Source organism: Comamonas sp. A23, from assembly GCF_004522605.1.
GTDB lineage: Bacteria > Pseudomonadota > Gammaproteobacteria > Burkholderiales > Burkholderiaceae_C > Comamonas > Comamonas thiooxydans.
This window is the reverse complement of sequence record NZ_RSDT01000010.1, coordinates 169,608-214,321: the sequence shown is the minus strand read 5'-3', so window position 1 is coordinate 214,321 and position 44,714 is coordinate 169,608. Positions and strand designations below refer to the sequence as shown.

Genomic DNA, 44,714 nt, shown 5'->3' with positions numbered 1-44,714 from the left:
GACGGAATCAAGAAGAATTAATTCTTCCTCATTACTGTTTTTGTGAGCGCTTGATAACTCCGAAGAGTTTGTTCCGAAGAACTGGCTGCTTGCCCTCAAACGCCCACGCTTATCGGCTGTATTTTTTAAGGAACCGAGTGCAAAACCGAAAAACCCGATCTTGAATCTCGTTGCTTGCTGCGATCAGCGAAGCCTTGAATTCTATCACAACTTTGCCGCCTTATTTCTTTCAGATCGGCTAGCAAAAATTTGCATTTCGCTCAGTGAAGCCTTGCATTGTACACAGATTTTGGCAGGCCAGGCAACATCCACACGGACATCCAGACAAAGAACCCGGCAGGCCTTGCCTGCCGGGTTCTTTGTCGCTTCTCAGGCGCTAGCTGCCTGCTCCAGTGCATCAACAAACAGTGCCGCCACATCGCAGCCGGTCTGATCAAAGATCTCCTGGAAGCAGGTGGGACTGGTCACATTGATCTCGGTGACGTTGTGACCAATCACATCCAGTCCGATCAATAGCAGGCCACGCTGCACCAAACGCTCCCCAATGAACTCGGCAATTGCCTTGTCCTGCTCTGCCAACGGCTGGGCCACTCCCTTGCCGCCGGCCGCCAGATTGCCGCGCACCTCATTGCCCTGCGGAATGCGTGCCAGGCAGAACGGCACGGGCTTGCCGCCGATGATGAGCACCCGCTTGTCGCCATGAACGATGTCGGGCAGGAACTTCTGCACCATGACGCTGGTGGAGCCGCCCTGATTCAGGGTTTCGATGATGCTGCCTAAATTGCGGCCGTCTTCGCCGACCCGGAAGATGCCCATGCCGCCCATGCCGTCCAGCGGCTTGAGGATGATGTCCTTGTGCTCTGCATGAAAAGCACGGATGTCCTGGGCGCTGCGCGTGACCAGGGTGGGCGAGATGAACTGTGCAAACTCCATGATGGCGAGCTTTTCGGGATGCTCGCGCAGTGCGCTGGGTTTGTTGAAGACCTTGGCGCCCTCACGCTCGGCCTGACCGAGCATGTGCGTGGCGTAGAAGAACTCGGAATCGAAGGGCGGATCCTTGCGCATGACGATGGCATCAAAATCTGCCAGTGCCGTCAAAGCGCTTCGCGTCTCCTCGAACCAGCGGTCTTGCTCCCCGGTCAGGCTGATATGGCGCACCTGCGCCATGACCTTGCCGCCGCTTTGCCAGGAGACATGGCGGGGCTCGCAGGCCACGATCTGGTGTCCTCGGCGTTGAGCCTCACGCATCATGGCAAAGGTGGAGTCCTTGTAGATGACAAAGGATTCCAGCGGATCGGCAACAAACAGTATTTGCATGGTGAAAAACTCTAGCGGTAGAGGTAGATACCGGCATCATGCCCAGCCGGGCAAAACACCACAATATGACGGCAGATACTCAGGCCCTGCGCGCACGCAGGCTCTGGACAAGCAAGGCCAGGCTGCCAGCGACCACGCCCCAGAAGGCTGAGCCCACCCCTGCGATGACGACGCCGCTGAGCGTGACCAGAAAGGTGATGAGCGCTGCCTCTCGGTGCTTTTCCTCCTTGAAGGCCGTCGCCATGCCGCCGCCTATGGAGCCCAGCAGGGCCAGTCCGGCGATGCAGGCCACCAGCTCCTTGGGAAAGGCCGTCAGCAGGCCCGTAACCACCGCACCAAAGACACCTATCAAAATATATAGCAGTCCGCACACAGCAGCGGCGGTATAGCGCTTGCCCCTATCCTCATGCGCCTCGTCTCCCATGCAGATCGCCGCCGTGATGGCGCTGAGGTTGAGGGCATAGCCGCCAAACGGTGCCAGCAGCAAGGTCGCCACGCCGGTCATGCTGATGACCTTGGACACCGGTATCGGATAGCCCGTGGCGCGTATCACTGCCACGCCCGGCAGATTCTGCGAAGCCATGGTCACGACAAACAGGGGCAACGCCAGGCTGATGAGCGCCTGCAGCGAGAACTCGGGAGCCGTATAGACCGGCATGGCCAGCCCGCCATGCACGGCCGACCACTGCATCTGCCCGCTCAGCGCCGCCCAGGCGGTTCCGGCCAGCAGGGTGATGATGACCGCATAGCGAGGCGCCATACGCCGCGAAAGCAGATAGGCAAGCAGCATGACCAGCACCAGGGACAGATTGGTTTCGGCCGCAGAGAAAGCCTGCATGCCGAACTTGGCCAGCACGCCGGCCAGCAGGGCCGACGCAATTTCCATGGGGATGCGGTTCATGATGCGCTCGAACCAGCCGGTCACCCCCACCAGAATGATGAGTGCCGCGCTGACAATAAAGGCACCGATCGCCTCCCCCATGGAGAAACCACCCGCCAGCCCGGCGGTCGCCAGCACCGCCGCCCCTGGGGTGGACCAGGCCACCATGACCGGCATGCGCAGAATCAGCGACGGGACCAGCGAGCACAGACCCATGCCCAGGCCCAGCGCCCAAATCCAGGAAGTAATCTGCTCAGGCGTGGCATGAAACGCCTGCGCCGCCTGAAACACCAGGGCCACCGAACTGGTAAAGCCCACAAGCACGGCCACAAAGCCTGCGGCCACGGCGGCAGGGCTCAAGTCTTTGAAAAAGCGCATCCGTGCATTCTGGCACCAGCCCCACCCAAAATGATGCACTCCGCGTAAGCGCGAATGACGAAGCCCATCATCACATCAAAATCAATAGCTATCAGCGCTTTTTAATAAAGAGCCAAAGGCCTATTTGACTCAAAGTATTTACAGCTCGATCTTGGAGCCCAGCTCCACCACCGAGTTGCTCGGCAGGTGCAGGAAATCAGCCACCCGGCTCGCGTTCTTGTGCATCTGCGCAAACAGCTTTTCGCGCCAGTGCGCCATGGAGTTGTTCATGCGCGGGATGATCACATCACGCGACAGGAAATAGCTGGTGGACATGGAGTCCAGCTTGCAGCCCTGGGTACGCAGCTGCGCCAGCGCCGCAGGCACATCGGGCTCGTTCTTGAAGCCGTAGTGGATGATGACTTCCCAGCAGTCGCCGCCCAGCGACTCTGCCTCCACCCGCTTGTCCATCCCGACCCAGGGCACTTCGTGGTTGCGCACGGTCACAAAGAGATTGCGCTCATGCAGCACTTTGTTGTGCTTGAGGTTATGGAGCAGCGCATGCGGCACGGTGCCGGGCTCCCCCGAGAGGAAAACCGCCGTGCCGGGCACGCGCGTGGGCGGATGACGCCAGGTGGATTCCAGAAACTGACGCAGATCCAGCGCATCCGCCTGCAACTTCTGATGCAGCAGCTCACGCCCGCGGCGCCAGGTCATCATCAGGGTAAAGACCGTGCCACCGATCAGCAGCGGGAACCAGCCGCCTTCAAACAGCTTGAGCAGATTCGAGGCGAAGAAAGCCAGATCCACCACGAAGAAGAAGCCCGTCGCCAGCAGGCACAAGGCCAGCGAATAGTTCCAGCGATAGCGGATGACAAAGAAGGTCAGCATGGTGGTGATCAGCATGTCTAGCGTCACCGCAATACCGTAGGCCGCCGCCAGATTGCCGCTATTGCGAAACAGCAGAACAGCCAGCGCAATCGCCACAAACAGGCCCCAGTTGACCAGGGGCATATAGATCTGACCGGTCTCCTTCACACTGGTGTGGCGTACCTCAAAACGTGGAAAGTAGCCCAGTTGAATGACCTGACGCGTCACGCTGAAGGCTCCCGTGATCAACGCCTGCGAGGCGATCACCGTGGCCATGGTGGCCATGATGACCAGCGGCAGCAGCGCCCAGCTAGGTGCCATCATGAAAAACGGGTTCTTGACTGCCTCGGGATTGGCCAGCAGCAAAGCGCCCTGACCGAAGTAATTCAAGGTCAGCGCCGGCATGGCAACGCTGAACCAGGCCAGACGGATAGGCTTCTTGCCGAAGTGACCGAGATCGGCGTACAGCGCCTCGGCACCCGTCACACAGAGCACGACCGAGCCCAGAATGATGAAGCTGATGCCCGGGCTGTTCCAGATGAAGCGGACCGCGTAATGCGGGCTGAGTGCCGCCAGGATTTCCGGATGCCCCATGATCTGGTGCACGCCCAGCAGGGCGATACAGACAAACCAGGTCACGGTGACGGGGCCAAAGAACTTGCCTATGCCTGCGGTGCCGCGCTTTTGCACGAAGAACAGCAGAAACAGAATCACCAGTGTCAGCGGAATCACGGCCTTGGTGAAATGCGGCGAGATGACTTCCAGGCCCTCAACCGCCGAGAGCACGGAAATCGCCGGAGTGATAACGCCATCGCCATAGAAGAGCGAGGTGCCGAACATACCCACCAGAAACAACGTGCCGGACAGTCGCGGCCTGTCCTTGACCGTCTGGGAGGCCAGGGCCAGCATGGCCACCAGCCCGCCCTCGCCGTTGTTGTCGGCGCGCAGCACCAGGGTCACGTACTTGAGGGAGACGATGACCGTGAGCGTCCAGAACAGTACCGAGAGCACGCCATAGACGTTGTCCGGCGTGAACGGCACATAGCCTGAGCCGAAAACCTCCTTGACCGAGTACAAAACACTGGTTCCGATGTCTCCGTAGACGACACCGATCGCGCCCAGGGTCAGGGCGCCTAGCGAGGATTTCGAATTTTGCACGATTCAGGAAGCGACTCGTAAGGCAGTCACCAAGTGATCAAATTGTCGGCATTGTGCGCTGTCCTCAGCGCCTGCGAAATCAGTCGTAGATTTCTGCGTCGGGATTAGTGGCTTCCAACTCGTAGCTGGCCGCCAACATGGCCAAACGTGCTATCACGCCATACATATAGAAGCGGTTGGGTGCGCTGGCGCCCGGACGCGCGCTGGCCTGAGGCAGGTGGTTGCTCTGCTGGAAAGCCAGGGGCACGTAGCCCGCACCGGGGGCATTGAGGTTCTCGTCCTCGCCGCGTTCGGGGTGCATGCGGTAGAAACCTCCCACCACGTAACGATCCATCATGTAGACCACGGGCTCGGCCACGGCGTTGTGCATGCGCTCATAGGTCAGCACGCCCTCCTGCACGATGACGTCATGCACGGTCTGGCCGTCCTTGATGACGCCCATCTTGTTGCGGCTCTTGCGCGGCAGCGCAGCCAGCTCCTTGGCGTCGCGCACGGTCATCACACCCATGCCATAAGTGCCGTTGTCGGCCTTGACCACGGCAAACGGCTTTTCCTTGATGCCATATTCCTTGTACTTGCGGCGCACCTTGGAGAGGATCACGTCCACCTGCTCGGCCAGGGCCTCCATGCCCGTGCCTTCGGCAAAGTCGATGTTCTCCACATGACCGAACAAGGGGTTGATCAGCCAGGGGTCGATGCCCAGCAGCTTGCCGAAGCGCTTGCCGACTTCCTCGTAGCTCTGGAAGTGACGGCTCTTGCGGCGCACATTCCAGCCTGCATGCAGCGGCGGCAGCAGGTATTGCTCGTACAGCTCCTCGATGATGCCGGGCACGCCGGTGGAGAGGTCGTTGTTGAGCAAAATGGTGCAAGGGTCGAAATCCTTGAGGCCCAGACGGCGCTTGCTGCGGATCACCGGCTCCAGCTTGATCTCGTCGCCCAGGGGCAGCGTGATGGACAGCGTCTTCTTGATCTCGGGGCTGATGGAGCCGATGCGCACATTGAGACCCGCCATGCTGAAGATGCGCTTGAGCTGCAGCACGCTGGCCAGATAGTGGGTGTTGCGCGTGTGGTTCTCGGGAATGATGAGCAGATTGCGCGCCTCGGGGCATATCTTTTCGATGGCAGCCATCGCAGCCTGGACAGCCAGTGGCAGCATTTCATCGGTCAGGTTGTTCCAGCCGCCTGGAAACAGGTTGGTATCCACCGGTGCCAGCTTGAAACCCGCATTACGAATATCCACCGAACAGTAGAACGGCGGCGTGTGCTCCATCCATTCCAGGCGGAACCAACGCTCAATGGCAGGCATGGAGTCGAGAATGCGCTGCTCAAGTTCGTTAATGGGGCCGGTCAAAGCCGTGACGAGATGTGGAACCATAAATACCCTCAGGAGACGATGGTGGGGGGCAATTGTAGAGATTGAAGCATGAGATAGGTGTTTTCCCCAGTCTTTGTTTCAACGACGCCAGAACGCCGGTGACAGCAAAGCCATGAAACTCAGTATCTCGAGCCGCCCCAACAGCATGCCCAGAGTACACACCCAGATCTGGAAATCCGTCAACACCGTGTAGTTGGATGATGGGCCAACCGCGCCCAGTCCCGGTCCCATGCAGTGCACGCTGGCCAGCACGGCAGAGAATGCGGTCAGAGGGTCGAGGTCGGTCAGCAGCAACACCATGCTCAGCACAATGACGGTGGCACCGTAAACCAGCATGTAGGCCAGCACCGAAAAAATCATCGGGTTATCTACCACCGCATCGCCCAGCCGCACCGGCTGCACGGCGCGCGGGTGCACCAGACGCGTCATTTCGCGCCTGGCCTGCTTGACCAGAATCAGCATGCGCACCATCTTGATGCCACCGCCGGTCGAGCCCGCGCTGGTAGCCACCCCCGACAGCAGCAACAACAGAACGGGAATGAACACCGGCCAGGACAGATAGTCCGTGGTGGAAAAGCCGGTGGTCGTGGCGACCGAGACCGTGTGGAACATGCCGTTGCGCAAGGCATCGAGCGGCCCATAGACCCCCTTGACCCAGAGCAGCAGCGCCACCAGCAGGCCCGAGCCCAGCAGCACGCCAATCGTGGCGCGCATTTCGGGGTCGCGCATGAAACTATCGATGCGCCCCTTGCGCATGGCCACGAAGTACAGCGCAAAGTTGCAACTTGCCAGCAACATGAACAGCAAGGCCGCGGCCTCCAGCAGCGGCGAGTTGAAATAGGCGAAGCTGGCATCGTGCGACGACAGACCGCCCAGGCTCACCGTGGCGAACATATGCATCAGCGCATCCAGCGGCTGCATGCCGCAGGCCCAGAAGGTCAGAAAACAGCCAATGGAGAACAGCGCGTACACACCCCACAGGCCTTTGGCCGTCTCGGTAATACGCGGCGTGAGCTTGGTGTCCTTGACGGGACCTGCAGCTTCCGCTCTGAAAAGCTGAGCGCCGCCGACACCCAGCAGTGGCAACACAGCCACGGCCAGAATCAGAATCCCCATGCCGCCCATCCACTGCATGAAAGTACGCCAGACATTGATGGACACCGGCAACTGATCCAGACCGCTGAGCACCGTGGCCCCGGTCGTCGTCAGGCCCGATACGGCTTCGAAGTAGGCATGGGTGAGACTGATGGAGATGCCCACCCGGTTCAACCCCATCATCAGCGGCACCATGGCGCACAGCGGCAGCACCACCCAGACCAGGGTCACCAGAATCACGCCATGACGCGGTTGCAGATCCTGCTTGTGACGGTGCAGTCCCCCCCACAGCAACAGCCCCACGCCCACCGTCAGTCCGATCGACCAGGGATAGATGCGCCAGATGCCATCCTGCGTGAACCAGGAGATGCCAAAGGGCAGCAGCATGGCGCCGGCAAACATAATCATCAGCATGCCCAGCACACGCAGGACAGGGAGCAGATCTTTCATGAGCGCAGCTTAGAAAAAGGTGGCGCTGACGCGGAACAGGTTTTCCACGTTGCGCACCAGCCGCTTGTTGGGCAGGAAGAACACCACATGGTCGCCGGATTCGATCACGGTATGGCTGCGCGGAATGATGACCTCGGTCTCCAGTGCCGCCCCCGCCACTTCCTCGCAGGTCTTGCCTTCTGGAATGCCGCGCACGATGAGACCGATATGCACCTCCTCGGGCAGGCGCAGCTCTTCCACCTTGCGCCCCACCACACGCGAGCTCTTGCGGTCGCCGCGCGCCACGATCTCCAGTGCCTCGGCAACGCCGCGGCGCAGGCTGTGCACGGCTTGCACATCGCCGCGGCGCACGTAAGCCAGGAACTCGCCCAGCATGGCCTGCGCCGGCGACAGCGCAATATCGATCTGCGTGCCGTGCATCAGATCGGCATAGGCGCGGCGATTGATCAGCGACAGAACACGGCGTGCGCCCATGCGCTTGGCCAGCAGGCTGGACATGATGTTGTCCTCGTCGTCGTCCGTCAGCGCGAGAAACAGATCCACCTCCTCGATGCCCTCCTCCTCCAGCAGGGCCTCGTCGGTGGCATCACCCTCCAGCACCAGCACTTCGGCAGGCAGCACCGACGACAGGCTCAGGCATTGCTGGGCGTTGGACTCGATGATCTTGACGTGAAAGCGCCCGGGCGTCTGCGCCAGCTTCCTGGCCAGCCGCAGGCTGACCTGGCCTCCGCCCGCAATCATGATGCGGAACACCGGCCGGCTCGGGCGGCCTTCGGGCAGATTGATGGCCTTGAGAGCCTCGGACACATGCTCGGTCGCGGCCAGCATGAAGACTTCGTCACCGGGCTCTATGCGCGTGGCCCCGTCGCAGCGCACAAACCGGTCTGGCTCGTCCATGAAGCGGCGGTAGATCGCGACGATGCGCATGGCCAGCTCGGGCATGCGCTCTCGCACCTGCGCAATCTGCAGCCCCACGGCAGGCGCGCCGGCACGTGCGCGCACCGAGGCCAGGGCGGCCCGCCCGCCCGCAAAGGCGCGCACCTGCATGGCCTCCGGGTATTCGATGAGCTTGCGGATGTAATTGGTGACCGATTCCTCGGGACAGATGATGCGATCGACCGCAAAACCCTCCTTGCCCAGCACCGGATCATCCACCGCAAAGCTGGACGAGCGCACCCGCGCAATGCGGGTCGGAATGTCGAACACGGCCTGGGCAATCTTGCAGCAGACCAGGTTGGTCTCGTCCATGGAGGCGCAGGCGATCAGCAGGTCGGTATCCTTGGCGCCCGCCTCGGCCAGCACCTGGGGATCGATGCCGTTGCCGACCACGCCACGAAGGTCGAAGCGCGATTCCAGCTCACGCAATGCTCGCGCATCCGTGTCGATGACGGTGATTCCGTTTTGCTCGGACACCAGACTTTCGGCCACACTCTGGCCTACGCGCCCGGCACCCAGAATAATGATTTTCATGGTGTTATGGAAAGGGATCCAAGCTGCGGCATCAATTCAGACCGATGAGGGCCGCAAACAGCCCTCGTCGGCGGGTGGATCTCAGGAACGGACTTCGCCGTCGCCCAGGACCACGTATTTGAGCGAAGTCAGGCCTTCGATACCTACCGGCCCGCGCGCATGGAACTTGTCGGTGCTGATGCCGATCTCGGCACCGAGTCCAAACTCGAAGCCATCGGCAAAGCGGGTGCTGGTATTGACCATGACACTGGCCGAATCGACCTCGCGCAGGAATTTCTGCGCATGCAGGTGATTGGTCGTCAAAATCGACTCCGTATGGTGGCTGGAGTACTTGTTGATGTGGGCAATGGCCTCGTCCACACCGTCCACCAGCTTCACGCTGATGATGGGGGCCAGATATTCCTCGTACCAGTCCTGCTCCACTGCCTCGGCCAGCTTGGCATCCTGAACGGTCTGCAAAATGGCCAGAGCCTCGGCATCGCAGCGCATTTCCACGCCCTTGGCGGCATAGACGGCACCGATCCTGGGCAGGAAGTCTGCTGCCACGGCGCGTGCCACCAGCAGGCTTTCGCTGGCGTTGCAAGGGCTGTACTTGTTGGTCTTGGCGTTGTCGGCCACTTTCACGGCCATGGCGATGTCGCAGGGGTCGTCCACATAGGTGTGGCAATTGCCATCCAGATGCTTGATGACTGGCACCTTGGCCTCGCGGCTGATGCGCTCGATCAGGCCCTTGCCTCCACGGGGGATGATGACGTCCACATAGTCGGGCATGGCGATGAGCTGGCCCACGGCATCGCGGTCGGTGGTCTCCACCAGCTTGACGCCGTCTTCAGGCAGGCCGGCCTCGGCCAGCGCCTGGGCCACCAGCCTGGCCAGCGCCTTGTTGGAGTCGATCGCCTCCGAGCCACCGCGCAAAATGCAGGCATTGCCGCTCTTGATCGAGAGGCTGGCCGCTTCGATGGTCACATTCGGGCGGCTTTCATAAATCATGCCGAACACGCCCAGAGGCACACGCATCTGACCCACGCGGATACCGCTGGGCATCTGCTTGAGGCCGCTGATCTCGCCGATCACATCTGGCATGGCAGCGAGTTGCTCGCAACCTTCGGCACAAGTCTCCAGCACCTTGGGCGTCAGACGCAGCCTGTCGACCATGGGCGCCGACAGGCCATTGGCCACGGCGCGCTCCAGATCGCGGGCATTATCGATCTGCAGCGGCTCGACGTTCTCGCGCAGCAGACGGGCCAGCGCCTTGAGTGCTTTGTTTTTAGTAGCTGCAGACGCACGCGCCATCAGTGCAGAGGCGGATTTTGCCTGTACACCAAGGTTGTGCATGTATTCGACGGTATTGAGCGCGTTCATGGCGTGATTTTCGCCGAGATAAGCAAGTTGCGCAGACAAGCCCGAGCACGAGGGGGTTTATGGCCCTGCGGACACCTACACTCGGCCTCTGAATCGCAAGGAGACTTATGAGCCACAACACCACAGCGCTGCAGGAAAGCGCCCGCCAGCTCCAGCAGCTGCGCAGCGGATTCGAGCAGCTCGCCCACTCGCAGATCAGCGCCAGCGCCCTGGGCCAGCAGGCACGCGCCGCGACCACATTGCTTGAGGCACTGCCACCACGCTATGGCGAGGTGCTGCTCAACCTGCTGGACCGGCTCGAATCCAGCGCGCTGTTCACCGAGGAAAGCTGCTCCTTCAGCCAGAAGGACCTGCTGGACAATCTGCACCTATGGGCCGACAAGGCCCAAACCCAGCTCGCCGCCAATCCCGGCTGAGCCGAAAATCAGCGCCCGGCCTGGGCCAGTTGCATGGCCAGCTGCCTCAGGGCCTGCCAGCTGTCGCGAGGCCAGCCCGCGCTGGGCAAACCTTTGACAATGCCGTCCACGGCATGGGCAGCCTGGAGCAGTTCGGCCGCGCGTGCATCGCTGACACGCGGCAGCAGCCGCTCCATCAGCCTCTCCTTGGGGCCCCAGATGCGGTTCTCGCGCAGCGCCATGGGCAGGGGCTTGCCGCCCGCCATGGCGTCCTTGACCCGCTTGATGTTTCGAATGTCCTCGGCCAGCGCCCAATGCACCAGCACCTCGGCCTCGCCTTCGGCCTGCAGGCCGTCCAGCATGCGCATGCTGCGCGCCACCTGGCCTGAAAGCACGGCCTCGGACAGTTTGAACACGTCGTAGCGCGCCACATTGAGCACCGCCTGCTCCACCTGCGCCAGACTCAGCTCACCCTCGGGGTGCAACAGGGCCAGCTTCTGAATTTCCTGGTGCGCTGCCAGCAGATTACCTTCCACTCGGTCGGCAAAGAACTGCAGCGTGCGTTGGCCCTCTTCACCTGCAGCCACACGCTGGTTCTGCAACGCCAGACGCTGTGCAATCCAGTGCGGCAGCGCGCCGCGCTCCACGGGATCGATCTGGATGGAAACGCCGTTGCCGTCCAGCGCCCCAAACCAGGCCCCGGTCCTGGTGGCCTTGTCCAGGCGCGGCAGACTGATCAGGGTCAGCGTGCTGTCGTTGCCCTGGGCGCTGCTGGCCAGCTGCTGCAGCGCAGCACTGCCGTCCTTGCCGGGTTTGCCGCTGGGAATGCGAATTTCCAGAATCTGCTTGTCCGCAAACAGGCTCAGGCTGCCGCCTGCCGCCAGCACGCCGCTCCAGTCAAAGTGCGCGCCCATGACGGTGTAGCTGCTGCGCTCGGTATAGCCCTGAGCGCGCGCTGCCGCACGGATCGCGTCGGCCGCTTCCTGCTGCTGCAAGGGCTCGTCGCCATGCAGCACATAGAGCGAGCGCAAGCCCTTGGCCAGATGGGAGGGAAGCTGGTTCAGCGCAAGCTGCATGGAGAAAAGTTTTCTATAAGAAGTATCTGAAACGCACTGAACTCAAGCGTCAGCAGCTATCAGATTTATCGAACCAACGCTGGAGACTCTCGACCGTAACTCAGAAACGTCAAGCAAGGGCCTAGGCGACCTGCCGCCCAGCAACAAGGCCGTAGTCCCCGTCGCGCTGCGGCTCAGGGGACGGGCTCATGACACCTGCAGGCTCTTGACCGCAGCCAGACGGCGAATGATCTGCTGCACGATGTCGTTGCGCATGTCCTTGTTCAGCATTTCCTCTTCTACTGCCTTGGACAAGGCATTGGTTTCGTTATAGGTCACGTTGCGGATCTGACGAATCTCGACCGGCTCGATCAGCTCATCGCCGCCAGGCGTGCGCAACGAGAAGCGCACGATCAGACGCAGTTCGATTTCACGCACCTGGCCAGCCACGTTGGAGCCGATGATCACGCGCTGGGCCTGCTCGCTGATGATCTGGCAGATCACCTCGGCGGTATCGGGCGATGCCGGGTCCTTGACCACGGTCAATTGATCGCTGCTCGATTCCAGACTGCGACGCAGCAAAGTGCCCACGGGCGCACCGCGCCCCGCCTGCACGTAAATGGAGCGAAACACAAAATTAGGCGCTCCGCGCAGGCGAAAGCCGCAAGCTCCCAGCAAAGGCGTCAAGGCCATGGCGGCCAGCAGCGTACGTTTTTGCATCAACTGTCCTCTAATCTTCAAGCCCTGCTGCGAGCATCGACTCTTGCTCCAGAAATACCGAGCAAGGGCCGCCCCGCAGCGAAGGTATTGTCCCCCTCCCGCGAAGCGAGAGAGGGGGAAGGCGCGAAGCGCCTCAGGGGGAGTCATTTACACCACAATATTCACCAGACGTCCCGGCACCACGATGATCTTCTTGGGTGCACGGCCTTCGGCAAACTTCTGGTACTCCTCGTTGGCCAGCGCAGCCGCCTCAATGGCAGCCTTGTCGGCAGTGGCGGACACCAGGATCGCACCGCGCAGCTTGCCGTTGACCTGCAGCACCAGCGAGATCTCGTCCTGCACCAGGGCCTTGGGATCGACCTGCGGCCAGGGGGCATCGAGCAGATCGCCCAGGTGGTTGGCATAGCCCAGCTCGCTCCACAGCACATGCGCCAGATGGGGCGTTGCGGGGTAGAGCACGCGCAGCAGAATGCCGAAGCCTTCGATCAACGCCACCTTGGCACCGGCGTCATCCAGGGCCTTGAAGTCTTCCAGCGCATTGATCATCTTCATCGCGCCGGACACCACGGTGTTGTACTGCATGCGCGAGTAGTCGTACTCGACCTGCTTGAGCACGTTGTGGATTTCCAGACGCAGGGCCTTGGCCGCCTTGCCGAATTCCACATCGTCCAGCGACTTGGCGCCGGCCACGCCCTGCACGGCGGAAGCCATGTCCATGCCTGTCAGCTTGCTGCCGAAGTTGTAGACGCGGCGCAGGAAACGATAGCTGCCTTCCACGGCGGCGTCGTTCCACTCCAGAGTCAGCTCGGGAGGCGAGGTGAACATGGTGTACAGACGTGCGGTGTCGGCACCGTACTTCTCGATCAGATCCTGCGGGTCCACGCCGTTGTTCTTGGACTTGGACATGGTGCCCACGCCCTCGTAATCGATGGCGGTACCCACGGGCAGCAGGCCGTCGGCGCTGTCCACTTCGATCTTGAGCTTGGCGCCGATGATCTTGCCGGAGTCGTCGAACACATGCTCCACATCCTTGGGCCAGAAGTATTCCTTGGCGCCCTTGGCCGTGCGACGGCTGTAGATGTGGTTGAGCACCATGCCCTGGGTCAGCAGCTTGGTGAAGGGCTCGTCGATCTTGACCAGGCCCAGGTCGCGCATGACCTTGGTCCAGAAACGCGCATACAGCAGGTGCAGGATGGCATGTTCCACACCGCCGATGTACTGGTCCATGGGCATCCAGTAATCGGCGCCGTCGGCCACCATCTGCTCGCCGTTCTTGGCGTCGCAATAGCGCATGAAGTACCAGGACGAGTCCACGAAGGTGTCCATGGTGTCGGTTTCACGGCGGGCAGGCTTGCCGCAGCAGGGGCAGACCACGCCGGCGTGGAAGGCTTCGCTCTTGACCAGGGGATTGCCGGAGCCATCGGGCACCAGATCCTGGGGCAGGACCACGGGCAGGTCCTTCTCGGGCACGGGCTGAGGACCGCAATCGGCGCAATGAATGATGGGGATGGGAGTGCCCCAGTAGCGCTGACGGCTGATGCCCCAGTCGCGCAGACGCCAGGTGGTCTTGAGCTCGCCCAGGCCCTTGTCGCCCAGAATCTTGGCCACGGCCTGCACCGCATCCTTGTGGTTCAGACCGTCGAAGTCGCCGGAGTTGATCAGTACGCCGCGCTCCTTGTCGCCATACCAGTCGCTCCACTGCTTGTCGTCATAAGCGGCCTGGCCTTCCACGGCCACCACCTGCTTGATGGGCAGGCCGTATTTGTTGGCAAAGGCGAAGTCGCGCTCGTCGTGGGCCGGAACGCCCATCACGGCGCCGTCGCCATAGCTCATCAGCACATAGTTGCCGATCCAGACCTCGACCTGCGCGCCGGTGATGGGGTGGGTGACGAACAGGCCCGTGGGCTTGCCTTCCTTTTCCTTGACGGCCAGCTCGGCCTCGGTCGTACCGCCCTTTTTGCATTCCTCGATGAAGGCGGCCAGCTCGGGCTTGCCAGCTGCCGCGTGCAAGGCCAGGGGGTGCTCGGGCGCCACGGCGCAGAAGGTCACGCCCATGATGGTGTCGGCACGGGTGGTGAAGACGTACATCTTGCCGTCGCCAATCAGCGCGCCATCAGCACCCTTGACGTCATGCGTGAACGCAAAGCGCACGCCGGCGGACTTGCCAATCCAGTTCTCCTGCATCAGGCGCACCTTGTCGGGCCAGCCGTTCAGAGTGGCCTTCTCGTTGCCGACCTGCACATGATCCAGCAGTTCCTGAGCGTAGTTGGTGATGCCCAGGTAGTAGCCGGGAATCTCGCGCTTTTCCACCAGCGCGCCGGTACGCCAGCCGCGGCCGTCGATGACCTGCTCGTTGGCCAGCACGGTCTGGTCCACCGGGTCCCAGTTCACCACCTGGGTCTTGCGGTAGGCAATGCCTTTTTCCAGCATCTTGAGGAACAGCCACTGGTTCCACTTGTAGTACTCGGGGTCGCAGGTGGCGACCTCGCGGCTCCAGTCGATGGCCAGACCCATGGCCTGCATCTGCTTCTTCATGTACGCGATGTTCTCGTACGTCCACTTGGCAGGCGGCACCTTGTTCTTCAGCGCAGCGTTCTCGGCTGGCAGACCGAAGGCGTCCCAGCCCATGGGCATGAGGACGTTGTAACCCTTCATGCGCAGCTGGCGCGTGAGCATGTCGTTGATGGTGTAGTTGCGCACATGGCCCATGTGCAGCTTGCCGCTGGGGTAGGGCAGCATGGAGCAGGCGTAGTACTTGGGCTTGCTGCCGTCTTCGGTGACGCGGTAGGCGTCCTTGGCTTGCCAGTGGTCTTGCGCGGCGCGCTCGACCTCGATGTGGTTGAATTTTTCTTGCATGGTGCAGTGCAGTGGCCGCCAGCCCCACTTGGGACCCGGCAAGGTAGAAATCTGAAATCAGCAGGGATTTTAGGCTCCCCGACCGCTTGCGCCGTTTTAGCCTTGCATGACCGCAGAACCCGCTGCGCCATCCCTGCGGCCTTCCTGCACGCCACGCTGGGAAATACGGCTTTGCGTAAGCTAGTGGCTGTTCACACATTGCTGAACTTTTTGCACGCCAGCCGGTCTTACCGGCCTGTTTACGTGCCCGACGCCATCGCCTGCCTTCTGCCCGAAGTTGCCAGACTTGCGCTCCTGCCCCGGTCCATTCTTCTGAGGAGCTGCTCTTGCTTTCCCGCTGGTCTTTTGTTTCTGACTGGAATCCCGCCATGCAAATGCTGGCCTCGCTCTGCGTCCTGACCCTGACCGCTCTTGTGGCCGGCTGGCTGACCCAGTGGCTGGGGCTCAAGGTCTTTCGCCGTATGCGCGACACCCTCAGGACCGGCTGGGCCCAGATCCTCATGCACGACAAGGTGCTGCGCCGCCTGGCCAAGGTCGTGCCCTCGCTGATCGTGCAGTTCGGCGTGCAAGGCGTGCCGCATCTGGAGCCGCGCTGGACCACGCTGATCACCAATGTGGCGGTGGCCTTCACGCTCTACCACCTTGCGCGCGCGCTGTGCGACCTGCTCAATGCCACGAACGAGGCCCATGAACGCGACGAGGCACGCAAGGCCGCCGTCCAGACCCATTCCATCAAGAGCTATGTGCAGCTGGGCAAGCTGCTGGTCTGCAGCTTTGCCGTGGTGCTCATCGTGGCCACGCTGATGGACCGCTCGCCGCTGCTGCTGCTCTCGGGCCTGGGCGCCATGTCGGCCGTGCTGATGCTGGTCTTCAAGGACACCATCCTCTCCTTTGTCGCCGGCGTTCAGCTCGGCAGCAACGACATGCTGCGCGTGGGCGACTGGATAGAGATGCCCCAGGTCGGCGCCGACGGCTTTGTGACTGATATCGCGCTCAATACCGTCAAGGTGCAGAACTGGGACAAGACCATCACCACCATTCCCACCTGGCGGCTGATGACGGACAGCTTCAAGAACTGGCGCGGCATGTTCGACTCGGGCGGACGCCGCATCATGCGCTCGCTGAACCTGGACGCCAACACCGTGCACCTGCTCTCACCCGAGGAACGCGCGGGCATGGGCCATATCGCGCTGCTGCAACCCTACTGGAGCGAGCGCGACGGCCTGCAGGCCATGCCGGGCGCGGCCGAGGCCGCCATGCCAACCCAGGCCATCGCCGCCCACCAGGTGACGAATCTGGCCGCCTTCAAGGCCTATGCCTACGCCTATCTGATGGGCCATCCGCGCATTGGCAAAGGCCCGGGCATGTTCCTCATGGTGCGCACCATGGAGACATCGCCCACGGGACTGCCGCTGCAGCTGTTCTGCTACACCAACACCACCATCTGGGTGGAGTACGAAGGCATACAGGGCGAAATCTTCGACCATCTGATCGGCGTGCTGCCGCAGTTCGGGCTGACGCTGTACCAGCGTTCGTCGGACTACGGCACCCACTATCCGCCCGCCCGTCCCGATGTAGTAGCCCGTTAATACCCGCGGCGCCACTTGCCTGTCCACAATGGTTTGACACTTCAACAGGAGACAGACCATGGCAGGCAAGAAGATTTTGATGATTTGCGGCGACTACTGCGAGGACTATGAAACCATGGTCCCGTTCCAGGCCCTGCTGGCCGTGGGCCATACCGTGCACGCGGTCTGCCCCGACAAAAAGGCCGGCGACCAGATCAAGACCGCCATCCACGACTTTGAAGGCGCACAGACCTATAGCGAAAAGCCCGGCCACAACTTCACGCTCAACGCCACGTTTGCCGATGTAAAGCCCGAGCAGTACGACGCCCTGGTCATCCCCGGCGGCCGCGGCCCCGAGTATCTGCGCGGCTATGAAAGCGTGCGCGCCGCCGTACGTCACTTCTTCGACACCAACAAACCCGTGGCCGCCGTCTGCCACGGCGCGCAGTTGCTGGCCGGGGCCGGCGTGCTCAAGGGCCGCACCTGCTCGGCCTATCCCGCCTGCCGCGCCGAGGTGGAACTGGCCGGGGGCAGCTATGCCGACATCCCCGTCGACCAGGCCCATACCGAAGGCAATCTGGTAAGCGCCCCGGCCTGGCCTGCCCATCCGGCCTGGATTGCACAGTTTCTCGCGCTGCTGGGCACGAAGATTTCACACTGAAATCGGCCTCCAGCGCTTTTTCCATCAAGCGCAGCAAGCTATCAATTCAAGAGTTCTCCTCTTGACGCCGCAGTCACCGGGCCACACCATGGCCCGGTTTTTGTTTTGGAGAGTCGCGCCATGTGCCAGGTCTTTATCAGCGCCGATCCGCAGCTCTGGGCCCACCGGGCCCGCTCCATCCGGCTGCATGGAGTCGCCACCAGCATCCGGCTGGAAAACCTGTTCTGGCAGGTACTCGAAGAGATTGCCGCGCGGGACAGCTATACCGTTCCCCAGCTCTGCACCAAGCTCTACGACGAGCTGCTGGCCGAGCGCGGAGCGGTGGACAACTTCAGCTCTTTTCTGCGCGTCTGCTGCACCCGCTATCTGGCACTGCAGCTGTCGGGCGAGATTCCACAGGACATGGGCATACCGATTCGCTCGCTGGGCAATGCCTCGTCACTCAAGTCCTCAAGCCCACAAATCACGCACTGAGACTCAGCGCAGATACACGGCCTCGAACCGTAGCAGCGCACGCCCCTCGGCATCGCTGAGCACCAGTTTCTGCCCCTGCACGGCATAGCTGCTGACCTGAGCCAGAGTGGCCAGCAGCAGCTGCTCCCGGCGCATGCCCTGCACGCAGGCCATGCGGGTGCCGCCCACGGCCGAAAAACGCAGCCAGCGCCCGTCCAGGCTGTAGTTGCCGCGCAGGCGATTACAGCCGCCCGCGCCATGAAAACGGCCGCTACCGGTCTCCAGCACCAGATGCGGCTCGGGCTGATTGTCATAGGCGCTGACATACGGGCCGTCACCCAGCTGCACCAGTTTCCAGTAGGTATCGAGAAGCGGGGCCGGCACGGCAGCCATGGCTTCGCCTTCGGACGCTGCAGGCCCTGCATCCGCAGCGCCGACTGCCAGGCTCCCCAACAGCAAGAGTGCGCTCAATGCCGGGCGAAGAAAGGTATGCAGCTTCGAGAAAGCAGTCATCACAAACACCTTTGCGGCCTTCAACGCATACAGACAAAGCGCTTGCAGCTCATTATTCAGGAGTCTCAGACGCTTGCGCAAGCACCTGATCACCGCGCACAAAGCTGCAGGCCACCGCATTGGTACAGCGCCAGATGGCCTGCCCCGCCAGCGGCCCGCGCTGCATCAGCAACTTGCGCAGCGGCCACTCGCATTGCGGGCAGACCGGCACAGCATCGACCCGTCCGGGCTGCACCGGCTCTGCAGCCTCTGCCGCAGTGTCAGCCAACCTGGCAGGAGCAGCAACGACTGGCTGGGCGGGCGACACCTGCGCCGACAGATCCCTATCGGCCACTGCCGAAGGCGGCGCCGGCATGAGAGGCTCCAGCAGAACATCCACGGTCTCGGGCACGGGTGGCTTGACCAGATGGGCAGCGGCTTCCGCCACCGGCTCCTGCCTGGGTTTGCGCGCCTTGCTGGCCGCCTGCAACTGCCGGACATGCGCCACATGCCGCCTGTCGGTGGCACGACCGGGCTGCAGCCGCAGTTCTTCGAGCTTGTCCAGCAGCGCCTGCATTTGCTCGGGGCTCCACACGGGCTCGGCAAAGCTCTGAATATGGCCGACAAAGCCAAGGCCGCGCGTGACATGGGCCGGCATCTCGGTCTTGAACTCGCAGTCCCCCACAAAGGCGATCACCGAGTGCAGATGCTCGGGCGCAATGTCCAGCAGCGACTGCAAGGTCTTGACGTGCGTGTAGTTCTGGCGCAGCGGGTTCTGGAAGCGGCTGCGCTTTCTGAAAATCTGCTGCGTCCATTCGCGCTGCTTTTCGGTGCCGAAAATCCAGCCTTGGTAGTTCTTGGTTTCCAGCACGAACAGGCCGTAGGGCGAAAAGATCAGATGGTCGATCTGCGTGCTGCCACCATCCGCCGTGGGCAGGGTGACGTTGTGCATGTCCACATAGATCAGCGGATTGAGTTGCCGGCGGATCGCTGCCTGCACGGCCCGCTCGCCGCGCCAGCCCTTGAAGCGTGGCGAGCGCAGCAGTCCCGCCAGCACCGCAAATGCCAGCGCCAGTCCCAGATAAACAAAGAGGCCCTGAAAGGCCACTGAAAAGATCTGATCCATCGCGAGTCTCATTCAACGCAAGCAGCAAAAACTGGCGTGCCCCAAGGCAAGGGACAGCGAGCAAGCGCCGCCGCGCAGCGAAGCTGTCGTCCCCCTCCCATAGCGCGAAGCGCGTAGAGAGAGGGGCGCCCGGCCAGGGGGAAGGTGCAAGCGCCTCAGGGGGAGCCTTTAATTCAACGCCATGCTCAGCTTGCGGCGATAGCTGTTGACCAGGGCCGTCGCCTCATCCTGCTCGGCGCTGTTCTTGCCCAGCAGCTCGATGCCACCGCTGGTCTTGCCGGGCACGGCGTCCTGCTTCTTGGGCTTGGGCGGGGTCAGCAGCTCCAGCACGCCGACGATGAGCTTGCGCGCCGCCTGCTCGTTCCAGGTCTTGTCGCGCATGATGATTTCCAGCAACTCGTCCATGGCATCGGTCCACTGGCTGTGGGCCAGCAGCGCGCGCGCACGGCCGAAGCGGGCGTCAAAGTCGCGCTTGTTGGCGGCGATGGCGGCGTCATACTTGGCCACATCGGCATTGTCGTCCTGCACGGCAAATTCCAGCGCCTTGAGCCACTGGTTCAGCGCTTCGAAGCGCAGCGGCTGGGGAATGCGCTTGATGGGCTCAGCCAGCAGGGCAGCAGCTTCCTCGAAGCTGCCGGTGGCGATCAGCAGGCGCACATAGTCAAAGCGCGCATCGTCGTTGGCCGGGTCGGCCGCCAGCGCATCGGCCAGCTTCTGCAGCGCGGCCTGGGTGTCGCCGGACTCCAGCAGGGCCTGGGCTTCATCGGCATCGGCCTCGGCCGCCAGCTCGCCCTCGGAAGGCAGATGCTTGTCCAGAAACTCGCGCAGCTTGCCTTCGGGCTGGGCGCCCATGAAGCCATCCACGGGCTTGCCGCCGATCATCAGAACACAGGTAGGGATGGAGCGGATGCCGAACATGCTAGCCAGTTGCTGCTCCTGATCGGAGTCGATCTTGACCAGCTTGAAGCGGCCTTCATAGGCGACTTCCAGCTTTTCGAGCACCGGGCCCAGCGTCTTGCAGGGGCCGCACCAGGGTGCCCAGAAGTCCACCAGCACGGGTACGGCCATGGAGGCGGCTACGACTTCGGCTTCAAAATTCTCGAGGGTGACGTCAATCATGTGATTCCCAATGCTGCTTGTGCGCTGCCACCCGGGCAGCGGCGCTGAAAAGTCTGCGAACCGGTCACTCCAGCAGAGTGCCCACCGCGCGATGCTGCGATTCTCCACGCAAATGCGCGAGCGCAAGCCATAGACCAGAGCGGGTCGGGTCTTTGCTACTCAGATGGGAGCACTCCGCGCCTGTTTCAAGGTCGATTCAAGGTGTTTTATGACGAAAATCGATGAACGGTATGCGTAAGCAGCTACGGTTTCAAGAGTAACCGCCCCGCAGCCGCGCTCACCCCTGGGCTATATTGCTTGCGAACCAAGGAGCGCAGACTTGATTGAAGTTTCACAACTGGTGTTTGAATATCCGGGCCACCGCGCCCTCGACGGCGTGAGTCTGTCCATCGCAGCGGGCAGCGTGACGGCACTCGTCGGCCCCAACGGTGCCGGCAAATCCACGCTGATGCGCTGCATCGCCGGCCTCGAACAGCCGCTGTCCGGCCATATCCGTGTCAAAGGCCTGTCGGTCGAGGAACAGCCGCGCGAGGTGCACCGCCATCTGGGTTATCTCTCGGACTTCTATGGTCTGTACGACCGGCTCAGCGTGATGCGCTGCCTGCAGTACTCGGCCCTGTCCATGGGCGTTGCACCCGGTGACGTGGATGCCCGCGTACGGCAGGTGGCCGCCCAGTTGGGCCTGACAGAGCTGCTGCACCGCCACCCGACCGAGCTCTCGCGCGGTCAGCGCCAGCGCGTGGCGATCGGCCAGGCCATCGTCCACCAGCCCGGCGTGCTGCTGCTCGACGAACCGGCCAGCGGCCTCGATCCCGATGCGCGCAGCAGCCTCTCCACGCTGTTTCGCCAGCTTCAGGCCCAGGGCATGACGCTGATCGTCTCCAGCCACATCCTCAGCGAGCTGGACGAGTACTGCACCCATATCCTGAGCATCCGCGACGGCCGCATCGAAAGCCACGAGGCACTGCAAAACGCCCACGACCCGGGCCAGCCCGCCGCAGTCGGTCAGCAGCCCCAGCTCTATGCGCTGGAAGTGGCCATGGAGCAAAGCGAAGGCCTGGAGGCACGCCTGCGTCAGGCCTTGCTGAACACTTCGGTGCAGGACTTCGACACCACGGGCCGCCGCCCAATCCAGCTCTGGCTGCCGGCCGCCGCTAGCGCACGTGCCCAATGGCTGGCCCAGCTGGTGCAGGCCGGCATTCCTGTCGCCGCGCTGTACCCGGTGCGCGAGCGGCTGCAAGACCGCTATGCGCGCACGGCTCAGGCCCGCGATACCGAAAGTCAGGAGCAAGCATGAGCCAACGCAATCCCGAATTCCAGCGCCAGCTCTGGCTGAACTGGCGCCCCTCGCTGCTGGCCTGGAGCCTGGGCCTGAGCCTGCTCATCCTGGCCCTGCCCTTCGCCCTGTCCTCTGCCAAGGGACTGCCCGGCACGCTGAGCATGACGGCCATTGCCGGCCTGTACCTGGCTGCCATCATCTATGGCAGCGTGCTGGCCGGGCGCAGCCTGGCCGAGGAAGCCAGCCAGAACACCTGGGACTGGCAACGTCTGTCCGTGCTCACGCCCTGGCAGATGGCCTGGGGCAAGCTGCTGGGCGCCACCTTGCCGGCCTGGCTCTACGTGCTGTGGTTTGCTCTGGCCGTGGCGGGTGTGACCCATTTCTGGGCGCTGGAGCCCCTGAAGTTGCAACACACGATTGGCCTGGCCGTGATCTGGGGCCTGGGCCTGCAGACCTGGGCCATGAATTCCGTGCTCATGAGCTGGGGACTGAGGGACAGGCCTATCAATCGCCGGCGAGCGGCACTGCTGCCTCTGCTGATCCTGTTCTTCGCCCCCGGCCCCTTTATCGACCATGTCTACAAGGGCATGGTGGACATCGACGCCGAGCCGGTCTTCTGGTGGGGCCTGAATGTGGGCGGCCTGGGCCTGGCCTATCTGGCCGGTGTGCTGGTGCTGGGCCTGGGGCTGCTGGCCCTGTGGCGCCAGCTTTGCACCCGACTCGATGTACGCACCCTGCCCTGGGCCTGGCCTCTGGGCCTGGCACTGACTGGATTTTTCGCAGCCGGCTCGCTCAATCTGGGCATTGCCGAATTTTTCAGCAGCACCGCCTGGATCGCGCTGATCGGCACCGCCTATGTCGCCCTGCAGCATATGGACCAGCATCTGCGCGCCTGGCGTCAGGTTCAATGGTCGGCCTCGCGCCAGCGCTGGCGCGAGGCGCTGGAGGCACTGCCGCTGTGGCCGGTCAGCCTGCTGCTGGGCTTTGCCATGGCCTTGCTGCTGCTGTTCGCCCCCCAGTCACTTGAGGCGGCCATCAGCGGCAAGCTCAACAGCTTTACCTTCTATCTGTGTCTGCATCTGCTGCGCGACTGCCTGCTGCTGACCGGCTTCGCCCTGCTGGCGGGCAAGCTCAAGTCCCCCCTGGCCTCGTTTGTCATCGCCTGGCTGATCCTCAACATCGCCGCGCCGCTGCTGGCCTATGGCATGGGCGGCTATACAGGTGCCATGTTTGTTCAGCCCGTGGTGGCCATGTGGATGAGCTCGCCGGACGGCATAGAGCAAGCCGGCGCCTGGCTCAGCTATGTGCCCTGGGCTTCTCTGAGCCTGCAGATCCTGGTCACGCTGGCCTGGGTCATTCATGTCTTCAGGGACCGCGTGCTGGGCTTTGCACGCGATAACGCGGCGACCCATATCCGGGAGTCATAGTTGCTTTGCCCGGACGGCTATGCCCCACAGTCGGCCGGCAATGCGGCGAAACCGTAAAATCAGGGGTTCCACTAGGCCGGGCGGCAGCGCCCTGAAGAACATGAACCCCATCCAAGTTGGCGTGGTCATGGGTTCCAGCAGCGACTGGGACACCATGCAACACGCAGTTGCCATCCTCCAGCAATTCGGTATCGCTTTTGAAGCGCAGGTCGTATCGGCCCACCGCATGCCGGACGACATGTTCCGCTTTGCCGAAGCCGCAGCCGACCGTGGCCTCAAGGCCATCATCGCCGGCGCCGGCGGTGCTGCCCACCTGCCCGGCATGATTGCAGCCAAGACCACCGTGCCCGTGCTCGGCGTGCCCGTGGCCAGCCGTCACCTGCAGGGTGTGGATTCGCTGCATTCCATCGTGCAGATGCCCAAGGGCGTGCCCGTGGCCACCTTTGCCATCGGCAATGCCGGTGCTGCCAATGCGGCCCTGTTTGCCGTGGCCCTGCTGGCCAACGAGGATGCCGAGCTGCGCAAAAAGCTCGAGGCCTTCCGCGCCGAGCAGACCGAAGCGGCCCGCAACATGACCCTGCCGGTGAACGCATGAGCGCCCACGACACGCAAGCAATGAGCGCCACCGGGCCGTCCCAAGGCGCGAAGGCCCCCTTGGGGGGCAGTGCTGCACACGCAGTGGCAAACGTGGGGGCCCCCATTCTGCCGGGTGCGACCCTCGGCGTACTGGGCGGCGGCCAGCTGGGCCGCATGTTTGCCCATGCCGCTCAGGCCATGGGCTATTTCACCGCCGTGCTGGACAAGGACGAGACCAGCCCCGCCGGTCTGGTCAGCCACCAGCATGTGCGCACCGGCTACGAAGATGCCAAGGGCCTGGCCGAGCTGGCCGGACTCTGCGCGGCCGTGACCACCGAATTCGAAAACGTGCCCGCCGGCTCGCTGAACAAGCTGGCCGAGAGCCTGCCCGTATCGCCCGCCGGTTCGGCCGTGGCGATCGCCCAGGACCGCGCAGCCGAAAAAGCCCACTTCGTGAAATGCGGCGTGCCCTGCGCCCCCTATGCCGTGATCGAGACGGCCGAGCAGCTGGCAGCCGTCAACGACGCGCTGCTGCCCGGCATCCTCAAGACCGCGCGCATGGGCTATGACGGCAAGGGTCAGATCCGCGTCAAGACCCGCGACGAGCTAATCAAGGCCTGGGACGAGCTCAAGCAGGTGGCCTGCGTGCTCGAAAAAATGCTGCCGCTGGCGCACGAATGCTCGGTCATCGTGGCCCGTGGCCGCAATGGCGACATCGTCAACCTGCCCGTGCAGCGCAATCTGCACCGCGACGGCATTCTGGCCGTGACCGAGGTCTACGAAGGCAACGTGCCCGCAGCACAGGCAGAGCAAGCGGTAGCTGCTGCGAAATCCGTAGCTATCGGCCTCGACTACGTGGGCGTGCTCTGCGTGGAATTCTTTGTGCTGGACAACGGCCAGCTGGTGGTCAACGAGATCGCCCCGCGCCCGCACAACAGTGGCCACTACAGCCAGAACGCGATGGATGTGTCGCAGTTCGAGCTGCAGGTGCGCTGCATGACCAATCTGCCCCTGGTGCAACCGCGCCAGCACAGCGCCACCGTCATGCTCAACCTGCTGGGCGATCTGTGGTTCAAGCACGGCGAAACCGCCAAGGCTCCGGCCTGGGATCAGATCCTGGCCCTGCCCGGTGCCCACCTGCATCTGTACGGCAAGGTCGATGCCAAGCCGGCCCGCAAGATGGGCCACTTGAACATCACCGCGGCAAGCCCCGAAAAAGCGCGTGAAACCGCTTTGAAGGCCGCTGAAATCCTCGGCATTGAAGCGTTCTGATAACCCCCCCTGAGCGGCTTTGCCTAGGCGGCCCCGCCGCTTCCCCCTCTCTCGCTACGCGGGAGGGGGACGACGCCCTCGCTGCGGGGCGGCCCTTGCTCGGCGTCCTTCGCTGATGCTCTGCAAGCGCAAAAGCACCGCACATACGGCGGCGCAGTGCATGAAAGAGGAATTGAAATGATCTTGGATGGAACGCTGGAAGCCTCGGTGCAAGCCGCTGCGGTTGCGCTGCAGCAAGGCCGGCTGCTGGGTCTGCCCACCGAGACGGTCTACGGTCTGGCCGCAGACAGCGACAACGATGCCGCCGTGGCGCAGATCTTTGCCGCCAAGGGGCGCCCGGCCAACCATCCGCTGATCGTGCATGTGGCCGATGCCGCCGCCATCACCCGCTATGCCAAGGAAGTCCCGGTCTTTGCCCAGCAACTGATCGATGCGTTCTGGCCCGGCCCACTTACCTTGATCCTGCCGCGCCTGCCGCATGCCGCCAAGGCATCGACCGGCGGTCAGGACAGCGTGGGTCTGCGCTGCCCGTCCCACCCCGTGGCCCATGCAGTGCTGCAGGCCTGCCAGCAGCTCGATCCGCCGGTCTGGGGCGTCTCGGCCCCCAGCGCCAACAAGTTCGGCCGCGTCAGCCCCACCACGGCCGAGCATGTGGCCTCCGAGTTTGGCGAAGAACTGCTGGTGCTCGATGGCGGCGCCTGCGAAGTGGGCATTGAATCGACCATCGTCGACTGCACGCGGGGCGTGCCCGTGCTGCTGCGCCCCGGCGCCATCACGCGCGACGATATAGCGCGTGCCTGCGGCCTGCGACCGCTCTCGAAAGAAGAGCTGACTGCGGATACCCCGCGTGCTTCGGGAACGCTTTTGGCGCATTACGCACCCAACGCCAAGGTGCGGCTCATGGATGCCGGGCAGCTGCAATCGGCACTGGGCATCCTGGGCAAGGATGGCAGGAATATTGCCATCTATCACCGCAGCCCCCTCAATGTCACAACGGCCCAGCTGCTGCTGCGCCGCATGTCCGACGAGCCGCGCGACGTGGCCCGTGAGCTGTTCGGCATGCTGCGCAATTTCGACGACTGGGGCGCCAAGCTGATCTGGATCGAAACCCCGCCCGACACCGCCGACTGGGAAGGCGTGCGCGACCGCCTGCAACGTGCGGCGGCTGCGGGCTGAGAGGCCTCTTAGCTGATTTTTAAGTAAAGATACAAATTTTTATTCGTTTTCTTTATTAGACACCTTCTCTAACCTTGCTTGCTTCAAAGCAACTTCAAAGGTTAGAACCATGGGAACCCGTCGCGACGCGCTTGGCAAGCTTCTGTCCATCAGTGCTGCATCCCTGGGCTTGGCGGCTTGCTCGCGCTCCGACAACCAGGCCAGCAGCGAAACCACCCGCAGGGCACAAAATGGCAAGGTCGTTCCCTTCAACTATCCCGACAACCCCTCTTTCGACCTGATCTATCTGGCCGACAGACTGGGCTACTTCGACGGGACCTCCACCCGCCCCAACTACGTGGGCAAGATTGCCGCCCCCCAGATCATTCCGCTGGTCGGCACGGGCGACATCCATTTCGGCTCGCGCATGGTGCCGCTGGTGATTTCGGCCATTGCGGCCGGGGCCGACATGAAGGTGATTGCCGCCGGCAGCAAGACGCTGCAGGAGGCACCGCATATGAAGTACTTCGTGCGCAAGGATTCGGGCATCCGCACGCCCAGGGATCTGGAAGGCAAGACCATAGGCTTCAACAGCTTCGGCGCCTGCGCCGAGTTTGTCTCCAAGACCTATTTCCGCGAGCACGGCGCCGATGTCAACAAGATCAACTTCCTGGTCGTTCCCGACAACCAGGGCGAGCAGGCCGTGATCGGCCGCAATGTGGATCTGGCCATCATCCACCCACCCCATTCCGGCGGTGCCGAAGCCAACCCCGAGCTGCAGCGCCTGTGGACCGACTACGACCTGGACCGCGGCCTGGGCGGCATGGCGCCCTATAGCGTCAACGGCAAGTTTGCGCGCGAGAACCCGCAGGCCGTGCGCGATGTGGTCACGGCCATCGCCAAGGCCGGCAACTGGGTCAACGCCAACACCGACGAAGCGCGCCGCTACACGGCCGAGCGTCTCGGCATGGAGCTCAAGCATGTGGAGCGCTATGCCTATGTGGACGACCAGATCATCACCGAGCCGCCCATCCAGTACTACATCGACGTGCTGGAGCGCGAAGGCAAGCTGCAGCCGGGCAAGGTGGCCGTCAAGGACGTGTACACCAACGAGTTCAACCCCTTTGCCAAGGGAGCTGCGACATGAGCACGCCCCTCGACGACTCTGGCTCCGCCATCAAGATCCGCGCACGCGATGTGCGCATGGATTTCGCGATTGCCGACGAGCGCGGCCGCAAGCAGCAGATCGCCGCCCTGCAGGACTTCAATCTCGATATCCGTGAAGGCGAGTTCTTCACCCTCCTCGGGCCCTCGGGCTGCGGCAAGTCCACGTTTCTCAATGTGCTGGCCGGGCTGGCACGCAAGAGCGGCGGCAGCATCAGCATCGACGGCCAGCCGGCCAGCGGCATCAACCGCGAGCAGGGCGTGGTGTTCCAGGGCTATGCGCTGTTTCCGTGGCGCACCGTGCTTCAGAACATCGAGGTCGGGCTGGAGATCCGCAAGATTCCCAAACGCGAGCGCCGGGAGACTGCCGAGCAGTTTCTGCACCTGGTGGGGCTGGCCGGCTTCGGCCAGCGCTACCCGCACGAGCTCTCGGGCGGCATGCGTCAGCGCGTGGCCATCGCCCGCTCCCTGGCCTATTCGCCCAGCCTGCTGCTGATGGACGAACCGTTTGCCGCCCTGGATGCCCAGACACGCGAAATCCTGCAGTCCGAGCTGCTGCGCATCTGGGAGCAGCACAAGACCACCATCGTCTTCATCACCCACAGCCTCGATGAAGCCATCTATCTGTCGGACCGCATCGCCGTCATGACGCACCGACCCGGTCGCATCAAATCCGTTCTGGACATAGCGCTGCCGCGCCCGCGCCCAGCCGAGATACGCCACGCCCCGGCCTTTGTGCAGCTGCGCGAACAGGCCTGGGATGTGCTGCGCGACGAAGTCGCCTTTGCCAGCGGCCACCGCCAGCAACCGCTGGCACCGCTGCTGCCCACCGCCCCTGATTTCAGCCTGGCCTTGCGAGGATTTGCCATATGAGCCAACTGGCCGCATCCCCATCCCGGCGCCCCGCCAAGCCGGTGTCGCTGCATTCCTCCCGGCAACTCGGGCTCCAGTGGCTGGAGCGCTCGGCCTGCGTGCTGCTGTTCTTTGCCATCTGGGAATTCCTGCCGCGCGCGGGACTGGTCAATTCGGCCTTTCTCAGCCCGCCATCCGCTGTTCTGGCGGCCATCGTCGAGCTGGCGCAGACCGGCCAGCTAGGCAAGCATGTGGCGGCCAGCCTGCAGCGCTCCTTGGCAGGGCTGATTCTGGCCATACTGGCAGGCGTGGCACTGGGCCTGCTGATGGGCGTGGTACGCCGCTTCGAGGCCTTTGTCGACCCCTTGCTGCAGCTGTTCCGTCAGGTTTCGGCCCTGGCCTTGTTTCCGGTCTTTCTGCTGTTCTTCGGCATCGGCGAGGCGTCCAAGATCGCCATCATCTTCTGGGCGGCCTTCTGGCCGGTGCTGCTCAACACCATCAGCGGCGTCAAGCAGGTAGAGAAGCTGCTGATTCATTCGGCGCTGTCCATGGGGGCCTCGCGCGGCTTCATCTTCTTCAAGGTCATCCTGCCGGCGGCCGCACCGTCCATCTTCACCGGCATCCGGCTGGCGGGCGCCTATTCGATCACCGCGCTGGTCGCAGCCGAGATGATCGGCTCGCATGCCGGCCTGGGCTTTCTCACGCTGAACTCTCAGGAGATCTTCCAGATCCCCAGCATGTACGCCGGCATCGTGCTGCTGGCCGTTCTGGGCCTGGCGCTCAACTATGGGCTGGCCTTGCTGGAAAAGCGCCTGACGCGCTGGCGCAGCGGACTGGAATTTCATGAGTAGCGCCACGCAATCCTGGCGCCGCCTGGCGATTGCCGGCACCGCGCTGGCGGCCGCTGCCGCCGGCGCTGGCGTGCTCTGGCCCGCCCTGCCGCAGCTCGGCGGCACGGAGGCGGCAGGCCCGGTGCTGCTGCAGGCGCAGCGCAATGGCGTGCTCCATGTGGCCCTGCGCAGCTATGCACGCCCTGCCCTGCCCGGCGAAGCCTTGCCGCCAGAGCCCGATGTCTACGACCAGGCCCTGGCGGACTGGCTGGGCCGGCAACTGGGCACCAGCATCAAAATCACCCCCGCAAGCGATGCCGACCTGGTGCTTGAAGGCATGGCGCCGCAAGACGACCCGGCCGCTGCCGATCGGCAGACCGGCGGCAGCTATATGCCGCAAAGCCTGCAACTGCTGGTGCTCAAGCAGCAGGCCTCCCTCTGGAGCCGCCATGCCCCCGGTCACTGGAGCTCCTGGCTGCCGCATGTGGCGCGGAAGGCCGCCCCCAGACCCACGGCCTGCGTCGCCACGGGTCAGGCCTCTGCCAGCACCTTGCAGGCCCAGGGCCTAGAGCCTCTTTTCGCGCCCTCCAGCATTCATGCAGTCAGCGATTTCCTGGCCGGCAAATGCCATGTTCTGGCCGAGTCGCCCGAGGTCATCACGCGCCTGCTGCAACAGGACAACTGGCGCTTCTACGAGCGTCTTGGCAACCGCTTTCGCTCCACGGATCAGGCCCATATCCGTCTGACCAAGGCCGATGCACAGTCCACCCGCTGGCTGCAGCACGCCGTCCAGCAATGGCAGCGCAGCGGTCTGCAGCAACGCGCGCAGGACAACCGCGTCAGCACGATTGCTCTGGAAGCTTCCTTGCTGGAAGACGGAGCCATCTGCCACTGACCGTCCGCCTCTTTTCCGCCATCCACCTTCTTGACCATGTTCTCCAGTCACTTCAACGATGTACTCGGCACCCTGGAAAAAACCGCCGTCGCACGCGACCGCCAGGGCGGCCATGCGGCAGCGGAAAAAGCCTTGCTGCGCGATGCCGGCCTGCTGCGCCTGGCCATCCCCCGCGAACATGGCGGCGATGCGCTGAGCTGGCCCGACATCTACCGCCATGTGCGCGCCCTGGCCGCCGTCGACAGCGCCCTGGCCCATGTGCTGGCGTTTCACCAGCTCCAGGTCGCCACCGTGCTGATCTATGGCTCGCGCCAGCAGCAGCGCCTCTGGCTGCGCCGCACCATCGACGAGAACGGCTGGTGGGGCAATGCGCTGAACCCGCGCGACACGCGTCTGCAGGCCCTGCCCCGCAGCTCGGAGCTCGCCGGCGGCTATGTGCTCGACGGCCTGAAAGGCTTTTGCTCGGGCACGCGCGGCTCTCACTACCTGACGGTATCGGCCAGTGTGGCAGGCCATGCGCAGCCGGTTCTGGGCCTGCTTGAAACCGCCTCGCCCGGCATTGCCGTCAAGGATGACTGGAACCCCATGGGCCAGCGCCAGACCGACAGCGGCTCGGTTCAGTTCAATCGCGTCCAGCTTCCCGCCAGCGCCGTAATGCGCGACGAGAGCGCCGAGGTCACGGCCTTTCATACGCTGCGCAATTGCCTGGCGCAGCTGGTGCTGGTCAATCTGTTTGTCGGCGTGGCCCAGGGCGCGCGTCGGCAGGCACGCGACTATGCGCGCGAACATGGCCGGCCCTGGCTGGGCTCGGCGGTGGAGCGCGCCACCGACGATCCCTATCTGCTACGCCGCATGGGCGAAATGCAGGCCCAGATTTCGGGAGCCGCCCTGATGGCCGATCACGGCGCAGAGCTGCTGCAAAAAGCCTGGCAGCGCGGCCCTGCGCTGAGCGCTGCAGAACGTGCCGAGGTCGCCATCGCCGTCTTCGAAGCCAAGGTCATGGCGCATCGCTGCACCTTGTTCGCCACCCAGGAAATGTTCGATGTGGTGGGCTCGCGCGGCACCCATGCCGATCTCGGCTTCGACCGTTTCTGGCGCAATGTGCGCACCCATACCCTGCACGATCCGCTGGACTACAAGCTCCAGGCCCTGGGCCGCTGGGCCGTGCATGGCGAGGAGCCCTCGGCCCAGCACTACAACTGAAGCCGCAGCCAAAAAAATCCGGGACCTGCCCGGATTTTTCGTGTAGGCCGCGCCGCCTCAGAAGCGGTAGCCTATGCCCACGGAGAACACATCGGGATTGAGCCTGACGCTGATGCTCTGGCCCGAAGACAGGTGGATCTTGGTCTTCAGAAAGCTCTTGGAGTAGGAGGCATCCACAAACCAGCGCTCGTTGAAGTTGTAGACAAAGCCCAGCTGCGCCAGCGCACCGAACTTGTCGTCGAGCTCGGCGGTGGTCGGATTCGCCTGGGTGCCCCCTGTCAGGCCGTTGAGCGTAGCCGTGGTCTTTTCGCCATAGAAATGAGCATAGGTCACACCGACGCCCAGATAGGGGCGGAACGCGGCCTTGGCCTCGTTGAAGCGGTACTGCAGCATCAGCGTCGCCGGTATCGCCTTGGTGCTGCCCAGCTTGCCCACGCCGGCAATCGAGCCGGCTCCCGACAGATCATGCTTGAAGGGCGTGGCCAGAGGCACGTCCAGCGCCAGATTGTCGGTCACCATATAGGTGATGCCGCCGCCCAGCTGGGTATTGCTGCCGGCGTCGACCTTGGTGTTGGGAAAGGATGGCGCCGACAGATTGCCGCTGCTCACATCGGGCGACAGATGGGTCACGCCGACACGCGCCATCCAGCTTCCGGCCGATTGGGCGCTGGCCAGACCGCAGGCCGCCAGCGCAGCAGCGGCTGCAATGATCCGCACAGAAATTTTCATGGTTTTGTCTCCTTGTTATTGAGGTGCGGACGGATTTACAACCAGCCCTTCTGGGCCAGAGAGCGGGAAACCAGCTGGCTCATTTGCTGATGGCCGTAAGGCGTGGGGTGGAAACTGTCGGCAAAGACATGGTGCTGCCACCAGTCAGGGCTGGATTTGCCGGGTGTGGCACTCAAGGCCGCTGCCGTGCAGGTGGGGAAGGTGTAGCTGGGCAGGCCGCTTTCGTCCACGCCAGTGATCGGGCAGACCGGGTCCTTCACGTTGTCGAAGTCGTACTGTGCCGGGTTGCTGATCTGGCTCTTGAACTCGGTGTAGAAATCGACCAGGACCACCTGGGACTGGCCTGCCAGACTGGCAGCCAGCTGGTTGTTGAAGACCTGTACCAGGGCATCGAATGACGCTTCCTGCTTGGCGGCCGCAGCAGCCCCCTGATCCCCGCCGCCTGCGGCCTGGGCAATGCTGGCCAGGACCATCTGGAAGCGCGGTGTCTTGGTGATGGCGGGAACATTCAGCACGGCCACACGCGTGGCGCCCTTGGCGACCACATTCTGCGCAATGGAGCCGGCCAGAGTCTTGGCCAGGGTCTGCAGATAGGCACCCGCCGCCAGGCCGGCGAACTTGGAGGCATCGCCTCCGGCCTGCGTCATCAGGGCCGTGGACGTTCCAGGAGCCTTGGAATCCAGCCAGGCCACCATGGCGTTCAGCGGCTGCGAATTGCCCTTGGCCGCGGCAATCAGCGCCCCGATCACATCGGCGGCATCGTTGGCGCCGCCATCGATGACGACGAGATCATCGGCGCTGAAGCCTGCCTTGGATGCGGCCTGAATCTGAACCAGTACCGACTTGGGCGATGTCGGCGCATCCAGCGGGTTCACGCGGCCACCACCCACGGCGTAGTTGGTGCAGGTGGCGACCTCCTGATAAGTCGTGAGATTCTCGTCACCGGCACGAAAGTGGGCGCACAAGCTCTGGCTGAACTGGTCGGCAATGCGCTCGGGCCAGATCATGGTCGAGCCAGCACCAGTGGGCGCCGAGCCCTGTACCGTGAACTTGAAGCCGAAGGTACCGCTGTCCGCGAGGCTATCGCCCATGACCTTGACCGAGGTGACCTTGGCCTTGGGGGTGGTATCGGCCCCGCCTCCGCCGCCGCAGGCCGCCAACAGGCCCACCGTTGCCATTGCAGCCGCCAAGAGTTTGAGTTTGCTTGCCAAGATGATGTTCTCCTGAGGTGTTGTGAATCGCACGGTCGTGCTTTTTTCCTCAGCGTCATCCTAGCGACACTCATCCCCGCGTTGTTATCGGGCAATTACCGATGGTCGGACAAAAATCCAACGCCCAATAAGCGGGTCATCAGCCTGTCACCCAACAAAAAAACCGGACCAGGGTCCGGTTTGTCGAGGCGGGCAAAGGGCGGCGATGTAGCGGTGATGGAGCGCCGCCCCGGGCGGCTACTGGGCCGCCGTCCAGTCCACCAGTGCATCCCAGGCCGTGCGTGCCGCGGCCGCATTGGCATGGTTGGCCATGGCCACCAGCACATAGCGCTGGCCGCTGGCACCGTCAACATAGCCGGCCAACGCGGCCGAGTCGCGCAAGCTGCCGGTCTTGAGGTGGGCGGCGCCCGCAAACCGGCTCTTGCTGCGCCGCAGCGTGCCGTCCACGCCGACAATGGGCATGGAGGAGACGAACTCGGGCATCACGGGCGAGACCCAGGCGTTCTGCAGCATCTGCCCAAGGCCGCTGGCCGTGATGCTGGCATTGCGGCTCAGGCCTGCGCCGTTGTCCACCACGGGCTGCTCGGCATTGCCCCAGCGCGCGGCCCACCACTGTGCCAGCGACTGGCGCGCGGAGTCGAAGCTGGCCACGCCGGTGCGCTGCATGCCCAGCGTGAGCAGCACATGCTGGGCCATGATGTTGTTGCTGTATTTGTTGATGTCGCGCACCACTTCGGACAGCGCCGGAGACTCCAGCTGGAAGGCCGGCAGCAGGCCCTGTGGCACGCTGCCGTCGCGCACGGCGCCGGTGAGCTTGCCGCCCAGCTCGCGCCACATGCCTTCTATGGCCTTCGCCGCAAAGCGCTCGGGCTGCGCCGGTGCAATGGACCAGCTCTTGTCGCCGCAGCTTGCCGGATAGCTGCCGTTGAAGGCGATGCGCTGCGGATTGTTCATGTCCAGTTGCATCTTGCTGCGCCAGTCGCCGCAATCAGAAGTAGGAGCAGCTAGCGCAACTGTCTGCTGGTTTTCCATACCAAACATCGGTGGATCGTATTGAATACGAGCGATACCCGCTCCTGCATCAGGAGCAATATTCAGCGCCACGGCCTTGTAGTTGATCAGCAGCGCATCGGGCGAGGCGTTATAGGGCCGCCAGGGCTCGTTGTCGAATACCGCCGCATCATGCGTGGGCAGCTGAAAGGCGCTGCGGTCCAGCACGATATCGCCCACGATGACCTTGATGCCCATGCCTTGCAGGCGGCGCAGCATCAGCCACAGGCGTTCCAGCACCAGCTTGGGGTCGCCCTGACCCTGGATGTAGAGATTGCCGCGCAAGGCGCCATCGACCACCGGACCGCCCAGATAGACGGGCGTGCGCCAGACATAGGCCGGGCCCAGTTGGTCTAGCGCCGCATAGGTGGTGACCAGCTTCATGACCGAGGCAGGATTCATGGCCTGGTGCGTGCGCCAGGCCAGGCTCGGTGGCGATTTTCCATCCACATTCATCACCAGCAGCGATACGGCGTCGCGCGGAATCTTGGCGCGTTGCAGCGCCGCGTCCACGGCGGCGGGAATGCGGGTGTCGGCAGGCGGAGACTGCGCCAGCGTGGGCTGGGCCAGCAGCGCCAGCAACGATGCGCCCAGCGCGCTCAGGGTCTTGCGAAGAAAGAAGGGGGTCTGCAGCATGGGGCCAGAGTCTACGCCGGGCTTCGCCCATGCCGGGCATTGGCAGCGCCCGCGGCAAGCTGGCGGCGGGCGTCCGATAATGCAGGGCTATGCTGCCGTCTGTTGCAGCCCAGTGCAGCCCGTATTGCGCTCCAGCCCGCCTGCGGCTGACGCCCCGCCGAACATGAATCTTCTCGCCATCGACACCAGTACCGATACCCTGTTTGTTGCCGTCCAGCGTGGCGATGCCATCTGGCAGCACAGCGGGCCTGGCGCCCAGCAGTCGTCGGCCCAGTTGCTGCCGGCGATACGCCAGCTCATGAAGGATGCGGGGCTGAGTTTCGCGCAGCTGGACGCCATTGCCTTCGGGCGCGGCCCCGGCTCCTTCACGGGCCTGCGCACGGCCTGCGCCATCACCCAGGGTCTGGCGTTTGCCGCCAAGGTTCCCGTGCTGCCCGTGGACTCGCTGCTCACAGTGGCCGAAGAGGCCCGTCATCTGCATGGCTGCACCGAGGTCGAGGCCGTGCTCGACGCGCGCATGCACGAGGTCTATCACGCCCCCTTCCGCTATGTGGACGGCCAGTGGATCGAGCCCGAGGACTTCGGCCTCTGCGCCCCCGAGGCTTTGCAGGCTGCAGCCGGCCATGCCGTGGCGGGCAATGCCCAGCCCGTCTACCCCGAACTGCTGGCGCCCAAGGCCCGCCATGTGCACGCCATGCCCACAGCCACGGCCATGCTGCGCCTGGCACCGGCACTGTTGGCAAAAGGCTGCGCGGTACCGGCCGAAGAGGCGCTGCCGCGCTATATCCGCGATAAAGTGGCAAAAACCACGGCCGAGCGCGAAGCCGAGAAGGCCGCCGCTGCTGCTGCCTCCGACGCCGCCTCCCTATAAGCACCTCATGACCTTGCCCAGCAGCTCCACACTCGCCACCGACGCCAGCACCCAGGATGCTGCATCCCTGGTGCATTTCGAGCCGCTGTCCGCGCTCTGGCTCGACACCCTGCTCCCGATCGAGGAGCAGGCCTATGTCCATCCCTGGACGCGCGGCAACTTCCAGGATGCCATGGTGGCCGGCTACCAGATACAGCTGCTGGTCGATGCAGATCACCAGTTGCTGGGCTACTTTGTCGCCATGCAGGCGCTGGACGAAGTGCATCTGCTCAATATCACCGTCAACCCGGCCTGCCAGCGCCAGGGCTGGGCGCGCGTGCTGCTCGATGCACTGGCTTTGTGGTCGCGGCAGCAGAATGCCCAATGGATCTGGCTGGAAGTGCGCGAAAGCAATGCCCGCGCCCGCGAGGTCTACCTCAGGCACGGCTTTGCCGAAGTCGGCCTGCGCAAGAACTACTATCCCAACCCCAACGGCCCGCGCGAACATGCGGTGCTCATGAGTCTGAAACTATGGCCCTGAACCTGGATGCCCGCCAGCGGGCCATGCTGGAAGCCATGGGCATCACCGTCTGGTTGCCCGAGCCCATGGAGCCCGCAGCAATTGCTGCTGTCACTGCCGTCGCCGCCGCACCATCACCGGTCGCGGAGTCCGTCGCGGCACCGGTCATGCGCGTTGCGCCGCCGGCCCCCGTAAGCCCACCCGTGGTACAGGCCGCCGCGCCCGCAGCCGAGGCAGTGCCGGCCCAGCCACCCACCCAGATCGCCAGGCCCGCCGGCCCACCGCCCCAGAACCTGTCCGGCCACCGGGTGCACGAGCCGCGTCAGTTTGTGCAGCAACCCGCCGCAGGCCCGGCCGGCGAGCCAGGCCTGGGCTGGACCATCAGTCCCGCCCAACTGGTCTACCCCCATGCTCCGCAGCATGTGCACAGCACTGAGCAAGGCGGCTGGCTGATCCTGCTGGAGCCTGCCGCCAATCCGCCCCTGCTGAGCCCGGCGCAAAGGCCTGCGGCCGACAGCGCCCAGACGGCGCTGCAGGGCGATGCCGCCAAGCTGCTGGACAATATGCTGCGCGCCCTCGGACTGCAGGAAAAACCGCGCGTCTTCAGCGCTGCCCTGCACCGCGCGCCGCCCGACGCCGATCTCAGCCATGCCCAGGCGCTGCAACCCGCCCTGGAGGCTCTGCTGCGCGAGCTGCGTCCTGACTGCGTGCTGGTTCTGGGCCTGGCCAGTGCACGCGCCGTGCTGGGCCGCCATGATGCGCTGGGCCGACTGCGGGCCGAGCCGCACCACATTGCGGGCGTGCCCACGGTGGTGACCTACGACCCCAACTATCTGCTGCGTGCGCCGCAGGCCAAGGCCGGAGCCTGGGCCGATCTGGTGCAGGCCGACGCGTTTACCAAGGGGCTGTGACAGGCGGGCGACAAGCCCCGCTTACCCACTTGCCCAACTGTGCTGCACGCGACATGCTGCAGTGCAACGTAGCATAATCACTGGCTTCGAATTACTGAAAGACATCCGTGGAAACCTACCCTAGTTGGTAGCTTTCAGCTCCCGGTACAGACTGTGGGGGTTGAAAGCGCCCTGATCCCTGCAGAACCTCAAGAACAACCGGGAGTGAGCTGATGCTCAACATCTTTACGCTAGCCAATGGTCGACTCGTTCAGGAAGAAATCGAGTCCCTGGCAGACCTGGAACGCTTTCGCCCCGTCTGGGTCGATCTGGAGTCGCCAACCCTCGAAGAAAAGCGCTGGATCAAGCAGCACTATGAGCTGTCCATCCCTGAGGATGCGATGGACGACGACATCGAGGAATCGGCGCGTTTTTACGAAGAAGACAACGGCGAGCTGCATATCCGCAGCGACTTTCTGATCGACGACGATGAAGACCCCCGCTCGGTGCGCGTGGCCTTCATCGTCAACCAGCACAACGCAGCGCTGCGCAGCCATGGCGTGCTGTTCTCCATCCACGACGAGGATGTGCCTGTCTTTCGCCTGCTGCGCATGCGAGCGCGCCGTGCGCCCGGCTTGATCGACGATGCCAAGGACGTTCTGCTCAAGCTGTTTGACGCCGATGCCGAGTACTCTGCCGACACGCTGGAGCGCATTTACGACGACCTGGAAAAAGCCAGCAAGATGGTGCTGTCCGGCGATGTGACCGACGAGATGGCCAAGGAAGTGCTGGGTGCCATTGCCCGCCAGGAAGACTTGAACGGCCGCATCCGCCGCAACGTCATGGACACGCGCCGCGCCGTGAGCTTTCTGATGCGCTCCAAGATGCTCAACGCCGAGCAGTTCGAGGAGGCACGCCAGATTCTGCGCGACATCGAGTCGCTGGACAGTCACACGGCCTTTCTGTTCGACAAGATCAACTTCCTGATGGACGCCACGGTCGGCTTCATCAACATCAATCAGAACAAGATCATCAAGATCTTCTCAGTGGCCAGCGTGGCTCTGCTGCCTCCCACGCTGATTGCCAGCGTCTACGGCATGAACTTCAGGTTCATGCCCGAGCTGGAGTGGGAATTCGGCTACGGCTACGTGGTCGCCCTGATGATTCTGAGCGCCGTCGGCCCCATGCTGTACTTTCGCAAACGCGGCTGGTTGAAGTAGACCCCCTGTGGCGCTGCGCGCCTTCCCCCCGAGGGGACGACACCTTTGCTGGGGCGCCCCTTGCTCGGTGCCTGCTCAGATGCGCCGCACCAGGTTCAAGGCGTTTTCCATCAAAAAAGGAGCTGTTTACGCCTGACTGACGGTCATCTCAGACTTCAAAGATGCTGAAACCCATAAAAAGGAGCGCCAGGCGCTCCTTTTTATGCATGCGCATCACGATAGCTGCGCTTCGGCGCTGCGCTCGCGCACCCAGAGCACGATACCGCACAGCATCACGATCACCTGCGTGCCAATCAGCGCTGAAAAGCCTGCGAAGAATCCCGCAGCCACGCCGCCGCGGGCCGACAGCGCGCCGATCACCGCACCCATAATGGCCGGCATGAAGCCCGCGACCAGGCTGCCCGCGCCGTTGACCACGCCATAAGCGCTGGCCACATGCTCGGGCCGCGCGCAGTGCTGCACGGTGCTGGGGATGGCCGGGCTCATCAGTCCCCAGCAGAAGTTGGCGGCAATCAGGCAATAGGCTGCCGCATAGCGGTCTTCCATATGGATGGCCAGCCACACTGCAATCGCCACGCCCAAGCTGCCGAAGACGAAGATCAGCGGCACCTGGCGGCGCGCGATGCGGTCGATGATCATGCCGCCGACGAAGACCGCCGCCACACTCGCATATTGCGGCAGCGAAGCCAGCCAGCCCATCTCGCGCATGGAAAAGCCTCGCGACTCCTTGAGATAGGCGGGCAGCCAGTTGCTGCTGCCCCAGAGATACGACAGAAAGGCCGCCGTGAGAATGGTGATCAGCCACAGATAGCGCGTGTGCATGGCACCGCGCACGATCTGGCCGACCTGGCCCACGGCCTCGCCCATCGACTGGGGCTTGGGCATGCCGGTTTCCACCTTGGGCATGCGCACAAAGGCCCAGACCAACGGAACGCCCAGCAGCACGTTGATCAGGCCCAGCACATGGAACGAGGTCTCCCAGTTGTGGCCCACGACCAGGTAGCCGACGAAGGGATAGCCCACCGCCAGGCCCAGTCCGGTGCCCATATTGACCAGGGAGTTGGGTTTGCCGTTCTCGCGGCTCTCGAAATGCGCCTTGATGTAGCTGCCGGCCAGGGAGAACAGCGGCCCCTCGGAAACACCCAGCAGAATCCGCGATGCCAGCAGCAGCCCGTAGCTGTTCATGGCCGGCGACAGAAAGGTCACCACGCCCCACAGCAGCAAGCCGGCAAACAGACTGCGGCGCACGCCGAACAGCGCCGCGCAAAACGGCGTGAGCACAAAGGACGAAACACCGTAACCAACCATGAAGGCCGTGGCCAGCAGGCCCTGACGCGTTCGGTCGTCGGGTGTGAGACCGATGTGCGACAAAAAGTCGTGATCGGTGATGAGGACCGAGATATTGATCCGATCCACGTAGGAAATGGCGACGATCACGAACAGCGTGACCACGCCCCACCAGCGCAACGAGCGTGAGTCTTTCATGATAGGAGTCCGGCTAGCGTTGAGAGAGAAAAGCCGGGACCGGCACCCGCCGGCCCCGCCAGGGCGCACGTCCTGGCGGGCGCGCGGTACGACGGCAGTGATGCCGCCGACACCCCGAGGCCGACCGATGCCGACCCCTCGGTGCAGGATCAGAAGAAGTGGCGGATGCCCAGTTCCAGGCCGTTGGAGTTACCGCCCGGCGTGGTGCCGGGAGCGCTCAGCCCCTGCACGCCGATGGACTTCGCTGCCGAGCCCTTGTTCTTCAGGAAGGCATAAGTGCCGTAGACCTGTGTGCGCTTGGAGAGGTTGTAGCCATAGCCCACGCTGATTTTGTTCCAGTCCGCATTGCTGCCGGACAGGTTGTAGTGGCCAAAGGAGGCACGGGCCTCGCCATTGCCCACGGGAGCGGTCACGCCCAGCTGCACGGCCGTGATCTTGGTGGAGCCACGCTTTTCCGAGGCCCACAGCAGCATGGGCTTGGCCACCCCGAAGTCGTAGGACAGGCCCACATTGTTCGCCGTCAGATTGGTGTCACTGGTGTTGCCGTAGAGCCGGCCGGTGGCCAGCGCACCATTGAAAGCGCCCTGGCGATAACCCAGGCGCAGGCCGCGATAGTCGCCCTCGCGCTTGTTGGGCGCGCCGCTGGGCTGCTCGCCGAATGCCAGCTGGGCCTGACCGTAGAAGCCGCCCAGGTTCTGGGGCAGGAAATAGCTCACGGCATTGCTGATCTGTATGGGCGCACCGCCGGTCGAGGGGATGCCCGGAATGCCCAGCATGGTGAAGGCACCCGTGCCGCCAACACCGTTGGTCAGGAAGGGGTCGAAGATCAGCGTATTCAGAAAGGTGGCCGAATCATCGCGTCCCAAGCGCACCTCGCCCCAGTTGCCCATCAGGCTGACTGTGGAGCGGCGGTTGAAGCTCAGACCTCCGCCCGTGGCCTTGCCGGCGCCGCTGTCCACATCCAGGCCGGCCTCGAGCCAGAATCCCGCCTTCAGGCCGCCGCCCAGGTCCTCTGTGCCTCGAAAGCCCAGGCGGCTGATGTTGGCACCGCCTGTGGAAAGACCGGTCTTGGAGGCTCCCGAGCCGCCCAGATGGGCAACGCCGACGTCGACGACGCCGAAAAGCTCGACCTTGGACTGTGCCGAAGCGGCACCGGGCAAAGACGCCAGGCAGGCTAGCGCCACGCCGAGGGCCGGCGTATGGATGGATTTCATGGTTTGTCTCCTCTAGGGGTGGTGGTGTTTCGCAGGTCTGATGTAGCGGCTCAGATATCCAGGACCAGGCGCTCGCTCTTGCAGCCGGAGACGCAGACCATCATGACCTTGTTGCCGGCGCGCTCCTTGGGGCTGAGCACCGAGTCGCGGTGGTCGGGCACACCTTCCAGCACGCGGGTCTCGCAGGAGCCGCAGACCCCTTCGCAGCAGCTGTGGTCCACATCGACACCGGCGTCCAGCAGCGTGTCCAGCAGGGATTTCTCGGGCGTGATCTCGATGAAGCGGCCGCTGCGCTTGAGCTCCACCGTGTAGTTGCTGCGCGCATCGGACGATGCCTTGACTTCCACCGGCGTGAAGCGCTCGATGTGGGCGTTGGCATGGCCGAGCTCGGCGCAGAACTTTTCGAAGGCATCGAGCATGGGCGTCGGGCCGCAGGAATAGTGGTGCAGGCCCGCATCGGGTGCGCGCTGCGCCAGCAATGCCTTCAGGTCGGGCGGCCCGCCCGCTTCCGCATCGAAGTGCAGATGCAGCGGCATGCCCAGGGCCTGCAGCTCGGCCAGAAAGGCCGCGCTCTTGCGCTCGCGCGCAAAGTACAGCATCTCGAACGAATGCCCCAGGGCCTTGAGCCGGCGTGCCATGCACAGCATGGGCGTGATGCCTATACCGCCGGCCACCAGCACCGAATGCGTCGCTGCCTCGTCGAGCGCGAAGTGATTGCGCGGCTCGGAGATGGTGATGGGCATGCCCACGCGCAGCGACTCGTGCACGCAGCGCGAGCCGCCGCGGCTGGCGCGGTCGCGCAGCACGCCGACCACGTAGCGGTGGCGCTCGCTGCTGTCGTTGGACAGGGAATAGCTGCGCACCAGCCCGTTGGGCAGGTGCAGGTCGATGTGCGAGCCGGCCGTGAAAGCAGGGAACTCGCCGCCATCGACCGGGCGCAGCTCCACGCTGATGGTGTCCTGGGCCTCGAAGCGCAGCGTGTGCACAAAGGCCTGCAAGCTGTTGCTCATGATGCGATGCCTTCGTCGATCTGTTCCTGGGCCTGACGACGCAGGTGGCGGCGCAGGCGCACCAGGCCGATGTCGTGCTGGTAGAGGTTCTCGCGCTCGTTGGCGTCGGCCTCCATCTGCTCCATCATGATGCGGTCCTGCTCGAGAACGGCCCAGTGGCGCGCCTCGAGGCGGTTGCGGTAGAGGAAACGCCAGGTGTCGCGCATCCAGCCCTGCACCTTGCGTGCACGCCAGAAGAACACGGAGCACAGGTCGGCGCTGATGGGCGTGACACAGGCGACGATGGCGAAGTTGCCGCCAGGGCCACCGGTCTTGGGATAGGGAATCTCCAGGCGCATCCACTGCGCGCCGGTTTCGCCGTATTCAGTCCAGTCGAAGTTCACGCCACGCTGGCCGACCTTCTCGAACACAAAGCCGTGATCGGTGTCACGCACCTGGAAGCTGGCCTTGCTGTCGCCCTCAGCCATGGAGTGCGACTGCTTGTGCAGGAAGGTGCCGTGCATGGGGTCCATGACGTTGTCCAGCGCGTAGCGGTAGTCGCTGCGCCACTCGGCATAGCACAGGAAGTTCGAGTACTCGGGAGAGCTCAGCTCCTCGGGCAGGCTGAAATCGGGAGCCTCGTCCACATGCTTGTCGCTGTTGTAGAGGAAGATCGCGCCGTGCATCTCGCGCACATGGAAGGCCAGCGCTGCGCGCGAGCCTTCGAGCTTGCAGCCGGGACTGCCGGGCACCTTGGTCACCGTGCCGTCACAGCGCACTTCCACGCCGTGGTAGGGGCAGGCCAGGCGGTCGCCCAGGATCACGCCCTGGGACAGCGGCGCGCCGCGGTGCGGGCAATGGTCTTCCAGCGCATGGACCTGGCCGGTAGCATCGCGCCACAGCGCGATCTTGCGGCCGAAGCGGCGCAGCGAGACGGGCTCGGTCTTGACGAAACCGGAAGGGCAGACCGCATACCAGAGGTTCTTCAGACCCGTGTTGAGCAGACGGTCCACCGGATCGATGGTGATGGTTTGTACGTTCATGGAGTACTCCTGTTCTGTCTCAGTAGCCCAGACGGGCCATCAGCGCCTGAAAGCTGTCTTCAGTCCAGGGCTCGCCGTTCTCGCCGGCAGGGCCGCTGCGGTTGATGTAGGCCACCAGCTCGGGCAGCGTCTGCACGCCCTCGCCGAAGGCGCGCTCAATGGAGTCGCCCAGCAGGTCTTCAAACAGGGTGGAGGCGCGCTCGCGCGCCTGATGCGGCTCGAGATATCGATCAGCGGCCATGGTTCTCTCCTTCGAAAACTGTCTTGAATCGTGGTTCGGTTTCATTGCCCCGAGCGCCGCCCCACACCGAGGGTGTCGCCCCTCTTGGGGGCGCCGTGCAATGGGAAGGCGCGAAGCGACTCAGGGGGTAGGTCATTTAGTCGGCCCGGATATCCAGGTCCTTGATGAGCTTGCCGAAGCGGTTGTAGTCGGCAGCGTTGGTCTTTTCCAGACGTGCCGGCTCGCCGCCCGCAGGCAGGGCTCCGAAGGCCGCCATCTTGGCGACCACGTCCGGCATCCTCAGAATTTCATTGAGATGGGTGTTCAGCAGCTTGACGGTCTCGGGCTTCATGCCCTTGGGACCGAACAGGCCCTGCCAGGCCGACACTTCCACATCCTTGACGCCCTGCTCGGCCAGCGTGGGCACATTCGGTGCCAACGGGCTGCGCTGGGCATCGGCCACGGCCAGCACATTGACCTTGCCGCCTGCGTAGGGCGCGATGGGGCCCCAGGTCATGAAGGTCGTGGGCACATGGCCGCCGATCAGATCGTTGACTGCGGGCGCCACGCCCTTGTAGGGAATGTGGGACAGCTTGGTGCCAGCGGCCTTGTTGAACATCTCGCCCAGGATGTGCATGGGCGAGCCGCTGCCCGGGCTGGCATAGGTCAGGCCGTCGCGCTTGCCCTGGCTCGCCAGGGTCTTGATGTCCTTGATGCCCGATCCCTGGCTGGCAGCCACGAACATGGGCTGCACGCTGGTCTGCACGATGGGCGTGAAGCCGCCGAGCACGTCGTAGCTCGAACCCGCGTTGGTCTTGAGCACGAACTGCGCGATGGCAAAGGTATTGGGCGCCAGCAGCAAGGTGTAGCCGTCGGGCGCGGCCTTGGCCACATGCACGGTGCCGATGGTGCCGCTGGCACCGGGCCGGTTGTCCACCACCACGGGCTGGCCGAGTCGCTGGCCCAGCTTCTCTGCATACAGGCGCGCCATGGCATCGGTATCGCCGCCGGCCGGATAGGCCACGACGATGGTGATGGGCTTGCTCGGATAGGCTTGCGCCAGCGCGGAACCGGACATCTGGGCTGCAGCCAGCAATGCAGCAGAGATAACTACCTGGCGACGAATGTTCTTCATGGAATAGCCCGTGGGGTTGTGGAATCGTGGTGGGAGGGATGCCGGCCAGCCGATGCTGCCAATGCCTCTTAATGCTTCTTGTCGGTCAGG

The 44,714-nt window shown here is 63.7% G+C and carries 41 protein-coding genes (1 of these 41 only partly in view); 18 read left to right on the top strand and 23 right to left on the bottom strand.

What is annotated here, in order from left to right; translation table 11 throughout:
* Positions 1–369: 369 nt before the first annotated feature.
* From gshB to EIC84_RS20535, 7 genes are all read right to left on the bottom strand, one after another.
* A complete protein-coding gene (gene gshB / locus EIC84_RS20565) occupies positions 370–1,317 on the bottom strand; it encodes a glutathione synthase (RefSeq protein ID WP_004340463.1) in 948 nt (315 codons plus the stop codon).
* 79 nt (positions 1,318–1,396) lie between these two features.
* Positions 1,397–2,575, bottom strand: coding sequence for a benzoate/H(+) symporter BenE family transporter (locus tag EIC84_RS20560; protein WP_004340456.1), 1,179 nt, complete (start codon positions 2,573–2,575; stop codon positions 1,397–1,399).
* Positions 2,576–2,713: 138 nt separating this feature from the next.
* Positions 2,714–4,582 carry a potassium transporter Kup gene (locus EIC84_RS20555; protein ID WP_004340454.1) on the bottom strand — a complete coding sequence of 623 codons (1,869 nt, stop codon included), beginning with the start codon at positions 4,580–4,582 and terminating at the stop codon, positions 2,714–2,716.
* Positions 4,583–4,661: 79 nt separating this feature from the next.
* Positions 4,662–5,957: a glutamate--cysteine ligase gene (gene gshA / locus EIC84_RS20550; protein WP_004340452.1), complete on the bottom strand. Its 1,296-nt coding sequence runs from the start codon at positions 5,955–5,957 to the stop codon at positions 4,662–4,664.
* Between the two features lie 78 nt (positions 5,958–6,035).
* Positions 6,036–7,502, bottom strand: coding sequence for a TrkH family potassium uptake protein (locus tag EIC84_RS20545; RefSeq protein ID WP_004340449.1), 1,467 nt, complete (start codon positions 7,500–7,502; stop codon positions 6,036–6,038).
* A 9-nt stretch (positions 7,503–7,511) separates the two neighbouring features.
* Complete coding sequence (gene trkA, locus EIC84_RS20540; RefSeq protein ID WP_004340446.1) at positions 7,512–8,972, bottom strand: Trk system potassium transporter TrkA; 1,461 nt, start codon at positions 8,970–8,972, stop codon at positions 7,512–7,514.
* A gap of 81 nt (positions 8,973–9,053) precedes the next feature.
* Positions 9,054–10,334, bottom strand: a complete 1,281-nt coding sequence (locus EIC84_RS20535) for a glutamate-5-semialdehyde dehydrogenase (protein WP_004340442.1) — start codon at positions 10,332–10,334, stop codon at positions 9,054–9,056.
* Positions 10,335–10,441: 107 nt separating this feature from the next.
* Between EIC84_RS20535 and EIC84_RS20530 the strand changes: the two genes are divergently transcribed.
* The gene (locus EIC84_RS20530) at positions 10,442–10,750 is read left to right on the top strand and encodes a hypothetical protein (protein WP_004340440.1); all 309 of its coding nucleotides are present in this window, start codon (positions 10,442–10,444) and stop codon (positions 10,748–10,750) included.
* Positions 10,751–10,758: 8 nt separating this feature from the next.
* Here the strand turns inward: EIC84_RS20530 and holA are convergent, their stop codons facing one another.
* The 3 genes from holA to leuS all read right to left on the bottom strand — a co-directional run bounded on the left by holA (position 10,759) and on the right by leuS (position 15,360).
* Positions 10,759–11,805: a DNA polymerase III subunit delta gene (gene holA / locus EIC84_RS20525; protein ID WP_004340437.1), complete on the bottom strand. Its 1,047-nt coding sequence runs from the start codon at positions 11,803–11,805 to the stop codon at positions 10,759–10,761.
* Positions 11,806–11,991: 186 nt separating this feature from the next.
* Positions 11,992–12,504 carry an LPS assembly lipoprotein LptE gene (gene lptE / locus EIC84_RS20520; RefSeq protein WP_004340434.1) on the bottom strand — a complete coding sequence of 171 codons (513 nt, stop codon included), beginning with the start codon at positions 12,502–12,504 and terminating at the stop codon, positions 11,992–11,994.
* A gap of 147 nt (positions 12,505–12,651) precedes the next feature.
* Positions 12,652–15,360: a leucine--tRNA ligase gene (leuS, locus tag EIC84_RS20515; RefSeq protein WP_004340431.1), complete on the bottom strand. Its 2,709-nt coding sequence runs from the start codon at positions 15,358–15,360 to the stop codon at positions 12,652–12,654.
* A 368-nt stretch (positions 15,361–15,728) separates the two neighbouring features.
* Between leuS and EIC84_RS20510 the strand changes: the two genes are divergently transcribed.
* The 3 genes from EIC84_RS20510 to EIC84_RS20500 all read left to right on the top strand — a co-directional run bounded on the left by EIC84_RS20510 (position 15,729) and on the right by EIC84_RS20500 (position 18,063).
* Positions 15,729–16,949 carry a mechanosensitive ion channel family protein gene (locus tag EIC84_RS20510; protein WP_004340428.1) on the top strand — a complete coding sequence of 407 codons (1,221 nt, stop codon included), beginning with the start codon at positions 15,729–15,731 and terminating at the stop codon, positions 16,947–16,949.
* 58 nt (positions 16,950–17,007) lie between these two features.
* Positions 17,008–17,589: a DJ-1/PfpI family protein gene (locus EIC84_RS20505; protein WP_003060496.1), complete on the top strand. Its 582-nt coding sequence runs from the start codon at positions 17,008–17,010 to the stop codon at positions 17,587–17,589.
* Between the two features lie 120 nt (positions 17,590–17,709).
* On the top strand, positions 17,710–18,063 hold the full coding sequence (locus EIC84_RS20500; protein WP_004340407.1) for a ribbon-helix-helix domain-containing protein: 354 nt from the start codon (positions 17,710–17,712) through the stop codon (positions 18,061–18,063).
* Positions 18,064–18,066: 3 nt separating this feature from the next.
* Here the strand turns inward: EIC84_RS20500 and EIC84_RS20495 are convergent, their stop codons facing one another.
* The 3 genes from EIC84_RS20495 to trxA all read right to left on the bottom strand — a co-directional run bounded on the left by EIC84_RS20495 (position 18,067) and on the right by trxA (position 20,779).
* Complete coding sequence (locus EIC84_RS20495) at positions 18,067–18,555, bottom strand: META domain-containing protein (protein ID WP_034361260.1); 489 nt, start codon at positions 18,553–18,555, stop codon at positions 18,067–18,069.
* A gap of 52 nt (positions 18,556–18,607) precedes the next feature.
* Positions 18,608–19,660, bottom strand: coding sequence for a nuclease-related domain-containing protein (locus tag EIC84_RS20490; RefSeq protein ID WP_004340402.1), 1,053 nt, complete (start codon positions 19,658–19,660; stop codon positions 18,608–18,610).
* 168 nt (positions 19,661–19,828) lie between these two features.
* A complete protein-coding gene (gene trxA, locus EIC84_RS20485) occupies positions 19,829–20,779 on the bottom strand; it encodes a thioredoxin (protein ID WP_004340400.1) in 951 nt (316 codons plus the stop codon).
* Positions 20,780–21,098: 319 nt separating this feature from the next.
* Here trxA and EIC84_RS20480 point away from each other — a divergent pair, with 319 nt between their 5' ends.
* The 10 genes from EIC84_RS20480 (at position 21,099) to EIC84_RS20435 (ending at position 31,432) form a co-directional block, all read left to right on the top strand.
* Positions 21,099–22,076 carry an ABC transporter ATP-binding protein gene (locus EIC84_RS20480; RefSeq protein WP_004340397.1) on the top strand — a complete coding sequence of 326 codons (978 nt, stop codon included), beginning with the start codon at positions 21,099–21,101 and terminating at the stop codon, positions 22,074–22,076.
* Positions 22,073–23,485: a hypothetical protein gene (locus tag EIC84_RS20475; RefSeq protein ID WP_004340395.1), complete on the top strand. Its 1,413-nt coding sequence runs from the start codon at positions 22,073–22,075 to the stop codon at positions 23,483–23,485. The genes EIC84_RS20480 and EIC84_RS20475 overlap by 4 nt, the downstream gene beginning before the upstream one ends.
* A 100-nt stretch (positions 23,486–23,585) precedes the next feature.
* Positions 23,586–24,080, top strand: coding sequence for a 5-(carboxyamino)imidazole ribonucleotide mutase (purE, locus tag EIC84_RS20470; protein WP_003072555.1), 495 nt, complete (start codon positions 23,586–23,588; stop codon positions 24,078–24,080).
* Positions 24,077–25,333 (top strand): 5-(carboxyamino)imidazole ribonucleotide synthase, encoded by a 1,257-nt coding sequence (locus tag EIC84_RS20465; protein ID WP_255432085.1) that lies wholly within the window; start codon positions 24,077–24,079, stop codon positions 25,331–25,333. The genes purE and EIC84_RS20465 overlap by 4 nt, the downstream gene beginning before the upstream one ends.
* A gap of 177 nt (positions 25,334–25,510) precedes the next feature.
* Positions 25,511–26,509: an L-threonylcarbamoyladenylate synthase gene (locus tag EIC84_RS20460; protein WP_004340386.1), complete on the top strand. Its 999-nt coding sequence runs from the start codon at positions 25,511–25,513 to the stop codon at positions 26,507–26,509.
* 109 nt (positions 26,510–26,618) lie between these two features.
* Positions 26,619–27,635 (top strand): ABC transporter substrate-binding protein, encoded by a 1,017-nt coding sequence (locus EIC84_RS20455; RefSeq protein ID WP_004340384.1) that lies wholly within the window; start codon positions 26,619–26,621, stop codon positions 27,633–27,635.
* Positions 27,632–28,525 carry an ABC transporter ATP-binding protein gene (locus tag EIC84_RS20450; protein WP_004340381.1) on the top strand — a complete coding sequence of 298 codons (894 nt, stop codon included), beginning with the start codon at positions 27,632–27,634 and terminating at the stop codon, positions 28,523–28,525. Before EIC84_RS20455 ends, EIC84_RS20450 begins: the two co-directional genes overlap by 4 nt.
* Entirely contained in the window at positions 28,522–29,355 is an 834-nt protein-coding gene (locus tag EIC84_RS20445; RefSeq protein WP_004340378.1) for an ABC transporter permease, read from the top strand. Before EIC84_RS20450 ends, EIC84_RS20445 begins: the two co-directional genes overlap by 4 nt.
* Complete coding sequence (locus tag EIC84_RS20440) at positions 29,348–30,229, top strand: hypothetical protein (protein ID WP_004340373.1); 882 nt, start codon at positions 29,348–29,350, stop codon at positions 30,227–30,229. Before EIC84_RS20445 ends, EIC84_RS20440 begins: the two co-directional genes overlap by 8 nt.
* Before the next feature lie 36 nt (positions 30,230–30,265).
* On the top strand, positions 30,266–31,432 hold the full coding sequence (locus EIC84_RS20435) for an acyl-CoA dehydrogenase family protein (protein WP_004340372.1): 1,167 nt from the start codon (positions 30,266–30,268) through the stop codon (positions 31,430–31,432).
* A gap of 57 nt (positions 31,433–31,489) precedes the next feature.
* Here EIC84_RS20435 and EIC84_RS20430 read toward each other — a convergent pair whose 3' ends face one another.
* The 3 genes from EIC84_RS20430 to dacB form a co-directional block, all read right to left on the bottom strand.
* Positions 31,490–32,161 carry an OmpW family protein gene (locus EIC84_RS20430; protein ID WP_004340371.1) on the bottom strand — a complete coding sequence of 224 codons (672 nt, stop codon included), beginning with the start codon at positions 32,159–32,161 and terminating at the stop codon, positions 31,490–31,492.
* A gap of 35 nt (positions 32,162–32,196) precedes the next feature.
* Entirely contained in the window at positions 32,197–33,372 is a 1,176-nt protein-coding gene (locus tag EIC84_RS20425; protein WP_034361254.1) for an SGNH/GDSL hydrolase family protein, read from the bottom strand.
* Between the two features lie 237 nt (positions 33,373–33,609).
* Entirely contained in the window at positions 33,610–35,058 is a 1,449-nt protein-coding gene (dacB, locus tag EIC84_RS20420) for a D-alanyl-D-alanine carboxypeptidase/D-alanyl-D-alanine-endopeptidase (RefSeq protein ID WP_004340369.1), read from the bottom strand.
* A 163-nt stretch (positions 35,059–35,221) separates the two neighbouring features.
* Between dacB and tsaB the strand changes: the two genes are divergently transcribed.
* The 4 genes from tsaB (at position 35,222) to corA (ending at position 38,538) form a co-directional block, all read left to right on the top strand.
* Complete coding sequence (gene tsaB, locus EIC84_RS20415; RefSeq protein ID WP_034361252.1) at positions 35,222–35,929, top strand: tRNA (adenosine(37)-N6)-threonylcarbamoyltransferase complex dimerization subunit type 1 TsaB; 708 nt, start codon at positions 35,222–35,224, stop codon at positions 35,927–35,929.
* A gap of 7 nt (positions 35,930–35,936) precedes the next feature.
* Positions 35,937–36,449, top strand: coding sequence for a ribosomal protein S18-alanine N-acetyltransferase (gene rimI / locus EIC84_RS20410; RefSeq protein ID WP_003060455.1), 513 nt, complete (start codon positions 35,937–35,939; stop codon positions 36,447–36,449).
* On the top strand, positions 36,440–37,339 hold the full coding sequence (locus EIC84_RS20405) for a uracil-DNA glycosylase family protein (protein ID WP_057093970.1): 900 nt from the start codon (positions 36,440–36,442) through the stop codon (positions 37,337–37,339). Before rimI ends, EIC84_RS20405 begins: the two co-directional genes overlap by 10 nt.
* Before the next feature lie 212 nt (positions 37,340–37,551).
* A complete protein-coding gene (gene corA, locus EIC84_RS20400; protein WP_004340359.1) occupies positions 37,552–38,538 on the top strand; it encodes a magnesium/cobalt transporter CorA in 987 nt (328 codons plus the stop codon).
* 213 nt (positions 38,539–38,751) lie between these two features.
* On the opposite strand, the gene EIC84_RS20395 is transcribed toward corA, so the two are convergent.
* The 7 genes from EIC84_RS20395 to EIC84_RS20365 form a co-directional block, all read right to left on the bottom strand.
* Entirely contained in the window at positions 38,752–40,023 is a 1,272-nt protein-coding gene (locus EIC84_RS20395; protein ID WP_034361249.1) for an MFS transporter, read from the bottom strand.
* A gap of 149 nt (positions 40,024–40,172) precedes the next feature.
* On the bottom strand, positions 40,173–41,237 hold the full coding sequence (locus tag EIC84_RS20390) for a porin (RefSeq protein WP_004340354.1): 1,065 nt from the start codon (positions 41,235–41,237) through the stop codon (positions 40,173–40,175).
* Between the two features lie 50 nt (positions 41,238–41,287).
* Positions 41,288–42,247, bottom strand: coding sequence for a PDR/VanB family oxidoreductase (locus tag EIC84_RS20385; protein ID WP_004340351.1), 960 nt, complete (start codon positions 42,245–42,247; stop codon positions 41,288–41,290).
* Positions 42,244–43,269 (bottom strand): aromatic ring-hydroxylating dioxygenase subunit alpha, encoded by a 1,026-nt coding sequence (locus EIC84_RS20380; RefSeq protein WP_004340349.1) that lies wholly within the window; start codon positions 43,267–43,269, stop codon positions 42,244–42,246. The genes EIC84_RS20385 and EIC84_RS20380 overlap by 4 nt, the downstream gene beginning before the upstream one ends.
* A gap of 19 nt (positions 43,270–43,288) precedes the next feature.
* On the bottom strand, positions 43,289–43,510 hold the full coding sequence (locus tag EIC84_RS20375) for a recombinase-like helix-turn-helix domain-containing protein (RefSeq protein WP_003060438.1): 222 nt from the start codon (positions 43,508–43,510) through the stop codon (positions 43,289–43,291).
* A 136-nt stretch (positions 43,511–43,646) separates the two neighbouring features.
* Positions 43,647–44,624 carry a tripartite tricarboxylate transporter substrate binding protein gene (locus EIC84_RS20370; protein ID WP_034350813.1) on the bottom strand — a complete coding sequence of 326 codons (978 nt, stop codon included), beginning with the start codon at positions 44,622–44,624 and terminating at the stop codon, positions 43,647–43,649.
* A 68-nt stretch (positions 44,625–44,692) separates the two neighbouring features.
* Positions 44,693–44,714, bottom strand: the 3' portion of a protein-coding gene (locus EIC84_RS20365) for a VOC family protein (RefSeq protein ID WP_004340338.1). It continues 941 nt past the right edge of the window; the window shows 22 of its 963 coding nt (coding positions 942–963); its start codon lies off the right edge, out of view — the gene reads right to left on this strand; it ends in the stop codon at positions 44,693–44,695.

Excerpts from the sequence above, each read along its gene's own strand:
- gshB (WP_004340463.1), bottom strand. The coding sequence starts at position 1,317 with ATGCAAATACTGTTTGTTGCCGATCCGCTGGAATCCTTTGTCATCTAC.
- EIC84_RS20560 (WP_004340456.1), bottom strand. The coding sequence starts at position 2,575 with ATGCGCTTTTTCAAAGACTTGAGCCCTGCCGCCGTGGCCGCAGGCTTT.
- gshA (WP_004340452.1), bottom strand. The coding sequence starts at position 5,957 with ATGGTTCCACATCTCGTCACGGCTTTGACCGGCCCCATTAACGAACTT.
- EIC84_RS20545 (WP_004340449.1), bottom strand. The coding sequence starts at position 7,502 with ATGAAAGATCTGCTCCCTGTCCTGCGTGTGCTGGGCATGCTGATGATT.
- trkA (WP_004340446.1), bottom strand. The coding sequence starts at position 8,972 with ATGAAAATCATTATTCTGGGTGCCGGGCGCGTAGGCCAGAGTGTGGCC.
- EIC84_RS20535 (WP_004340442.1), bottom strand. The coding sequence starts at position 10,334 with ATGAACGCGCTCAATACCGTCGAATACATGCACAACCTTGGTGTACAG.
- EIC84_RS20530 (WP_004340440.1), top strand. The coding sequence starts at position 10,442 with ATGAGCCACAACACCACAGCGCTGCAGGAAAGCGCCCGCCAGCTCCAG.
- holA (WP_004340437.1), bottom strand. The coding sequence starts at position 11,805 with ATGCAGCTTGCGCTGAACCAGCTTCCCTCCCATCTGGCCAAGGGCTTG.
- lptE (WP_004340434.1), bottom strand. The coding sequence starts at position 12,504 with ATGCAAAAACGTACGCTGCTGGCCGCCATGGCCTTGACGCCTTTGCTG.
- leuS (WP_004340431.1), bottom strand. The coding sequence starts at position 15,360 with ATGCAAGAAAAATTCAACCACATCGAGGTCGAGCGCGCCGCGCAAGAC.
- EIC84_RS20510 (WP_004340428.1), top strand. The coding sequence starts at position 15,729 with ATGCAAATGCTGGCCTCGCTCTGCGTCCTGACCCTGACCGCTCTTGTG.
- EIC84_RS20505 (WP_003060496.1), top strand. The coding sequence starts at position 17,008 with ATGGCAGGCAAGAAGATTTTGATGATTTGCGGCGACTACTGCGAGGAC.
- EIC84_RS20500 (WP_004340407.1), top strand. The coding sequence starts at position 17,710 with ATGTGCCAGGTCTTTATCAGCGCCGATCCGCAGCTCTGGGCCCACCGG.
- EIC84_RS20495 (WP_034361260.1), bottom strand. The coding sequence starts at position 18,555 with ATGACTGCTTTCTCGAAGCTGCATACCTTTCTTCGCCCGGCATTGAGC.
- EIC84_RS20490 (WP_004340402.1), bottom strand. The coding sequence starts at position 19,660 with ATGGATCAGATCTTTTCAGTGGCCTTTCAGGGCCTCTTTGTTTATCTG.
- trxA (WP_004340400.1), bottom strand. The coding sequence starts at position 20,779 with ATGATTGACGTCACCCTCGAGAATTTTGAAGCCGAAGTCGTAGCCGCC.
- EIC84_RS20475 (WP_004340395.1), top strand. The coding sequence starts at position 22,073 with ATGAGCCAACGCAATCCCGAATTCCAGCGCCAGCTCTGGCTGAACTGG.
- purE (WP_003072555.1), top strand. The coding sequence starts at position 23,586 with ATGAACCCCATCCAAGTTGGCGTGGTCATGGGTTCCAGCAGCGACTGG.
- EIC84_RS20465 (WP_255432085.1), top strand. The coding sequence starts at position 24,077 with ATGAGCGCCCACGACACGCAAGCAATGAGCGCCACCGGGCCGTCCCAA.
- EIC84_RS20460 (WP_004340386.1), top strand. The coding sequence starts at position 25,511 with ATGATCTTGGATGGAACGCTGGAAGCCTCGGTGCAAGCCGCTGCGGTT.
- EIC84_RS20455 (WP_004340384.1), top strand. The coding sequence starts at position 26,619 with ATGGGAACCCGTCGCGACGCGCTTGGCAAGCTTCTGTCCATCAGTGCT.
- EIC84_RS20450 (WP_004340381.1), top strand. The coding sequence starts at position 27,632 with ATGAGCACGCCCCTCGACGACTCTGGCTCCGCCATCAAGATCCGCGCA.
- EIC84_RS20445 (WP_004340378.1), top strand. The coding sequence starts at position 28,522 with ATGAGCCAACTGGCCGCATCCCCATCCCGGCGCCCCGCCAAGCCGGTG.
- EIC84_RS20440 (WP_004340373.1), top strand. The coding sequence starts at position 29,348 with ATGAGTAGCGCCACGCAATCCTGGCGCCGCCTGGCGATTGCCGGCACC.
- EIC84_RS20435 (WP_004340372.1), top strand. The coding sequence starts at position 30,266 with ATGTTCTCCAGTCACTTCAACGATGTACTCGGCACCCTGGAAAAAACC.
- EIC84_RS20430 (WP_004340371.1), bottom strand. The coding sequence starts at position 32,161 with ATGAAAATTTCTGTGCGGATCATTGCAGCCGCTGCTGCGCTGGCGGCC.
- dacB (WP_004340369.1), bottom strand. The coding sequence starts at position 35,058 with ATGCTGCAGACCCCCTTCTTTCTTCGCAAGACCCTGAGCGCGCTGGGC.
- tsaB (WP_034361252.1), top strand. The coding sequence starts at position 35,222 with ATGAATCTTCTCGCCATCGACACCAGTACCGATACCCTGTTTGTTGCC.
- rimI (WP_003060455.1), top strand. The coding sequence starts at position 35,937 with ATGACCTTGCCCAGCAGCTCCACACTCGCCACCGACGCCAGCACCCAG.
- EIC84_RS20405 (WP_057093970.1), top strand. The coding sequence starts at position 36,440 with ATGGCCCTGAACCTGGATGCCCGCCAGCGGGCCATGCTGGAAGCCATG.
- corA (WP_004340359.1), top strand. The coding sequence starts at position 37,552 with ATGCTCAACATCTTTACGCTAGCCAATGGTCGACTCGTTCAGGAAGAA.
- EIC84_RS20395 (WP_034361249.1), bottom strand. The coding sequence starts at position 40,023 with ATGAAAGACTCACGCTCGTTGCGCTGGTGGGGCGTGGTCACGCTGTTC.
- EIC84_RS20390 (WP_004340354.1), bottom strand. The coding sequence starts at position 41,237 with ATGAAATCCATCCATACGCCGGCCCTCGGCGTGGCGCTAGCCTGCCTG.
- EIC84_RS20385 (WP_004340351.1), bottom strand. The coding sequence starts at position 42,247 with ATGAGCAACAGCTTGCAGGCCTTTGTGCACACGCTGCGCTTCGAGGCC.
- EIC84_RS20380 (WP_004340349.1), bottom strand. The coding sequence starts at position 43,269 with ATGAACGTACAAACCATCACCATCGATCCGGTGGACCGTCTGCTCAAC.
- EIC84_RS20375 (WP_003060438.1), bottom strand. The coding sequence starts at position 43,510 with ATGGCCGCTGATCGATATCTCGAGCCGCATCAGGCGCGCGAGCGCGCC.
- EIC84_RS20370 (WP_034350813.1), bottom strand. The coding sequence starts at position 44,624 with ATGAAGAACATTCGTCGCCAGGTAGTTATCTCTGCTGCATTGCTGGCT.